This window comes from Geobacter argillaceus, assembly GCF_007830735.1.
In the GTDB taxonomy this organism is placed as follows: Bacteria; Desulfobacterota; Desulfuromonadia; order Geobacterales; family DSM-12255; genus Geomobilibacter; species Geomobilibacter argillaceus.
On record NZ_VLLN01000012.1, the window covers coordinates 55865 to 112236 of the forward strand.

Below are 56372 nucleotides of genomic sequence, written 5' to 3' on the forward strand. Positions count from 1 at the left end.
GGAATGAGGTACGCGGAACAAGTTGTAAATCTATCCTTGTCGATTCATCCTCGAACATCGCTCCGTGGCCCCCGATCCTGTTGTTATTTTTTCACCCACGAATCACGCAGGGTCACCGTCCGATTGAAGACCGGTCTGCCCGGCTGAGAGTCCTTGAGATCGACGCAAAAGTATCCCTGGCGCTCGAACTGGAACCGCTCCTCCGCCCTTGCCGCTGCCAGCGAAGGCTCCAGCTTGCAGTCGGTCAGCAGTTGAATGGAATCGGGATTCAGGTCCCCCTTCCAGTCGTCGCCGGATGGGCTGGGAACGGAGATGAGCCGGTCGTAGAGGCGCACTTCGGCAGTCACGGCATGCCGGGCCGACACCCAGTGGATAACCCCCTTCACCTTCCGCTCCGCCCCGGGCAGGCCGCTCTTGGTTTCCGGGTCGTAACTGCAGCGGACCGCCACCACGTTGCCGTCGGCGTCCTTGTCGGCACCAATGCACTTGACGATGTAGGCCGCCCGCAGGCGCACCTCAGCCCCTGGAGTGAGGCGCTTGAATCCTTTCTCCGGGATCTCCTGGAAGTCATCCGCCTCAATCCAGAGCTCCTGCGAAAACGGCACGGCCCGATTCCCCAACTCCGGCTGCTGGGGGTGGTTGGCCACCTGAAACTCCTCGGTCCCGTCGGCCGGATAGTTGTCGATGATAAGCTTCACCGGGCGCAACACCCCCATGGCCCGCGGTGCCTTCTGGTTCAAGTCTTCCCGGACGCACTCCTCAATGATGCTCATGTCGATCCAGGAATCGCTCCGGCCGACGCCGATCCTCTCGCAGAAGGTGCGGATCGCTTCCGGGGTGTAGCCCCGCCGCCGTAAGCCCACCAGGGTCGGCATCCGCGGGTCGTCCCAGCCGCTCACGTCACCGTCCTGGACCAGTTGCAGGAGCTTGCGCTTGCTCATCACCGTGTAGGTGAGGTTGAGGCGGGCAAACTCATACTGGCGCGGCCGGTTCGGTACCGGCAGGTTGTCCAGGAACCATTCGTAGAGCGGCTTGTGGTCCTCGAACTCCAAGGTGCAGATGGAGTGGGTTATCCCCTCGATGGCGTCACTCTGGCCGTGGGCAAAGTCGTACATGGGATAGATGCACCACTGATCCCCGGCGTGGGGGTGGACGGCATGCAGAATCCGGTAGATGACCGGGTCCCGCAGGTTGATGTTGGGTGAGGCCATGTCGATCCTGGCCCGCACCACCTTGGCACCGTCAGGGAACTCCCCCCCCCGCATCCGGCGGAACAGGTCCAGGTTTTCCTCGACAGAGCGGTTGCGAAAGGGGCTCTCCTTGCCCGGCTCGGTCAGGGTGCCGCGGTGTGCGCGGATTTGCTCGGCGGTCAGGTCGTCCACATAGGCCTTACCGCTTTGGATCAGGTGTTCCGCCCACTGGTAGAGCTGTTCGAAATAGTCGGAGGCATAGTACATATGCCCGCCCCAGTCGAAGCCAAGCCAGCGGACGCTCTCCTTGATCGACTCGCTGTACTCCACCTCTTCCTTAACCGGGTTGGTATCGTCGAACCGGAGGTGGCAGCGACCGCCAAAGTCCCGGGCCAGGCCGAAGTTGAGGCAGATCGACTTGGCGTGGCCAATGTGCAGGTAGCCGTTCGGCTCGGGCGGGAAACGGGTAACGATGGTCTTGTGTTTGCCGCTCTGCAGGTCATCGGCAACGATGTTCCGGATGAAGTTGGCCGGTTGGACCGGGGTAGCTTGCTCGCTGTTATTGGACATGGGGAACCTCTATTGAAAAGTTAAAGGAAATTTTGAGAAGCGGAAATAGTCGCAGATTTTCGGCGGGCTTTCAATGGACATTTTCAGAGGCCAGCGGTTCGGTCATCTGCACGGCATTTGGGTGCCATTAGATGTTTCTGGTTTTTGCTGTGATCATTTCGGTGACGTCACCGAAATGATCACCTATTCCGTGCCTGAGTCGTTTTCGGGGTTGTCCGAAAACTCCGCCTCCAGCTCCTCAACAGTCGGCAGACTTCCCTTCAAGTTTTCCGGAATGGCGGCCACAAGCTGATATTCCGAAACACCTACCGGTTTGGAAATGTCCTTCAGCGCGTATTCGGCAATCAGTCCCTTGCGGTCCTTGCAAAGAATCAAGCCGATGGAGGGATTGTCACTTTCATGGCGCATGGTGGCATCCACTGCCGAGAGGTAGAAATTGAGTTTACCGGCATATTCCGGCTTGAACTTGGTGGCCTTCAGTTCGATCACCACGTAGCAGCGGAGTTTCAGGTGGTAGAAGAGCAGGTCGATGAAGAAGTCCTCTCCCTCCACTTCCAGTGGTACCTGTCTACCGACATACGAAAAACCGGCTCCCAGTTCCAGCAGAAAGCTGGTGATGTGTTTGACCAGTTCCCGTTCGACTTCCCGCTCCTGGGCGTCATTGCCAAGACCGAGAAAGTCGAAAAGGTAGGGGTCTTTCAAGGTCTGTTGCGCAAGATCCGACTGAAGAGGGGGGAGCGTATCGGCAAAGTTGCTGACGGCCTTGCCCTGACGATGAAACAGCCTGGTTTCAATCTGCATCGCCAGAATGTCGCGCGACCAGCCATGTTCAAATGCTTTGTGTATGTACCATTCTCGTTCGGAGCGGCTGCTGACTTTGTCGAGCAGGACACAGTTGTGAAACCAGGGAATTTGTGCAGCAGACTGCTGCACAAATTCCTCATCAGTCCATGACTCGGCAAACTTACGCATATATTTCAGGTTTCGAGGAGAAAACCCCTTCATATCCGGGAACTCATGCCGCAAGTCGTTTGCCAGCCGCTCAATGACCTTGGCGCCCCACCCCTCGCGTTCCTGCCGCTCCAGGATGTCGAGGCCGATTTGCCAGTAAAGTAGCACCAGCTCACGGTTGACCGCCAGAGCCGCCCGAGTCCTGGCAGCGCGGATGCGTGTCTTCAGATCGTGCAGGAAATGGTCATAATTAGTGATGGCAGGTTTCGTCATGGGTTCCTCCAACACTCAACAGGCACGGGCACTCTCCTGATTGTCAATGAAAGCTATCCCAGCCTGCTCATCCAGTTCAATGGCGATTTCCACGGCGCGCTTTAGTGTTAATCCAGCTTCGCACGTAGTTCATCTCCCAAGATCAGACAACAAGACCGCATTCCCATGCTTCCCCGCCTTTTTCATGTAAGCGGCATCCGCCGTTACCAGCGTCCCTCTGCGCTCAAGGGCAATGGCATGATACACGGCATCGTAAAACGTAACCTTGCACTTCGACATGATTGCCAGGGTGCGGCTGACAATGGCGGAGTTTACCGGCGCTTCCGTAATGCGATACTCAATCAGCAGCTCCATGACCTCGGCGGCCTTGCCCGGGATGTTCCTGCCAATGATGTTGCCGACTTCATACAGCCAGAGCGAAGGGAGTACGAACTCGCACTCACCGGCAACCCAGCTGTCCAGCAACATGAGCGCGGCGTCCCTGCCTGCCTCCTCCGGGATGTCAAATACCCACTTCAGGATGACCGAGGCATCAGGAACGTAAACTTTGGAGGTAATCACATTACCCCCTTCTTCGGTTTTCAGCGAGATCGACCTGCAGCTTCTCGGCGCTCACCACCGGCAGATGAGAACGAAGCTCCCGCAACCTGGAAGTAATGCTCCGGCGGCGCTGCAGTGCCAGCTCGTTGGCGATTGCCTGGCTCACGACCCTGCTGCGCTGGCCCGATGGAATCAGTCGTTCAAGTTCGTCGGCAACGTCATTGTCGATCATGAAGTTCAGTTTACGTGCATTTTGTGCCATGGCATCCCCCTTGAATATAGGTAACCGTGATAAGTATACATGGCAGCCAAAGTTTCGTCAAACCAACCGCCGTCATCCACCCACTCTTCACCACTTCTGCTTCAGCTCAAACCTGAGGATTTCCGGCAGGTTCCTCATAAACATCGCCACGCTCTGGGGCGATTTCCAGAGCATGGTGGTGTACCCCCAGTGGATGCGGCTGCGGCGGTAGAAGCGGCTGATGAACTCGTTGTAGAGCCGTTCCAGTTGCTCAATGGTCATGCCATGGGGAATGAAGACGAAGTTCACGCAGTTCATCCGGGGCCACTCCTCAAAGAATTCCCCGTGCTCGCGGATGGTCGCATACACCGGCGCGCCGGGGAATGGCGTGAACTTGGTGACGTTGATCTCGTCCAGGGGGAGGCTGAGGGCATAGTCGATGGTTCGGCGGATCGACTCCTCGGTTTCTCCCGGCAGCCCCACCATGAAGAGCCCCTTTACCCGCATCCCGGTCTTTCTTACCATCGTGAGCTTCTGCTGCACCTCGTCCAGGCCGTAGAACTTCCGGTGTTTCCTGAGGACCTCCGGGTCGCCGGACTCGATACCGAAGTTCACCTGCCAGCAGCCGGAGCGCTTGAGCAGGTGCAGCAGTTCCGCATCCACATGCTCCAGCCGGGCGATGCAGTTGTAGGTGACCGGTAGCCGCTCCCGCTCCTTCAGCTCGCAGAAACGGGCCACCCGGCCGCGGTCGGTGGTGAACAGGTCGTCGTAGAAGAAGACATGGCGGATGCCGTAGTCCCGGTTCAGCATCTTCAGGTGCTCGACGATGTACTCGGGCGAGTTGAAGCGAAATCCGCGGGAAAAGACCGAACGGTCGCAATAGGAGCACTGGTACGGGCAGCCGCGGCTGGAGATGATGCTGGTATTGGGGGCCGTGGGAAAGCTGAAGAGCGGCAGGGTATAGCGCCGCGGGAACTGGGGAAGGCGGTGGTAGGCCGGGAAGGGGAGGCTGTCCAGATCGGGAATCAGCTCCCTGACGCCCGAAAGGGTACCGACCCCGTCCTTGCGAAAGCCGATGCCGGGAATCGCCTCGACACCGCGGCAGCCGGCAGCGACCAGTTCATAGAAGGTCTGCTCCCCCTCGCCGATCACCAGGTAGTCGATGGCCGGGAACCGGTCCAAGAGCCCCACCCCGACCGAGCAGGCGTGGGCGCCGCCAAAGACGGTGACGATGCCGGGCGCCCGTTCCTTGAGCAGGGCGGCAAAGCCGTACCCTTCGAGAAACGACGAGGTGGTACAGGAAAAACCGACCACGTCAGGGGCGCGCCGGATGATCTCGGCCACCAGCGCCTCTGCCGTCATGGGGCTGGCGTAGCAGTCGATGATCTCCGCCTCGACGCCACGCTGTTCGAGGAAGGCGACAATACTCAGCATGCCGAGGGGGGGCATCAGGTTGAAGATGGTGGTAATGTCTTTACCGGTGCCCATCCAGTTACTGCCGTACGGATGGACGAAGAGGACTTTCACTGAGGACCCTCCGGGTATGGTCGGTTGCCCGGTGGGTATGCTAATCGGTTTGCTACCGGAAAGCAAATGGAAAGGGCTGAGTCGGGATATGGGCTCCCGACCCTACTGATTCAGGGAGAAATAGAACGTCGCCCCTTCCCCGACCTTTCCTTCGGCCCAGACCGTGCCGCCGTGGCGGTGAATGATCCGCTGGACCGTGGCCAGGCCAATGCCGACCCCTTCGTACTCTTCCGACCGGTGAAGCCGCTGGAACGCGCCGAAGAGCTTGTCGGCATAGACCATGTCGAACCCTGCACCGTTATCGTGGACATAACAGACCGTTCGCTGGTCCTCCCGGTAGGCGCCGAAGTCAATGACCGGAGCCGGATTACGCCGGGTATATTTCCAGGCATTGGCGAGCAGGTTTTCCAGGGCGGCCCGCATGAGTGTCGCATCACCGTCAATCGTGACGCCATCGGCAACGGACACCCGGACCTGCCGGCCGGGGTCGCTGCCCTGCAATACCGCCAGAATCTCCCGGACCATGTTGCTCAGATCCAGGTGATCGATGGTCATCTCCCCCCTGCTGAGCCTGGAGAGTTTCAACAGGGCATCGATCAGATCGCCCATCTTTCCACTGGCAACAACGACCCGCTGCAGGTAGTCGTGGGCCGTTTCATTCAGCGTGCTGCCGTAGTCTTCCATGAGCGCCGTGACAAAACCGCTTATGTGCCGTAGCGGAGCCCGCAGATCGTGGGATACGGAGTAGCTGAACGATTCCAGCTCACGATTGGCCACTTCCAGAGCGGTTTTCTGCCTGACCAGACTATCGTTCAACTGGCCTACCTCCTCCTGTGCCCGCTTCCGTTGTTCAACTTCCCGCATCAACGTCTCGTTGGCAGCAGCCAACTGGGCGGTCCGCTCCAGTACCCGCTGTTCGAGCTCGGCATTGAGTCTGACGAGATCCTGATAGTTGTTGATGGCATTAAGGAGCACCAGGGCGGCGTACCGGAAGAACGGTTCCAGGTCTTCCCGGATGTTCGCACCGGTCAGGATCATTCCTTGCATCCGCACCACGCCAACCACGGAACCCTGGTACAGGAGCGGGAAATTCCAGTTTTCCGTCGAGGAAGCGATCAGTGGTTCGGCAGCACTCCCGACAAAGTCACGGCTGGCTATGGCCTGGCAGACCAACGGGTCGTCCGGGTCACCGCTGAACGATCTGGCAGCGAACAGCCCCTTGCAGTGCCACGCCTCACCGAGCCGGTAGTAGACCGAGATATCCGTTGCGCCGATGGTCTCCATGAGGATATCCAGTATGTTCTGCAGTGTCTCGTCCAGCCCGCGACCAACTGCCAGGCGTTCGAGCATCCGTACCTTCAGCTCCAGTTGTGCCTTGGCCCTGGCAAGGTCATCGACTCTCCCCCGGAGCCGTTCATGCTTGTTGCCAGCTATGGGACTCTTCCTCGTCATGGGACGGCACCGAGACGGTCAAGGGCGGTTCTCAGACACTGTTCGAGCTTGTCCAGGGTAACGTCGATCCACTCCAGCGCGAGGCCGGTTATATCAGCCACTTTCTTGGCCTTTGCGGTGAAGTCGGCCGAACAGGGGGTTCTGATGGCCATAAGCCGCCTGTGTTCGCTGGTAAAAATGGCTCTGATTGCTTCCTGATTGCTCTCGAAGACCGGATGGATCACCTGCTCCCAATGTTCGGCCCAGTCCTCCAGGAGAAAAAAAGCGCCCGTAGCGAGTTCCCGCGTGAAGCGCTCTCTGCCGAGCAGCATGTCGATGCAGTTCTGCCCTTCCGTCCGCACCACGGCACCGGTTCCGATCAGGGAATCCATCCGCGGATGACAGGTGCCGTAAAAGATCACCTTCCGCCTGCCGGAGTGAAGCGCCAACGCCTTTCTCAGCGAATTCTCAAGCTGTTCGAAATCCACATGCAGGGACGATGGCAGGAAGACGGCCTCCAGAGGCCAGTGGTTTTTTTCGATCAGAAAAAGGATCTCGGCCCGGAGGATGCCGCAACCGATCAGAAGCGCGAGTTCAGCGTCATTCCCCGACATGGTCATCCCTCTACCGAGTCGCCGGCATAGCTTCCGTAGCGACTCGCCGCCTTCAGGAGCAGGACTATTTTCTCGTCCGGGACCAGATAGGGGGTCAGAAGCGTGCCGAAGGCGAATCCACCGCCAGCAGCCCCTTCCGCCATAATGCGAGCCACCTCGCGGTCAATCGTCGCGGCATCCCACTCCAACAGCCGAACATCGTTGATGGTGCCGACGATCAGCGCCCTCCCTGCGACATCGGCCTTGGCCCGGTGGATATCGTCCTGGGGGCTCAGATAGTAGGCGGCAAAGGGGAAGGTGTCGGCCAATCGGGCGATCTGAGGGCCGATCCGGCCACCGCCGTTGAAATAGACGATGTCCCCGGTCCGGCCGTCGGCAAAGTCTCGTTGCACCCACGGGAGCGCCAGCTCTGAGAACTGGCGGTCACTGAGAAAGGTTGCCGAGGCGACCGGGTTTACATAGGTGATCAGGTCGGCACCGGCAGACCGGAGGGCCGCCAGATAGCGCCGACAGAACAGGGAACACTTCTCCAGCAGTTCCCGGCAGAGGGCGGCCGGTCCATTGAAGAGCAGGTTAAGCCAGCGGTCCATACCGATCAGGATCGGCGGCAGGGAAAACGAGGCGGTCATGGAAGCGAGCACCGGGTAGCGGCCACCGGCCCCGGCCTTGATCAGCTGGATGCAGCGGCTCACGTCACGGCAGTGGGGATTGTCGTCCAGATTGTCGGGAATGGCAAAGGTCCCGATCCGTTCATAGCTGTCGAGCACCAGGTGGCCCACGTTGGGCGGCCCATCGGCGGCGTAGATCAACCTGCGGCACCCGAGCATCTCAGCCTCCTTGGCCACATGGTAGAACCCCAGAAGGGTGTCGTACCCGAACCGTTCCCGCAGACGGAGTTGTCCTTCGGCCACATGCTCCGGCGAGGCGTAGTACTCCTTGATCGGCATGCCGAGGATGCGCGCCCCGTGTTCGCAGAGATTGAAAATCTGCGGCACCCGGTCCGGCAGCTTGCCGGCCATGAGTGCGCCAAACCTTTCCATGCCGTTGTTCATGGCTTTTGTGCTCCCAGAAGCCGTGTGATCACCCGCACCGCCTCCATGCCGTTTTCTCCCCACGCGTCGGCTCCTACCGTCCGGTAGAGTTCCGGATCAAACTTGTAGGGGGCACCGCCAACCACCAGCTTGATCCGCTCTTCCAGGCCCCGCTCGTGCAGCAGCTGGCGGACCCGGCGCGGTCCCTGGTCGCTCAGCGCCGTATGGACCATCATTGAAGAAACGCCAATAATAGCTGCCTTCTGACTGACCGCCTCTTCCACGAACCGTTCCGCAGTAACGTTGATTCCCAGATCAACCACCGAAAAGAGACTTGAGCGCAAGCAACCACGGACAATCTTCTTGCCGAGTCCATGGAAGTCGCCGCTGGAGGTACCGAGGATCACGGTCCCCTGAAAGCTTGGCGCACCGCTGAACAGTGGGAGCAACAGGTCGATGACCTCCTCGCAGATCTGTGAGGCAATGAAATGCTGGGACAGGTTGGTCTTTTCCGTATCGACCATTGAGTCGGTCATGCGCTCGATGCCGGGCAGCACCACCGAGAACACCAAGTCCTCGGGAGCAATATTCCTGCCGATAGCACGGTTGATGACCGATAGCGCCTTTGGGCGGTCCGTGTCAAACAGGGCATCGAAGAAGCTTGATGCAATATGGGCAATAGAACTGTTTGTCATCTTAACTCTGCTCTAACTAAAGGGTGTTATGGTAATTATTACCTTAGCTCATTTTAATTTACTGTCAAGGTCATTTGTGCGCACCCCAAACTCCGTCGCTACCCGCCTGAAGGCACCGCACGAAACGGTCAACTGCCCAGTGGACGGTCGCATCACGGCGCCGTCTCCCCGCTTGAACTTGCGTTGCTTCTGCTCTACTATGGCATCTTTCAAGCGATGGAGCTTCAACTGGACCGAAACCGGAGGATGCCGATGGAAATTTCAACGGAGTTCATAAAGCTGGACAGCTTCCTCAAAGCGGTCAATACGGTAGGATCAGGCGGAGAGGCGAAAATGCTGATCGCCGACGGGCAGGTGCTCGTCAATGGCGAAGTGGAGCTGCGGCGCGGTCGAAAGCTCAGGCCCGGCGATCGGGTGGAGGTGGCCGGCCACTGTTACCGTGTCGAAGAGGAGGGCAACCAATGAGTGCTGTCCACGAACTGCTTCAGATGTACCGGGAAAAAATCGACGCCGAGGTCCATGTAGGCCCCTGGCTTACGGTGGATCAGGAGCGGATCGACGGCTTCGCCAGGGTGACCGGCGACCTGCAGTGGATTCACACCGATCCGGAGCGGGCGCGACGGGATTCCCCCTATGGCGCCACCGTCGCCCATGGCTTCCTGACCCTGTCGCTCCTTCCGTTTCTCACCGAAAGCTTTGCCCCTGGCGCCTTCGAGCGGAACTACCCCGGAATGCGCCTGCGGGTCAACTATGGCCTCGACCGGCTACGCTTTCCGGCACCACTGGTGGTCGGCTCCCGGATACGAGCGCGGAGCACGGTGATCGGCGCGGAAGAGATCCACGGTGGAGCACAGATCGTCTATCGGATCACCGTGGAGATCGAGGGGGACGCGAAACCGGCCTGCGTGGCCGACCAGCTGTTCCGGCTCTATCCATAACTGTTGAGGAAAAGACCATGAAGTTCGCCATTTCCGAGCTGATCAGGGGGGTGCACTTCCCCCCCATTTCCGAAGTGCAGGGATGGCTGGCCGAAAGCAGTTTCTTGGCCGACCGGCCGCTGATCGATCTCTGCCAGGCGGTCCCCGACTATCCGCCGGCACCGGCACTGATCGAGCACCTGAAAAAATCCCTGGACGACCCCCTGACCGCCCGCTACTCGCCTGACGAGGGGCTGGCTCCGGTGCGGGAGGCGCTTTGCGCCCACTATGCCCGAAGCTACGGGGCCAGCCTCACGCCGCGCCAGCTCTGTCTCACCATCGGCGCCAGCCAGGCCTTCTGGCTCGCCATGGTAACCCTTTGCCGAGCCGGGGACGAGGTGATCGTCCAGGTCCCCTACTACTTCGACCACGACATGGCCCTGGCCATGCTCGGGATCTCCAGGGTCTACGCCCCGTTCAGCGAAGAGAACAGCGGCCTCCCGGACCCGGCCGCCATCGAACGACTGATCACCCCCCGAACCCGGGCGCTGCTTCTGGTCACCCCCAGCAACCCCACCGGCGCCATCATCCCCCCGTCAACGATCCGCAGCCTGTTCGATCTGGCCGCCCGACACGGCATCGCCCTGGTGCTGGACGAGACCTACGCCGCCTTCCTTCCCGGCGGCGACCGACCCCACGACCTGTTCATTGATCCGGCCTGGGGAGACCACTTCGTTCATATCATGTCGTTCGGCAAGACCTACGCCCTGACCGGCTTCCGCGCCGGGGCACTGGTGGCGGGGGAGGAGTTCATCCACCACAGCCTCAAGGTCCAGGACACCATGGCGGTCTGCCAGCCGCGCATCACCCAGCACGCCATCCGCTTCGGCGCGGAGCAGCTCGATGGCTGGGTGGCCGGCAACCGGGAGATGATGGCAAGGCGCCACGACCGGTTTCGCGCGGAGTTCACCAAACCCGGCAACCCGTTCGCCCTGGTGGCGAGCGGCGCCTTCTTCGGCTGGATCAGGCATCCGTTTCCCGGCCTCACCGGCCGGGAAACGGCGCGACGGCTGGTCAAAGAAGCGGGACTGCTCACCCTGCCGGGCGAGGTCTTCGGCCCAGGGCTGGAGGGGTATCTGCGGCTGGCCTTCGGCAACATCGGCGAAGCGATGATCCCCGAGGCGTGCCAACGCTTCCGGGAGTTAGCGGGCGAGACGTGTAAATAGGAGACGTGAGACGTCTTACGTGATGTTGTGTTGATAACAGTTGAATAGGTGTTCAGGGGAACTTAGGGTATTTCGTATGCTGCCCTGAAAAAGCTGCTGAACCACAGCGACGGAAGCGATGTTACTGGAGGGCATCTACAAATCACCACCGACCGCTTGCGGGAACCTATGGAGCGAATTAGCGTAAAGCTGATGGAGCTGATGGACATAACTGTTGTTGAAGAAACGCCCCAAGAGAATGAAGAAAAAAGCTGAAAGACCATTGCATAAATAACCGCATTAAATTACAGTAACCGCTGTTACTATAAATAACGGGCGGCCTATATGAAATTCTACAACAGAGAAAACGAGCTGGCTGAACTGGCTACGCTTTATGAACAGGCAGGCTCAACCGGACGGATGACCGTTCTCACTGGCCGCCGCCGCGTCGGCAAGACGCTGCTTGCGCTTGAGTCAGCAAAAAACCACAAGCATCTCTACCTGTTCGTATCAAAAAAGGCGGAGGCCCTTCTTTGTCAGGAATACATTGAAGAGATCCGCCGCAACTTTACCATCCCCGTCATTGGCGAGATACGCCACTTCCGCGACATATTCAATCTGCTGATCGAAGTATCACGCACCCAACGCATTACCCTGATCGTCGATGAATTTCAGGAATTCTTCAGCATAAACCCCGCTGTTTATTCCGAGCTTCAAAATATCTGGGACCGTAACAAGTCCACCAGCAAACTGAACGTCATCTTCATTGGGTCTGTGCATTCCTTGATGCACCGCATTTTCCAGGATGAAAAAGAACCTCTGTTCGGTCGGGCCGACCGGATCATGTTTGTGAAACCGTTCAGCATCAGATCCATCTTTGCCGTAACCAGCGACTTTGGCCATCGTGATATGCAGACGCTCTTTGATGCGTATGCCGTCACCGGGGGGCTCCCCAAATATCTTGAGATGCTGGCAGAAAACAATGCCTTGTCCAGGCAGCAGATGATGGACTTCATGTTCAGACAATTTTCTCCGTTCCTGAATGAAGGGAGGAGTCTGCTTATCGAGGAATTCGGCAAAGAGTATGGCACTTACTTTTCCATCTTGGAGTTGATAGCAACCGGCAAAACTGCCCGAAGTGAAATCGAATCCGTTCTGGATATCCATACCGGCGCATACCTTGCCAAGCTCGAAGGCGAATATGCTCTTATAGACCGTCACAAGCCCATTGATGCCAAGCCTGGCAGCAGATTACAGAAGTATTTCATCCGTGATAATTTCCTGAACTTCTGGTTCCGGTTTATCTACCGTAACCTGTCTGCTGTTGAAACCGGCAACTTTGCCTATATCCGCGAGATAGTCGAACGTGATTATGCCACCTGGTCAGGCAGAATACTGGAGAGGTTCTTCCACGAACTGTATGCTGCCAGCGGGAAATTTAACCGCATTGGATCGCACTGGGAACGTGGTAACAAGAACGAAATCGACCTGGTAGCAATCAACGACATCAAAAAGGAGATCGTTATTGCCGAGATCAAGGCGAATAAGAGCAGGATCAGCCTGGCAGACCTTGAAAAGAAGGCAAAGAACCTGATCATGGATTATCAGGGCTACAAAGTTGATTTCCGTGCTCTTGGGGTCGAAGATGCTGAATTACTGTTGCACGGCACTTCTTCGAACAGTTGACCGATTAACTCCTCAACGTATCACGTGGGTAGAGGGTGCACCGACCCTTTTTACGTCGGAGTAATCTTCTGCGGCCCTGGCCATCTCGACATACGATTGGATTACCCGCCACAGACGGGTATCGGTAACGGCAAACAGTCGGCTCATGACCTTGACCGGCAAGTCACGACCCATGGTCATCACCAGAGACTCAAACAACAACGTGAAACCGGAACCGGCACGCGCCCAGGGAACCGCAACCTGTTTCACGCCACAGCCCTTGTTGGGGCAGTTGACCCGTGGAACCCTGGCTGCAGGTAGGCTTCATACTGGAAGAAGTTTAGATGGCGCCATTCTTTCTCCGTCGTGTCATACGCGGGCGCAGGGGTACCGCACACCGGACAGGCAAAGGTTGCACCACGTTGAAAATCGATGGTGATGTCAAGCCGGTTGGATTCCTTGCTAAAGGTCACTTCCGTAACCTCCCACGGTGGAGTGATGCCAAGGGCAATGCCAAAAAGAGCTTCAGGTTGCATATTCGTGAAACCTCCGAACTGGAAATGGCGCCATCATACCATTACCCATTCGCTGTGACGAGGAGTTCAAATTTTGTACAGTAAATTTTATGTTCGGTTGCGAATTACGCAGCCGGTTCGATTCCGAATCAGTTTAAATAACAGTACATTTCAGTAAGCTACTGAGTTGAATCGAAAAAGAGTGATATCATATCTGTTGACTGCAATTAGCTTCATAGAATGTTATTCGCATGAAAAAAACATCAGAATCGTGATTTAACATACTGAATAAAAGGTCATTGTTGTCAACAATAGTCTGTTTATTCAACGGTTCAAAGGTAATCGTCATGACCGGGTACGTCCCACCCCTCAACCAACAGCACATTATCCTGAACAGCCAGCTTATGCATGCCATTAGTAAAGCCGCTTCTGCTGAACAGGATGAAACGCTCTTGTCGTGACTCTTTACCCCATACAACAAGCCGTGCCTTGCGTTGCAGGTCGCGGTAGACATCCTCACCAACCGGATTGATGCTCCACTTGCATTCACCGAACCAGATGGTGTCGCTATCTTCATCCAGCGCCACCAGGTCAATTTCTTCGTTCTTCTGCCACCACCTGCCGATCGCTGAAAATGTCATTGTGCCGGTTTTCAGAAACTCCAGGCAGCGTTCCCGGCAAACATCCTCATACACAAAAGAAAGATGCTGGTCGAAGGTTTCGTTGAGTTTATTGATCAGGTAATCGGTATTGCCGATTTCCAGCCTGCTCCGGTGGGGAAAGATATATTTGAACCAGAAGGAAAAGAAACGGTCATGCAAGCGGTACAGGCCAAGCCGGCTCTTTTCGGGATATTTCTCAGTAACCGGAATTTCTTTGTCCACGAAACGGAGTGAACGCAGGATATCCAGATACCGGGCAAGATGGCTCTTTTCAAAGCCGGTGTCGTTGATGATTTCCGACATCTTCCGTTTTCCTTGGGCAATAGCACGCAGGATAACGAAATAGTTGCGTGGTTCGCGCAACTCTTCACGCAGCAGGAACTCGACTTCATTGTGGAGAAACGAACCCCGGTCAAGGATAAGATCGTTGATGGCGCTCTGAATGCTGTTCTTGGAGTCAAAACGTTCGATATATGCCGGGATTGAACCAAAAACACCGTAGATCTCCAGCCGCTGCTTCAAGTCGGCTTCAGGAAAAAACTCTGCCAGCGATGTGAACGGCATTTCCCGTACTTCCAGTGAAGCAGTACGTCTGCCATACAGTGGCGCTTTGTAAAAAAGGACCTCCTCTTCCATCATGCCGATGCTTGACCCAAGCAGGATCAGAAACAGATTACTCTCCTTCAGGTGGGTATCAATCCCCTTCTGAAAGATGGATGAAATCCCTTTGTTTGAGTTGACCAGATAGGGAAATTCGTCAATAACCATGACAAGCCGTTCGTGCCCTGCCTTCTCCTTGAGATAGCGGAAGAACTGCTGCCAGTCCCGAAAGCCTGAATCTATCAGGATGGTGTCGCTGAAGTATTCACCAACTTCGCATCCCAAATTACGCAACTGCTCTCCCTCAGTCACACTGTCAGCAAGAAAGTAAAGAGCCCGTTTGTCGCGGATGAATTCGCGTACCAGTCGAGTCTTGCCTACACGGCGTCTACCGTAAAGCGGGATGAATTGGAAACCGGACTGGTCATGATATTTGTTCAGGAAGGCTAGTTCTTCTGTTCTGTTGACGAATCGCATTGGCATCACCATTTAAGTATAATTATAATTTGCATAATCGTAATTATACTTATTGGCTTCAAAAGTCAACCGAATACGGATTTAGCCAACTGAACTGCTGAAATACATTGAAGAGAAAGCCCATAATTGGAAGATCTAAAGGTCATTTACCAGTCGACAACAGCCGAGTAGGCCGAACTGAACCTGACTGTCTTTGCCCAGAAGTGGGACGAATCGCACCCGACCATCAGCCAGTCCTGGCTCCGTAACTGGGAGCGAATCATTCCCTTCTTTGCCTATGCAAAGGTGGTCATCGAAAGTTTCGACCCGATTCACAAAGCTAAACGTCGTACAGAGGTGTTGCCGCTGGAATGTCAGCGTGCTTTTGAGTTGGGACAACGGTTGGCAGGGACTGAAAATATCGCGGCGTAGAGAATATACAGTCAGGGGGTAACTGAATTAATTAAAAAATGCGGGCATATAGTGCTTGAAATATGCAACATGCTGATATTGTTTGTTTTATCTAAAAAGCATGGTGCTTAGCGTGGGGATGGAACCGATTTTTTGTAAAAAATTGCTTGTAACATCTCTAAATTACAGCATTTTATTGAGTGCTTTTACAGAAATAGGTTTCATGTAAAAACAACCATAACTAACTTAATTTACAGCAATTTATAAAATGGTGTACCGACGGTGTACCTCGAAGGGGAGGAAGCCGGAAAAGAAAAGCGCCAAGTATTTTAAATACTTAGCGCTTAATGAGTAGTGGTGCCCAGAGACGGAATCGAACCGCCGACACGAGGATTTTCAATCCTCTGCTCTACCGACTGAGCTATCTGGGCAAAAAGAATGCTTTTATAGCGTCATTCCGTTTTAGTGTCAACAGAATTTTCCCTGATACGGATTTTCCCTATGCACGAGAAACGAAGCGACAGTCGCGGGTGTCGACCTTGATCTTCTCCCCCACTTCCAGGTACGGTGGCACCTGGAGCGTCAGGCCGGTCTCCAGGGTCGCCTCCTTGGTCTGGGCCGTGGCCGTGGCGTTCTTCATGACCGGCGGGGTCTCGGTGATGGTCAGCTCCACCACCATGGGAGGGTCCACACTCACCAGCCGCTCCTGGAAAATCCCCAGCTGCACCTCGGTCCCGTCCAACAGATACTGGGCGATCGGGTCGAACATTTCCCCCTCCACCTCGAACTGCTCGTAGGTCTCCAGGTCCATGAAGACCCCCCTGGCGCCGTCTGCGTAGAGGAACTGCCCCTTTTTCCGCTCGAAATCGGCCTCATCCACCTTGTCGCCGGAACGGAAGGTCTTTTCCAGCACCTGGCCGGTGATCAGGTTGCGGTACTTGGTCTTGACCATGGTGTTGGCGCCGCGGGCCGAAGGTGACTGGAAATGCACATCCACTATGAGACAGGGGGCGCCATCCAGTTTGATGACCAGCCCCTTTTTGAAATCCGATGTCGTGACCATATGCTCTTCTCCTTAACGTGTAAAAATCGCATTTATGTAGCAGAAATCGCCCACGATTACAACATGCTTGGCGGATTCGTCGTCCGTTTGGTGCTCAAAAGAAAAGGGCGCCCCGCGGCGCCCCTCTCTTCTATCCGTAGCGATGCTACTTGACCACGCTGACCGACTTGATCACCACCGTTTTGGTCGGCAGATTCTGGAACAGCATGTTCACCGCCTGCTGGGGAGACGCCACGATCTTGTCCACCACGTCCATCCCCTCGATCACCTTGCCGAAGACCGCATAGCCGTAACCGCGCTGGCTCTCGTCCTGGTGGTTCAGGAAATCGTTGTTGACCACGTTGATGAAAAACTCGCTGGAAGCGGAATTGATAACGCTGGTGCGGGCCATTGCCAGGGTGCCCCGGTCGTTCTTCAGGCCATTCGTCGCCTCGTTCTTGATGGGGGGGTTGCCCGGCTTCTTCTTGAGGGCATCCGTATAGCCGCCACCCTGGGCCATGAAATTGGGAATGACCCGGTGGAAAATGGTGCCGGCGTAAAAGCCGCTGTTCACGTAGTCGAGAAAGTTTTTCACGGAGACGGGGGCCTCTTTCTGGAAGAGTTCGATCTTGATATTCCCCAAGGTGGTCTCCATGAGGACGACCGGATTTTTGGCCTGCGCCGGGGCGTCGGCAGCCGCGGCAACGGTGCCGAAGGCCAGAGATACCAGCAGGGCCAGGATGAAACGTTTCAGCATGGTAGTAATCCTCCCGATTGAGTGTGTCCTGCCGCTTATTTATACGGCATATCGGCTGCCCGGTCAAGGAACCCGCCCTCTCCAGGGGTCGAGAATACACTTTGTTCCGTCTCAGGCTCTATATAGTGTTGACAACGCTGGCCTGCCATTGGAAAATGCAGCGCATTTTCATAGTCCGATTCCCAGGAGGTTCACGTGCAGGTCATAAAATTCGGCACCGATGGCTGGCGCGGCGTCATTGCCCGCGACTTCACCTTTGCCAATCTCGATCTGGTGGCCCAGGCCACCATGGACCACTTCCACCGTGAAGGGCTGGCGGAACAGGGGCTGATCATCGGCTACGACCGGCGCTTCCTCTCCCGTGAATTTGCCGAGGCCGTGGCAGAGGTTGCTGCCGGCAACGGCATAAAGGTCAGGCTCGCCGCCGACTTCGCCCCGACCCCGGCCATCTCCTGGGCCGTCCACGAACTCCGGGCCGGTGGCGGCATCATGATCACCGCCAGCCACAACCCGCCGGCCTACAACGGCTTCAAGGTGAAGGAGTCGTTCGGCGGCTCGGCCCGCCCGTCCACCACCAAGCTCCTGGAGGAACTGGTGGCCGAGAACCGGGCGGCCGGCAAACCGGTGAAGCGGCTTGCCCTGGCCGAGGCAGTGGCAACGGGGGCGGTCACCCTCTTCGACCCGAGGGAGGCGTACCTGCAACAGTTGGGGCGCTATGTCGACCTGGAGTTGATCCGCCGGGCCGCCATCCCGGTGGTAGTCGATCCGATGTACGGAGCCGGTTGCGGCTACTTCCCCACCCTCCTGCCGGGCGTCACCGAGATCCACGGTGACTATAACCCCTCCTTCGGCGGCCAGCCGCCCGAACCGACCGACGACCACCTGCAGGAACTGGCCGGCCGCGTGGTCAGTAACGGGTTCAAAGTCGGCCTGGCGCTGGACGGCGACGCCGACCGGATCGGCGCCGTGGACGAAACCGGCGAGTTCTTCTCCTCCCACCGGATCTTCACGGTCCTGCTCCGCCACCTGCACGAACGCAAAGGGCTCAGCGGCGGTGTGGTAAAGACCGTCTCCACCACCCGGATGATCGACCTACTGGCCGCGAAGTTCGGCCTCCCCCTCTTCGAGACCCCGATCGGCTTCAAACATATCTGCGAGTTGATGCTGGCGAACGACATCCTCATGGGTGGTGAGGAATCCGGCGGACTTGGCGTCAAGGGGCATATCCCGGAACGGGACGGTATCCTGATGGGACTTCTGCTGCTGGAGGCAATGGCCATGTCGGGCAGGGGGCTCAGGGAGCTCCTCGACGAGACCATGGACGAGATCGGCCACTTTTCCTACCAGCGGCTGGACCTTCCCATCGCGCAACCAGCCAAGGAGAGCCTGATCGCCCGCCTCCGGCAAGGGGGACTTACTACCATCGCCGGCCGGGAGGTTGCCAGCACCAACTTCAGCGACGGGTTCAAGTTCATCTTCGGCGACGGCTCGTGGCTTCTTATCCGCCCCTCCGGCACCGAGCCAGTGCTGCGCCTCTACAGCGAGGCCGGGGACCCGGCACTGGTCACGGAACTGCTCAGGGCGGGCAGGGAGATCGCCGGCATCTGATCCGGCAGTGGGAGGAGAAGAATGGCTAAGGCAACCTTCGGCGCGGGCTGTTTTTGGGGGGTGGAGGCAGCGTTCCAGCAGCTCGACGGGGTGATTGCCACCCAGGTCGGGTACATGGGGGGCTGGAAGGAACATCCCACCTATGAGGAGGTCTGCTCCAAGACCACCGGCCACGCCGAGGTGGTGGAGGTAACCTTCGATTCGTCGCGGATCAGCTACGACCAACTGCTCCAGCGCTTCTGGGACTGCCACGACCCGACTCAACTGAACCGCCAGGGACCGGACGTGGGGACGAACTACCGCTCCGTCATTTTCTATCATACCCCGAAGCAGGAAGCTGCGGCCCGGGCCTCCCTGGCCCGGGAAGAGGCGAGCGGCCGCCACAGCCGCTCCATTGTTACCGAGATCACCCGGGCAGCCGCCTTCTGGCGGGCCGAGGAGTATCACCAGCACTATCTGGAGCATCTGGAAGGTGCCACCTGCCACTGACCGGTTCCATTACCCTCTTTAGCTCCAGTCGCCTCGCCGGCGCCCTGCTCCTGGGACTCCTCTGCCTGTCCGCGCCCCCCACCTCCCGTGCTGCGGAGAGCGGGCCGGGCAGAGCGACCGGGGAACGGGCTATCCTCGCCGGCTACGGCATCACCCACCGCGGTTTCGGCGCCACCCGCACCCAGGTCCAGACCTTTGACGCCATCCTCCGCTATGGCCACTTCCTGTCGGACGAACTGGGGGCCGGGAGCTGGTTCCAGGGGAGGCACGAACTGCTCATGGAGCTGCCGCTGCACCTGGCCGTCGACCATGACGGCCGGACCATGACCGGCGGCTACATCCTGGGGAGCTGGAAGTTCACCGGCCTCACCGAACAGGGGTTCTTCCCCTACGTCTTCGCCGGCGGAGGGATCGTCTTCAACGATCTGGGACTCCCCACCCAGGGGACCCGGCTCAACTTCTCCTACCAGGGGGGAACCGGACTCCAGTACCTGCTCCGTCCCGGTCTGGCCCTGATGGCCGAATACCGCTACCACCACGTCTCCAACGCCGGCACCGCCGAGCCGAACGAACCGCTCAACGCCAGCAAGTTCCTGCTGGGGATCTCGGTATTCTTTTGACAGAGAATCAAAGGCAATTCAACGCAGATTAAATCTGATTTAAGGCGGAGTTACGCGGATAGCCGAGACAGGAAAATTCATCCTGAAAAAGCAAACAGTAGGTTAGGTTAGCGTCGCGTAACCCAACAGAGATTTCTACGTTTGTGCTGTGAATGCAGCGTACTATCTATCTTTTTCCCCAACGGACCCAAGGAACGCCGGCAGGCTCGCCAGGGCGAACAGGGCGGTGAAGCCGACCCCGAAGTTGGTGGCCCAGCCGATGGACGACATGGCGCCGTAATCGGTGAAGGCCAGGGAACCGAAGCCGGCAATGGTGGTGAGCGCCGACAGGAGCACCGCCCGCCCGGCCTGGACGAACTGCTGTTCCCTCTCCGTATCATCCCCGGCCGTCACCCGGTGCCCGACATGCAGGCCGTAATCGCTCCCCATGCCGACGATGGTCACCAGCACCATGGCGTTCATGAAATTGAGCCGCATGCCGCAGAGGACCATGGTCCCCAGCATGGCCACAGCGCCGCAGACCACCGGATAGAGGGAGGAGAAGATCCCGGCCAGGGACTCGAAATGGGCCACCAGCAGGCAGATCACCAGTAGCCCCCCCAGCACGAACCCCCACGCAAAGCTTCGCTGAACCGAACCGGCCAGCTCACTGCTGATCAGCTCCACGCCGGTGGCCCGCGCATGTGGGTCGATGCCGTGCAGTTCGGCCAGGAACCGGTCCCGCTTGAACTCCTCCCCCCGGTAATGCAGGTAGACCAGAGCGTGCCAGCCGCGGCCGTCCCGCACCAGGTGACGGTCCACCACCCCCCTGAGCGGCGAGGCTTTCAGGCGTGCCAACGCCTCCTCCCGGTCGGTCACCGGTGCGCCCGTAAGGCGCTCCAGCGACTCAAGGTACGGGGTAAACGGCTTCGGCGCGAACCCCCGGGCATGAAGGGCCTGCCGCAGGTCCGCAGCACTCTCCCGTGCGGTCCCGGCAACCGCCACGGCCACGCTGTGCTGCTCCTGCCGACCGTTCAGCACCTGTCCCAGGGACGACCAGGCAACCAGTTCGCCCTTCTGCTGGTAGCGCCCGGCCAGCCGCTCCACCTCCCCGGTCCGCGCCATGACCGCTGCCAGCTCCGGCCCCTCCACCGCCACCAGGAGCTGGCGGGGCGAGCGGCTCAAATGCCTCTCCAGCCGCTCTTGGGTCCGGAACGCCTCGGAAGAACGGGGCTGGAGGTTCTTCAGTTCACCATCGAACGAGATGCCGAAGGATGCCGCCAGGAAGAGCAGCACCAGCAGGCCGGAGCACGCCTTTACCAGGCGCGGGACCCGGAGCGACAGGCGCCATAGTCTCCCCAGGCCCAGCGTCGGCAGGGGGCGGCAGGCGTTCGGAAAGTGGCGCTCGTTCCAGACCAGGAGCGGAGGGAGAAACAGCAGGGTGGCATAGAGGGAAAAGATCACCCCGAGTCCCACCAGGAGCCCCAGTTCGAACAGTGCCCGGACATCGGCGATGGTCAGTGCCAGGAACGGCAGGGCCGTGGTCATGGCCGCCGTGAAGAGCCCATGACCGGTCTCCACCACGGCCAGCCGCAATGACTCCTCCACCCCCAGGCCGGCGGCCCGTTCAGAGGCGAAGCGGTCGTAGACGTGGATGGAATAGTCGGTCCCCAGGCCGATAATGAGGGCCATGAAGGCGAAGGAGATGATATGGATCGACGGCAGGAACAGCCCTGCCGTTCCGAGGGCAACAATGACGCCGACCACCAGGATCAGGGGGATCAGGAGGGTGGGAAGCAGGCGGCGGTAGACGGCGTAGAAGATCCCCAGCACCACGACCAGCGAGGAGAGGATGCAGGAGAGCACATTCCCCTTCATGGCCGCCTCGTCCAGCACGGCGCTGATGTGGGCGCCGGCGCAGGAGACGTTCACCCCCATGCCGGCGCGGGCCTCGTTGATTCCCTGCACCAGTTTCCGGGCAAAGGCCATCTCCTGCACCGGCCTTGCCGGCTCGGCAATGACGATCAGGAGCTGGCCGTCGCGGGAGCGGAAGTAGGGCGAATCCGGGTCCAGGTCGAAGGCCTGGCTCCCGGCCTTGAGACGGGGAAGTATCAGGTCCCGGATTGCCAGGGGGTCGGCCACGGCCAGGCGGGAGGCCATGCCGCCAATGCCGCCGCCCAGTTCCGCTGTCAGCCGCGTAAGTGACCGCTCCATCCCGGTAGGCGCCAGGCGCTCCGTCAGGCGGGGAAGGTCGGCGGAAGCTACAAACAGGTCGGGCCGCGCCACGGCATAGGCGATGAAGTCGGCAAACGCCGCTCCTTCCGCCTCGTCATACATCCGGTGGATGACCCGGCGAAAGGCGGGCTGGCCGTCGACCCGTAGCGCCTTCAACCGCTCCACGAACCGTTCGGTTTCGGCGGGGAGCTTCGCCGCGTCCCCCTCCAGCAGGAAATAGGCCTCGCGGGCGCCGCCGCTCCACTCCAGTGAGTCGAGCAGCAGCCCCAGGGCCGGCAGGTGGGCCGGGAAAAGACGGAAGATATCGGTTTCGAAGCGGACCAGCCAGACGGATACGGCAGAGAGGGCGGTCAGGAGCAGGACGGACGCGAAGACCAGACGAGGCCTGCGGATCGTGGCGTTGAAGATCCAGGCGAGATGGGCGGCCACGGCCGCGTTGACGGCCCTGGTCAGACGGCTGGGGGTGAAGGAGGGCATGCATCAACTCCCCTGCAGGGCAGCCAGGGGATAGACGGTAAGCCCATCCAGGCGGGGAGTGAAAACATCCGCCTCAAAGGGGGTGTTGACCTCGGGCTCGTTCAGCTTGAGCCGGAAGCGGTCGCCGGCGGCATTTTCCATGATGATTTCCGTGGCCAGCGGCACGCCGTTGATCACCGCGAAGTCGCCGTAACGGGCCCCGTCCCCGTTGGGAAGGGCCTTGGCCGTGACCAGGCCGTTTTCGAAGGTGACCCGCTCCTTCATCCCCAGACTGTTCATCCGCTCCAGGGTGCCGTCTTGCATGGTGGAGCCGGGAGGGTCCACATCCATGACCCACCGCACCTGACGCCAGCCGGCGCTCTCCCCCCGCTGGGGCAGGTCGGCGAGCCGGCCGGCAAAGGCGGCGCCCTTGCCGGGATAGACGATGGTGACCCGTTCGTTGTTCACGTAGACCTCCATCAGGGTGGTACCGAAGGGAGAGAGGACGATCAGCCGCATCTGGTCGGGACGGCGGTAGACCAGGTAGCCGCTGCCGCCCATTCCCTTTTCGCCGGAGCTGAAGGAGAGGGATACCGCCGCTGAGAGGGTCTCGACAACGGCACCATTGGTGTAGACAAGCTGTGCAACCTGTCCGGCACAGGAAGAAAGCAGCAACAGTGCCGCCAACAGCACGAGGCAGCGCAATGGCAACAGGATGGTTATTCTCTTCGTGGCAATACGAGGAAACATGGTCACTCCAGTCGAAAATCCCGTTCGCTCAGCCCTTGGTTCCGCTTCAACCGCTTGAAGGTGATACTGCTCCGGTCGCCGCTCCGCTCCTCGATGACCAGCCTCCGCAGCGTGCCGTCCTCCAGGAAGGCAAGGACCAGCTCCCGGACCTGTCCCGCACCGGGTGGCACGATGGCCAGGGTATAGACCCCGTTGTTCAGCTCGGCCCGCACCTGCATCCCCTCGGGAACTGCCGTCAGCGGCCGGGAGAGATTGTCGAACCAGCGCCTTAAGCCCTGCTCCGGCGGCAGGGGAATCCGGTTGGGCTTGCCCGAACGCTCCACGGCCTGCTCGATGATGCTGTCGCGCATCAGGAGCCGGCTGGCATAGGGGGGATCGAGCTCCATCAGGAACAGGTCGGGCTTGCGGAACCGGACCCGGCCATGCATGACCAGCTTCTTCCTGAGCAGGGAAAGCTGCTTCTCCTGGGTGATCTCGGCCGAGAAGTCGCTGATCCTGGCAAAGGAGCGGCGCATCGCCTCAAGCCCCTCCAGCGGCGTGATCGCAGCGGCCCGCAGCGGCAGCGCTGCCAAGAGAAGCAGGATGCCGCAGAGGAGGGACAGTGTATGTTTAATCATCAAGACCCCATTCTTGTTCTAACCGTGGATGCACTGAGAATAATTGCGTGAACATTGCATTTTTAAAACCTTTTAAGCCCCGTAGGGGCGCTCGCCTGTAGCCGGGGGATTTATCCCCCGGTGATGACATCGGATAAATCCCTTCGTCACGTACGTGACGTAATGCATTGTGCCGAAATGACCGGGAAATGAATTCCCCGGCTACCAGCATTCTGCCCCTACGGGGCGTAAGCAAAATGCTACCCGGACAACACCTGGTCATTTGGGATTAGCCCGCATCTTCCATGCTAATTCATGTCCAATGCGTGGTTGTCTGAGGTTCACCTCAAATTGCGCCAATGCCGAGGGTGAGTGTTGCAGTCGCGAGCTGCCGCTCGTTGGCGGTAACCTCCCCTTCCAGCAGGAACAGGCGGCCGAACCCCTTCACGACCCTGACCGCGATCAGCAGGGTGTCGCCGGGGAGCGGGTCGCCGAGGAGTTCGGCACGGTCGATGGTGGCCAGAAAGCCCCCCTCCCCTTCACCGCAGCCGCTGGCGACGCCGGCCAGTTGGGCCATCGCCTCCACCATCAGTACCCTTGGAAACGGCACGGCATCGAAGGTGATCCGGGTGGTGGCACTGGCAGCCACGCCCGGTTCCCTAAAGAGAATAGTGTCGAGCAGGAGAAAGGGATAGCGATGGGGAAGCAGAGCTGCCGGGTCCGGATTAACCAGGTGAGCCTCCGGTAAACGTGATGGCATAGTACGGTCCTTCCGGCGAGGCGGCCAGGTGGAGCCCCTGTTGGCCGGCCGGCTGAGTGGCCAGCAGCGCGGCCATGGCCACCCCCCCCATGGCGAGGGAGCGGCCGGTGATCGCACCGATGTCAAGGCGCGGTCCTGTCGGGAGCCGGTCGAGAAGAGGCGCGCATTCACCCACGGTGCCGGAAACGGAAATGCGGGAGATAGCGGCAACCTCGGGCAGGAGCCGAGCGGCCCCTTCGTCCTCGCTGCCGGGCAGAAGCCTGCCGATGGTGCGGATGTCCCCCAGAGTCCCCTTTGCAGCTGCCCCGCGTTGTTTTGCATACTCCCACCGCTCCAGGACCAGCAGGCCAATCCCTTCCCCGAAACCACGGGCAAACCGGTCCAGCTGCCCCATGGCCCGGAATCCCTGCATCATCAGGGGGGTGAGTTCGTCCACCCCACCGGCCAGCATCAGGTCGGCCCGTCCCTCCTCCAGAAACCGGCAGGCCATGGCAACAGCCGATTCGGCCGAACAGAAACGCTGCACCGTGGTGACGTTCGGCCCCTGCAGGCCGTGTTCGATGGAGGCGTTGCTGGCAGCCGCATTGGCGACCGTATTGGGGAAGAGCATCGGGGAGAGCCCCTCGGCACCGCCGGTAAAATAGCCGGCGAGGAAATCGGCCGAATTGGCGATGCCGCCGAAGCCGCAGCCAAGGGCGATGCCGGCCCGGGACGGCTCGAACTCCCCTTTGGCGAGGCCGGCGTCGGCCAGTGCCAGCCCGGCGCCCACCACGGCCAGCAGACTGCAGCGGTCGAACTTGCGGGCCTTGAGGGGGGGCATGTAGTCGGCAGCCTTGAACTGGTCGGCCTTGCCCCAAGAGTAGCCGGATTCCCCGATAATCTCCCCGGGTACTGGCGTGAGCCTGCTGGTGCCGCTCTCCAGTGCCGACACCAGGGGAGCAATCCCGACCCCGGCCGCGGTAACGGCAGCCAGGCCGGTTACGACGATATCGGTTCGTGGAGACGTCATATGCCGACCACCAAGGAGGTAATGTTCCCGCCAAAGGCGAAGGAGTTGGAGATGGCGACACGGCTGGCAGTGGAGCGCGGGCCGTCGTGGCAGTAATCCAGGTCGCACTCCGGGTCCCTACCGCGGAAATGCAAGGTCTGGGGGATGATCCCCCGGTTCAGGGCGACGACCGTGGCCATCGCTTCTATGGCGCCGGCAGCCCCCAGGCAGTGACCGGTGACCGGTTTCACCGAAACCAGGGGGACATGGGCGGCCCGTTCGCCGAATACCGTCTTCACACTGTTCGACTCCACCACGTCGTTCAACGGGGTGCCGGTACCGTGGGCATTGACCCATCCCACCTGGTCGGGCGTGACACCGGCATGGCGCATGGCGTCGGCCATCATCCGGGTCGCCACGGCGCCGGAAGGGTCGGGTGCCGTCATGTGGTGCGCCTCGCCGGCCAGGGCATAGCCGAGGATGTAGCCGTAGATTTTCGCCCCGCGCCGGACCGCCTCGTCCTCATGCTCCAGCACCATGAAGGCGGCCCCCTCGCCCAGGGTGATCCCCTGGCGACCGAGGCTGAACGGGGCGCACGGTTCGGGATCGACCACCTTGAGGGAGTTGAAACCGGCAAAGGTGAGGATGGAAAGGGTGTCGGCGCCGCCGCAGACCACGGCCCGCTGGCGGCCTGTGGCGATCAGGTCGGCTCCCCAGCCAATGGCGGTGGACGACGAAGAGCAGGCAGTGGTCACCGTCCCCTGATAGCCGGCCAGACCGTACTGTTCGGCAATCACCGTCGATGTCCGGTCCGGCAGGATGCCGCGCAGCAGGCCGGCAGCCGGCTTGCTGCCGGCCATAATCCCTTTCAGCCACTGTTCCGACTGGAACATGCCGGCTGCACCGGCACCGACCACAACCCCCAGATCATAGGGAGAGTAGGCTTGAGCTGCACCGCTCGCCCTAAGTGCCTCGCCGGCGGCGATCAGGCCGAACTGGTCGGCACGGGAGAGGCGGTGGACGTCGCGCCTTGGAATATAGTCCAGTGGGTCGTACTGTTTCACCTGCACGGCGATCTTGGCAGGAAAGGCGGAGACGTCGAACAGATCGACCTGCCCGACCCCGCTCTTCCCGTCAACGACGGCCGTGGTGAAGGCGGCCACGTCCTTGCCGGCACCGCAGAAGACCCCCAGGCCGGTTATGGCTATTCTCCGCTTGTTCATTCCCTAAACAATTCCCCCGTCCACGACGAAGCACTGGCCGGTGACGTACGACGCCCGGTCCGATGCCAGAAAGGCGACCATCTCGGCCACCTCTTCCGGCCGGCCGATCCTGCCCAGGGCCGAGCTCTTCACCACCTGCGCCACCATCTCCGGCTTCATGCCGGCCAGCATCTCGGTGTCGATGAGGCCGGGAGCGATCGCATTGACCCGAATCCCCATGCTGCCCACTTCCCTGGCCAGAGCCTTGGTGAAGCTGACGATCGCCCCCTTGCTGGCGGCGTAGTTGGTCTGTCCGGCGGTTCCCATGAGACCTGAAATGGAGGAGAGATTGACGATGGCGCCGCGCCGGCCCACCATCATCTTCCGCACCCCCCACTTGCAGCAGTGGAAGAGCGGGTCCAGGTTCCCCCGCACCACGGCCTCCCAGTCAGCTTCCGCCATCATGGCCAAAAAACCGTCCCGGATGATCCCGGCATTGTTCACCAGGACATCGATACTGCCGGTTGCTTCCGCAGCCGCCTCGATGAAGGACCGGCCACCCTCCTGGGTGCTCACGTCGGCCCTGACAACGGTAATGTTGCCGCTAACCCCGGCCGCCTCCGCCTGCAACGCCTCGGCCGCAGCCTCGTTGCTCAGGTAGGCGGCATACACCCGCGCCCCCTGTCGGGCAAAATGGAGGGCAATCGCCCGGCCGATGCCGCGGGTTCCGCCGGTGACGGCAACTATATGATCGGAAAATTCCATGGAGACTCCCTTTGTTGCGGGGTCTCATTGTAGCGGCAGGCCGGGGAAAAGTCCAGCGGTTGGCGTGGTCAGGAAGCTGGCGGGGGCGGTTCGAGAGGATTCATGTGGCTCCGGCCAAGGCGTTTCACCAGCTTCCAGAGCGGGCCGCGAACCGTGAAGTGGCGTATCATCTCCAGCATGGCGTCACTGATATTGATCTCCAACCCCGGCACCACCCAGTTCTTCCGCTCCAGCGCCAGCCTGGTGACCGTGGCGCAGAGACTGTCCCGGATGGCCGGGGCGAGGTAGAAGACCGGCTCCAGGAGGTTCGTTTCCGGGGTGATCACCCCTTCGGCCAGGGCCTGGCCCTGGATGGCGGTGCCGGGAAAGATCCTGATGCCGGTCATGGTGATGACCGCGGTGGGGGCCAGTTCGTCCATGAGGCTGAAGCTCTCGGCGATGGTCTCCTCGCTCTCGCCGGGACCGCCGAACAGGATGTAGTGGGCGAAGTCGACCCCGAACTCGCTGCAGAGGCAGGAGGCCTCCCGCACCGTCTCCACGCTGAACGACTTGCCAAGACTTCTGAGCATGGTTGGCGAACCGGAATCGGTGCCGAACTCCAGGGCGTCGCAACCGGCTGCCAGCATCGCCTCCAGCAGATGGGGCGGAAGGAAATCCGGGTTGATGAAGGCGGACCAGTTCACCGGCAGGCGGGCCGCCCGCATGGCCCGGCAGAGCTCCAGGGCGAACTCCACCGGGTAGTTGAAGATGTCGTCCACGAAGTAGAGGTAGTCGACGCCGTTACCGTCGACCAGGGTGCGGATCTCGGCCACGATCTCGGCCACCGGCCGCAGCCGGACCCGTGCCCCCTCCAGAAGCGGATAGGTGCAGTAGATGCAGGCAAACGGGCAGCCGCGCTTGGTCTGCAGGTTGGCCATCCCGCCTTCCCGGTGGTACCGGTCAACGGCAAAGAGCGTCCGGTCCGGGGTGCCGATTGTGGTGAGCGGAGCCGGCGGCAGGAACGTTTCCGCGCCGGGAAGGACGATACCGGGAAGCGAGCCGGGATCGCCGCCGGAGATGGCCTCCATGAGGCGCGGCAGAACCACTTCACCCTCGCCGATCACGCCGAAGTCGGCACCGGTGTAGCCGAGTATCTCCCGCGGCATCAGGGAGAAGCCGGAGCCTCCGATAACGACCGTGGCCCGACCGCTGCAAACCGCCACCAGATCGCGCACCCCGGCCAAGTACGACCGGCAACCGGGGAAGGTCACGTTGTCGATGTTCCTGAGCGAGATGATCACCGTCTCGGGGCAGAACTCATCCAGGGCCGCAGTGACGGCGCTCAGCGGCTCGGCCTGGAAGCAGAGATCGAGGACCGACAGGGTGTGGCCGGCAGCGGCCAGAGGGGTGGCCAGATAGGCGAGTCCCAGGGGAAAGACCGGATAGGGGGAGCGTTCGCGGTTGGCCGAGATGAGCAGTATTTTCATGACCCCTCCGCCCAGGCCAGCATCCGTTCCACTCGCTCGGCGATAACGGACGGCAGCCGGTACTGGGTAACGCCGTCAAGATCGGTCAGGGCATGGATCGTCTTTCCCCTGGCGCAGGGTGAGCCGTCGCTACCGACGATGATGGTATGGAATTCCAGGGTCGGCGTGTCGGTCCGGCGCAGGGTGGTGCGGACCGTGACCTCGTCGTTGAAGCGGGCCGGGCGCAGGTACTTGAGCTCCAGGGCAACGACCGGTCCCAGGTAGCCGGTTGCGGCCAGTTGGTCGACGTCCAGCCCGAATTGCCCGGCCAGCTCGTTGCGGCCGATCTCCAGCCAGGCCACGTAATGGCCGTGCCAGGCGACCCGGTAGGCATCGATCTCGTTGAAGCGGACGCGAATTTTCGTTTCGTGATAGGTCATGGGAGATCCAAACATGATTCAGCGGAACAAACCGGATTTACGCGGATAACATCTAAGCATAACAGGAATCCTTGACCAACTTCATTTGTAGTCAATCCGCTTAAAGATCCGCGTCCTTCCGCGTTGAATGGTTTTGCCTCAGCCAAGTTCACTGGCTATCCAGCGGTTGTACTTCCTGAGCGCATCGCCGGCGCCCACCTCGACGAACTGAGTCACCCCTGCCCTGCGCAGCGCCAGGTAGGTCTTTTCCCAATCGACCGGGAGACAGAGCTCCCGCACCAGGAACTCCGGCAGGTCGGCAGCGGTGAGAAAATCCTGGTCGATATGGCTCATGAGCGGCAGGGTCGGCTCAACGAAGCGGTAGTCGCGGACGATATCCCTCAGCGCGTCGCTGATCTCCTCCAGGAGGGGGGTGTGGAGCGGGGCGTCGCACGGCACGGTGCGGGCGGAAAAGGCACCCGCGGAGAGCGCCTCGGCCATGGCGCACTCGATGGCGTGCCGGTCGCCTGCCAGCAGGAAGTGGCGGGAGGTGTTCTGATTGGCCAGATAAACGCCGCAGTTCTCGGCAATGGCCAGCAGCGGCGCCCGTGTCAGGCCGGTGGCACAGCCAAGGGCATACTCCCGTCCCTGCCCCATGCCGGCCATGCAGCTGCCGATCCGCCAGACCAGCTCCAGGGCGTCTCCCTCGGCTACCGCACCGCTGGCGGCCATGGCGGCGTAGATCCCCATGCTGTGCTCGGCGATGATGGCCGGTTTCTGCCCCTGCTGGTGCAGAGACCGGTACCGGTAGAGGCTCATGGCAGTGCCGTAGACCTGGAGCGCCACATGCTCCGTAGCCGGAACCCCGCTCCAGCTGAAGCTCCCCAGGTCAAGGCCGGTCCGATCAAAGGTGAGGCGGGCAATTTCGGCGAAGTCGGCATCGACCGGAACTGTACCGTCAAGGGAAAGCGGCTGGCCCGGAAACATGAAGCAGATCATGCTAAAACCTTTGCAAATTGGATGATCAGAGTTGAGTCAACTTCAATGCACGAATTGATATCGATGAGCATCTCAGCTTATTTCCCTTGCGTCCAAAAATCCGCCAACTGCTCCGCCTGCTTCAATACTTTTGTAACTGACGTTGTATATTTGCAGCAACCTGCTGCAAAATTTGTCCAACAAACCGCTGGCTTTTTCTGCCAAACAATTACGCAACAGCTTGTTTCGTAATTCGGGGCGCAGCGAAATCCAGATCGGGAGGATCATAACAAGGCGATCTCTCACTCGTCCCCTCCTGATAGCAGCATCCGTGCGTCACCCGTCAAAATCGTCATCTGATGAATGGCGATCTTATTGAGGCGTTCGAGGCGGACTTTTTGCGACAAACCTTCGGAGATAAAGAGGGCATTGAGGTTTTCCAGATTGGAAAGGCAGACCAGTTGCGCAACCTCGGCATAATCGCGAATATTCCCTTTCTTATCGGGATTCGCATCACGCCACTGGGAAGCAGTCATGCCAAAGAGGGCGAGGTTCAGCACATCGGCTTCACTGGCATATATCAGCGAGGTCTGTTTGGAGTTAAGTTCAGCCGGTATCAGATGGGTCTGTATGGCATCCGTGTGGATGCGGTAATTGATCTTAGTCAGATTGCGCCGGATATCCCAGCCAAGGGTCTTGCGCTCTTCTTCCTTTAGTCTCTGGAACTCTTTGATAAGGTAGAGCTTGAATTCCACCGAAACCCACGAGGCGAATTCAAAGGCAATATCCTTATGGGCGTAGGTGCCTCCGTAACGTCCGGCCTTGGAGACCAGACCTATTGCGCCCGTTGATTCTATCCATCGTTTGGCAGTGAGGATGAAGCTGTTGAGCCCAGCCTGTTTTCTAATCCCATCGAATTCGATGGGATTAAAATCGGGATTGTTCAACTGTTCCCAAATACCAAGGAATTCAATCGTGTTGCGATTACGCAGCCAGTTTTGAATAATGTAGTCAGTACGCTCGCTGTCTTTGTAGCGGGCAATATCGGTGAGGGAGATGAAGTCTTCCTCCCTTTGTGAGTAAAATGCTACATCCCGGTCCAGGACTCGCATCTTAGCCGATGAACGCTCTTTAGAACCCATACCCGATCCCCTTCAGGTTCTCGCGGATGGTCTTTTCCAACTCAACCCCTTTGGCAAACTGCTCCGCCAGCTTTGAGGTCAAGGCATTCATCTTCTCCTCGAACGGCACGCCGTCATCTACCTCTTCCTCGGTCCCCACATAGCGCCCCGGCATCAACACATGGTTGTTGTTACGCACCTCTTCCATGGTGGCAGCCTTGCAGAAGCCGGCCTTATCCTCATAGCCGCCATCCATGTTGCGCCAACTGTGATAGGTCCCGGCGATGAGGGCTACATCGTCATCGGTCAGCTCACGGCTACGGCGGTTGACCATGGTGCCGAGCTTGCGGGCATCGATAAAGAGGATTTCGTTGGAGCGGTCGCGTTGGTAAGGGCGGGTTCCGAACCCGCCCCTACGATTGCGGGCCAGGAACCAGATACAGGCCGGAATCATGGTGTTATAGAAAAGCTGCGACGGCAGCGCCACCATGCAATCCACCAGCCCGGCCTCGATCATGTTCCTGCGAATGTCGCCTTCGTCGCCGGAGTTGCTGTTCATGCTGCCGTTGGCCAACACAATCCCGGCGGTGCCGTTGGGGCTCAGCTTATGAAGGAAGTGTTGCAGCCAGGCATAGTTGGCGTTGCCCGTCGGCGGTACGCCGTATTTCCAGCGGTTATCGTCACGCAGTTTCTCGCCGTTCCAGTCGCTCACATTGAAGGGCGGATTGACTAAAATGAAGTCCATCTTCTGGTCGGTATGCTTGTCGTTCAGAAGGGTGTCGCCCGACTCCAGACGCGCATCGATGCCGCGAATGGCGAGGTTCATCCTGGCGAGGCGCAGGGTGGTGGGGTTGGATTCCTGCCCGTAAATGGAGATGTCCTTGATGTTTCCCTGGTGGCTGAGGACGAACTTCTCGCTCTGCACAAACATCCCGCCGCTGCCGCAGCAGCCGTCATACACCCGCCCCTGGTAAGGTTCCAGCATCTCCACCAGCACCTTGACAATGCTGGCGGGGGTGTAGAATTGTCCCCCCTTCTTCCCTTCGGCATCGGCGAACTGGCCGAGGAAGTATTCGTAGACGCGGCCGAGCAGGTCTTTCGCCGTGTGGCCATCCTGGTTGAAGCCGATGGTCCCGATCAGGTCGATCAGTTCACCAAGACGTTGCTTGTTCAGGTCAGGGTCTGCATAGATTTGCGGTAGCACGCCCTTCAGCGAAGGGTTTATCTTCTCTATGGCGTCCATTGCATCGTCAACCAATTTGCCGATCTCCGGCTTCTTGGCGCGGTCTTGCAGGTACTGCCACCGGGCCTTTTCCGGCACGAAAAATATGTTATAGGCGCGGTATTCGTCTGCATCTTCCGGGTCAGCACCTTCGAACTCGTCGTGCCCCGCTTTCAGCTTGAAATACAGATCGTTGAAGGCATCGGAAATATACTTGAGAAAGATCAAGCCGAGGACGACGTGCTGGTACTCCGCTGCATCCATATTGGAACGGAGTTTATCCGCCGCCGCCCAAAAGGTTTTTTCCAGTTCGTTATTTTCTGCCATTCAATATCTCCAGTTGTTTCTAACCTCTCCGCTTTACACCTTCATTTTCCGCCGGAGCGCCGCCCGGAAACCGATGTTCATCGGGGCAAAGACCTGCACCGACCGGTGCAGCTTCCAGATCCGCTTGTACATGGAGCCGAAGGAGTAGAAGGAGCGGTTAAGCCAGTCATACCCCTCCTGCAGTTCGGCAACCGTCATCCCCTTGGGGGTGAAGGTGACGTGCTCCATGTCGTAGTCCTCCCAGGCATTGGATAAAATTCGCCCTTCCACCTCCAGGCGCCGCCGTACTTCGGTGCCGGGGTACGGGGTGAGGATCGGGAAGATGGCTGCCTCGATGCGCGCCTTTTCGCAAAAGCGAAGCAGCTGCGGGAAGACGTCCGGGGTGTCGTGGTCATTGCCGAGCACAAAGGAGCCGAGGATGCCGATGCCGTGATCGCGGAACACCTTCGCGGCCTCCAGGTAGGACCGGGAACTGTTGGTCACCTTCCCCATCGCCTTGAGCGCTTCCTGGTTGAGGGACTCGAAGCCGACGAACAGGCCGACGCACCCCGCCTCGCCCGCGGCGCGGATGAATTCCCGGTCATCGGCGAAGTCGATGGGGGCGTGGGAGAGCCACTTGAACCCCATCCCCCGCATGCCGGCGAAGAGTTCCATGGCATAGTTCCGGTCTGCCACCAGGTTGTCGTCGACGAAAAAGGCAAAGGAGTTCTTCCGCCGCAACCCCTCCAGTTCGGCCAGGACACTATCGACCGGCCGCTTGCGGTACTTGCGGCCGTAAAAGGCGGTGACGGAACAGAATTCACAGTCAAAGGGGCAGCCGCGGGTGGTCTGCAGGGTATTGGTGAAGAGGTACTTCTTGCCGCCGAAGAGCTCCCGCCGTGCCACGGGAATGGCGGTCATCTCGATGAGTGAGCCGGAGCGGTAGACGGGCTGCAGCCGACCGGCCCGGAAATCGGCGAGCAGCTCCGGCCAGATCAGCTCTCCCTCGCCCGCCACCACGCTGTCCACCTGCTGCAGCGCTTCATCCGGCAGGTTGCTGGCGTGGAAGCCGCCCATGACCACCGTCTTGCCCGCGGCCCGGAAGTGAGCCGCCAACCGGTAGGCACGGGGCGCCTGGGGGGTCATGGCGGTAATGGCCACCAGGTCGGCGTCGGTGGCCGGCGGCGACGGCTCGATGTTCTCGTCCCAGAGGCCGACCTCCCACTCCGGCGGGGTGACGGCCGCCAGGGCTGCCAGGGAAAGGGAGGGGAATTTGAAGCCGAGTTCGCCCCACAGGCGACCCTTGGGCCAGCCGGGTGAGACGAACAGCACCTTCATTTACGGTTTTCCGCGATATAATCCGCCATGGTGCGCACCGACTGGAAGACCTTGGTGCCGGTGGCCGCATCCGGGACCACGACCCCGAACTGCTTTTCCATGGCCACCACCAGCTGGAGGGCGTCGATGGAGTCCAGTCCCAACCCTTCGCCGAAGAGCGGGGCATCGGTATCGATATCCGCCGGGGCCATCCCCTCGATGCGGAGGGCGTCGATGATCATCTGCTTGACTGTTGCGATCAGTTCTTCAGCCATTCAATGGTTCCTTTGTCGTAATCTATTCAACTGATGGTTTTGTTCTACAACCTGCCGTCTTTCATAACCCCTCCCGGCCTCCCCTTACCTTAAGGTAAGAGGGGGCTAGGGTGAGTTATGCCATGGGGCTGAACAGTTACCCTTTGTATTGGTTTTGTTGCCAGTAATCGTAGAGATTGTACCACTGGTCCGGGTAACGCCTGATGTATCGTTCAAAGACCCGCAGGATCTGCTCCGTGCCGGTACGGATCGCTTCGGCATGCTCGCCGTGCCGGCCGGCAAGGTGGATCGCCTCCTCCATGTAGGTGGCATAGCGCCCCTGCTCCAGCGGGACGAACACCGGAATGATCGGCGCGCCGCTGGCCAGGGCCAGGTAGGCGGCCCCCACCGGAATCTGCGTCTTTCTGCCGAAGAACGCGAAGGCCTGGGTGTGGGACGAGCCGTCCCGGTCGCCCAGGAGCGCCACCACCTCGTTACGCCGCAGGGCGTTGACCGCCTCGATGATCGCCAGGGGCGAGGTGGCGTCGCGGTCGACGTAGATGGTGCCGATCCCCCGGACCCGGCGCTCCGCCTCCCGCATTGCGTTGACCTTTTCATCCGGCTCCCGGAAGGTCATGACGTTGACCCGGTAGCCCCGTTCGGCCAGTCCGAGCCCCCCCAGTTCCCAGTTCCCCAGGTGGGGGGTGATGATGATCGCACCGCTGCCTGCTGCCAGGGCATCCGCCAGCGGCCGCCCCTCGCTCCTCGGCAGGATCAGCCGTTCCAGCCGCTCGCCGGTGAGGCGCAGCATCAGCATGATGTCGCACCAGTTCCTGGCGAACTTGTAGTAGGTGGAAAGCACCAGCGGCTCGACGGCGCGGCGACCGGTCACTACCCGCAGGTTGGCCCGTATCCCCCGCCGCCGCTCCCCGGTACAGAGGTAGAACAGCGCGCCGGTGGCAAAGGCACACGGCGGGAACAGCCAGCGCGGCACCAGGCGGGTAAACTGGCCGATGAAGAAGAGGCTCAGGCTGCTGTAGACCCCCTCGATATGCCCTTTTGGTCCTGCCCCGTTCATCGCTTCCGTGAGCAGCCCCTGGCCTTGCCCCGGCCGGCCTCGACGAACTCCTTGTCCCACGCCTCGTCGGCGATCTCGGCATAGGCCCGGGCATACCCATCCATCTCCCCGGCCAGGCCGCGAAAGATCGAATCCGCGCCATCGTGGGTGGGATACGCCCCCTCGGTGGCAAATATCTCCCGGCCGACCTCGGGGTGGTCGATGAGCATGCAGGGGCGGAGCAGGTTGTCGTGCTCCCCCTGCTTTTCGCGGATCTTCCGGAAGAAGGGGGAGCGGAGGGCGTCCTTGAGTGTGGTGCGCCGGATGTTGTCCACGGCCAGGTGGCAGAAGACGCACGGCTCGATGTCGCCGTTGGCGTTCACGTGAAAATATTTCCGGCCACCGGCGATGCAGCCGCTGATAATCGGACCGTCGTTCCAGAAGTCCACGAAGAGCATCGGCTTGGTGGCCCGGTAGTCGATGATCCGCTGCCGAAGCAGGTCGCGTTGCTCGGGGGTGGCCATCAGGGTCATGTCCGGCTCCCGCCCCACCGGCACGTAGGTGAAGAGCCAGAGGGCGAAGACCCCCTTCTCCAGAAGCATGTCGATGTAGCGGCCGTCGGTGATGACCGGCGTGTTCCGGCTCGTCTGGGTGAACGAGCCGCAGTAGGAGAGCCCGGCCCCCCGCAAGAGGTCCATGGCCCGCATCACCTTTTTGAAGTGGCCGGCGCCGCGCCGGGCATCGGTCTCCGCCTCATACCCCTCCAGGGAGAAGGCAGGCATCACGTTCCCCACCTCTACGAGCTTGGCCACCATCGCCTCGTCGATCAGTCCCCCATGGGTGAAGACCAGGAACGCCATGTCCGAGTGCTTGCGGAAGATCTCGAAGATGTCCTGCTTGAAGAACGGCTCGCCGCCGGAAATGACGGCAAAGTAGACCCCCATCTCCTTCATCTGCATCAGGACCGAATCAACCTCCTCCAGCGTCAGCTCCAGCCCCCTGCCGTAATCGCCGGCATAGCAGCCGTAGCAGGAGAGGTTGCACTTCATGGTGGGGCTGATGACCACGGTGGAGGGGGGATAGAACCCTTCCCGGTCGGCCCAGGCCTTCCGCTTGTTGGTCCCGGCCAGGAGGTGGTTCACCGCCAGATTGGTGATCCACTTGCTCCGCTGGTTGGGGTGGATGTCCTGCAGTATCCGGCGGGGAAACTCGATGCTCGGGTGGTTCTCCCGGATCAACTGCCTGATCCAGCGGATCTTTTCCTTGTAATACTCCTTCTTGGGGATCAGTTCCATCAGGTGGGTCATCCGGGCCAGGGTCTCGTTGGAGGAGTTGGTGGCCATGGAAAGCAGGAGGGATACGATCTTTTCAGTGGAGTAGTTTTTGATGCTCTGGAGCATGGAAAGGATTCTCTTTTCGTGATCAGTCTACATGTAGCGCAGAAACGTCATGCATATGTGCCACGTGTCCTGCACCGGCCGGAAATGGCTGGTGGCCCGACCGTCCGCCACCCGGGCGGCAACCGGAATCGAATCGATCCGGAACCCGGCCCGCCACCCCTTTACGAGGAGTTCCATCTCCAGGTCATACCCGTTCCTGTCCAGGGTGAGGGAGCGGAGCAGATCTGCAGAATAATAGCGGAATCCTGATTGACTGTCATCTATATTGAAACCGGTGCGCGTTTTTATGCACCACGCCCCGAAGCGGTTCCAGTGCCGCCGAAGCCCTGCCATCTGCTGAAACTGGGCATAGCGGGAGGCGATGAGGATCGCCAGATCGTGCTGCCCGGCAGCGGCGATGAGCTGCGGAATCGCCGTCACCTCGTGCTGGCCGTCGGCATCCAGGGTAACGACCCCGCTGCACCGCTGGTCGAGCGCCCACCGGAAACCGGTCTTGAGCGCCGCCCCCTTCCCCCGGTTGCTGCCATGGCAGAGGAGGGTAACCGGCAGATCGGCAAGCAGGACGGCGGTGCGATCAATGGAACCGTCGTCCACCACCAGGACCCGGTAGCCAAGGGAACAGACCTCGGTCACCACCCGGACAACGGTACGTTCGGCGTTGTACGCCGGAATGACTATGCAAGGTGCCACTGTTCCACCAACTGCCCGAGCGGGGCGAAGCTGAACCGTTCCAGGAAGTAGCGCAGCCTTCCTTCGACGCTCCGGCGCGGTCCGTACACCACGAACGACCGGGCGAGGGACAGGGGAAGTCGCGAACCTGCCGGGTCCATCTCCCGGGGGTGGAGATAGAGCACGGCAGGGTGCCCCTCCCGGTTGAGCCGCTCCATGGTCCCGCTGATCAGCGCCAGCGGCAGGGTCCTGAACCCCCAGCCGCCGCCGGTGGGCAGGTTGCCGACAGGAGACGACGACACCATGGGTGGCACCTCGACAAGGTCACCCTGGCGGGTCGTCACCAGGTGGGGAACCCTCTTTCCCTGGCGGTCGCCGATAAACGGGAGCGGGGAGAGACTGGAATCGTACCGATAGCCTTCCTCCTTCAGAATATCGAAGGCCCACGGCGTTTCCCTGCCGGAGAGCGACCACTGGGGCGCCCGAAAACCCAGCGGCCGAATTCCGCCCTGGGTGGCTATGATTTCGCCGGTCCGCTTTACCTCATCCCTGAAGGCTGCCTGACCAAGCTTTGGCACCAGGGTGTGGGAATAGCCGTGGGAAGCGACCTCGTGGCCGGCGGCAACGAGCCGTGGCACGAGCGTTGGCTCCTGTTCGGCCACTGATCCCAGGACAAAGAAGGTCGCCTGCACAGAGAATTCATCCAGCAGGGCAAGAATCCGCTCCATGTTCGCCAGTATCTGCCAGCGGGAGCGGGGAACCTCCCTACGCGGCTCGACTCCGCAGACGTGAAACCAGTCCTCCACATCGATGGTTAAAGCATTATAAGCCATTGAAATAAAACCATTCTTAAGAAAAGGCGTTTTTACACCATTGCCTGCCATAAGTCAATGCCGCCGCGGCACCCCGACCGGGCAGGCGGCTGTAAACCGCTTTTGTCGAATTGTCCGGCTCAAGGAATCTGCTATTGTTTCCGATATGCTCTTCACGGATTTGGGCTTATCCATGCACCAGGTTCAGTTTTCCCCCATCGATGAAAGGTGGTCTCATGAGCTTTCCCGTTTCGCTCAAAGGCGTTGTCACTCTCGGACTCTTCTGTACAGCTCTTATCCTGGCAAGCTTAGACAGCCGGGCAACGGCAGCATCACGCGGCGACATCGACCCGGTGTCGGGAAAACCGTGTGCTCGCTGCCATCCGAGCAAAATTGACGGCGTTAACGTGCATGAGCCGGTGAAGTCTGACTGCGCGGCCTGTCACAGGACAGCCGGCGGTGACCATCGGGAGCTCCCCGGCCTCTTTGGCGTCAAGACAACTGGTCCGCGACTGTGCGAAGAGTGCCATGGCGACATGACGTCCCAGAAGAGTGTCCACAAGCCGATTCGGGAAGGCTCCTGTCTGGGGTGCCATGCGCCGCACAACTCGCCGCTGAAAAAACTGCTCCGCTACGAGGGGACCCGACTCTGCTTCAGCTGTCACAGCCGGCTGGTGATTGCCACCTGGCCCTATCCGCACAAGCCGGTGGCGGCAGGCGACTGTACCGGATGCCATACCCCCCACCAATCGCAGGCACCCAAGCTGTTAAAGAGCGATAAGCAGCTGGTCTGCTTCAACTGTCACAATCCGGCGCTCGTCAAGGGGGAGTCAGTGCACAAGCCGGTTGCCGAAGGAAATTGCGGTGGCTGCCACGACGTGCATGGCGCCAATTACCCGAAGCTGCTCAAGCTTCCCGGCACGCCTGCCGCACTGCTCTGCTCCCGCTGCCACGGCAACCTGGCCAGCCAGAAAACCGTCCACAGTCCGGTCAGGGAAGGCAAGTGCCTTGCCTGCCACTCGGTCCACAGCGCGCCGGCGAAAAAACTCCTGGCCAAATCGGGGAGCGAATTCTGCTTCCAGTGCCATGACAAGACCCCGTTTTCCGGCAAGCGCTTCCCCCATGAGCCGGTTGCCTCGGGCGCCTGCCTGGAGTGCCATGACCCCCACCAGGCAACGGCTCCCAAGCTGGTCAGAAAGACGAATGACGGACAGTTGATCTGCTTCAGCTGCCACGACAAGACTATCGCCAGCGGCGCCTCGGTCCACGGCCCGGTGGCCGGCGGCGACTGCGGCGCCTGCCACACGGTGCACGGCGGCGATCAGCCGCGGCTCCTGAAGGCATCAATCACCCCGCCGGTCAAGCTCTGCCAGGAATGCCACGGCACCATGGCCACGGAGAAGAGTGTCCACTGGCATGTAAAGCAGGGCGAATGCCTTGCCTGCCACCAACCACACAGTGCGCCGGCGAAAAAACTTCTCAGGGCCGCAGGTGAAAAACTCTGTTTCGAATGTCATCGCAAGGAACGGCTCCTCGGCGCCTTCCCCCACTCCCCGGCAGCGGCAGGGGACTGCATGGCCTGCCATGACCCGCACCAGGCAAAGGAAACAGCTCTGATAAAACTCGCCGATAAACCGGTCTGCTTCTCCTGCCACGACAAGGCCATGGCCACGGGTGTATCGGTTCACCCGCCGGTGGCTGTCGGCGAATGCAATGCCTGCCACGCCACGCACGGCAGCGACCAGCCGAAGCTCCTGAAGGCCCGCCTCGCCACCGGCTCGTCCCTGGCGTTCTCAACCGAGCAGTTCGAGCTCTGTTTTACCTGTCATGATGTCGCGGCCATGACAACTCCCGACACGGACAAGGCGACCGCCTTCCGGGACGGGAACAAAAACCTGCACTATGCCCATGTGCAGAACGGCATGGTTGCCTGCCGCAGCTGCCACGACTTCCACGCCGCCCCCCAGCCGCACCTGCTCAAGGAGAAAGAGGGTAGCGGCAAAAAAGCGGTTACCCTGACCTTCAAGCCGACGGCCAACGGTGGCAACTGCACCATGAGCTGCCACGACAGCATAGCCTATGACCGGAAAAGGTAGAATGGATGGGGGTTGAGCCAGGTCTGTTCTTCCGGATACGGCTGGCCGAACGTGCGAACGTAGTGCCGTAGCAGTGTCAACGGTACCGGCAGCGACACCTGTCCCTGCCGGTACCGCCCGAACAGCTCCAGGAGTTCGCTTTTTTCGTCAGTGGAGAGCTGCTGCTTGAAATACCCCATCACATGCATGAACACATCGACCTGCTTCCTCGGAGTCGCCCGATAGCCAAGGGTCCGCATGAAGAGCGCCTCGTAGCTCCGCATCAGCTCATCCCGCTCCACCCACTTGCCAGACGCCATCAGTTTGCCCAGTTCCCGGTAGAGCTGGGGGTTATGGACCATCAACTGCAGTTTGTGGCTGGTGTGGAACCTGACCAGCCCACCGATGCTGCCGTCGTTCCGGCAGAACTCCTGCCAGCGGCAATACGCTAAGACCCGCTCCAGGAACTGCTCCCGCAGGGCCGGATCATTGAGACGCCCCTCTTCCTCGACCGGCAGGTTCGGGAAATGCTCCGCCACCGCCCGGGCAAACAGGCCGCTGCCGCTCCTGGCCACCCCTCCGCTGTTGTAGACCTTCACCCGGAACAGGCCGGAACTGGGCGAATCCTTCTTGAACACGAAACCGCACAGCTCCTCCCGTTCCAGTTCGACAACCTTGGCCCGGCAGAACGCCAGCATTTGCTCCGTCAGGTCAACCCGGCTCCGGGTCGTCACCAGGCGGGGCGCCGCCGGCTCACCCTCAAGCCGCATTGCCTCCCTGGGGACCGGCAGACCGGCCCCCACCTCGGGACAAACCGGCACAAAGGTAACAAATGGGCCGAGGATATCGGTCAGCCAGCGGTCATGCTTGTGGCCACCGTCGTAGCGAACCCGCTCGCCGAGCAGACAGGAACTGACGCCGATTTTTGGGGTGCTGGCCATGGCAAACTCCGGTCAGGCGTGTTACAGTATTTGCGCTATTGCGAATCTACCACGCACAAGCGACAACAGACAAGGAGGCACAGATCATGGCATGTCAATGCGGCGAAAAGCACGAAGGACATCTCTGCATGCTCAAGAGCAAGGGGCTGTTGGACGAGGTCAAACATCTGGCACAGAACCCGACCGTTGTATGCTTCATCTGTGGCGGCGAGGCCAATTCTGCGGACAATGTCTGCGAACCGATGCCGTTAAAGCAGTGACTCGTGACCGGTGACTGGTAGCTGCCGGTGACGCAGACAGGAATGGCTTCCGTGCTGTATAGGACTCTGTTGCTCGCGGCCATTGCCCATGGCTGCTATGCCGCACTCCTCTTTCTCGGCCAGCGACCGGGTCGAAGCATGCAACTTTTTTCACTACCGAGGTAACCGATGGCCCGGAAAACCGCCGTACTTCTCCTCCAGATGGGAGGCCCCGACTCCATCGACGCTGTCGAGCCGTTCCTGCGCAACCTTTTTGCCGACCGGGACATCATCAAGATCGGCCCGGCCTGGCTCCAGCCGCTCATCGCCCGGATCATCGCCAAGCGGCGGGCACCCAAGGTGGAGAAGAACTACGCGGACATCGGTGGCAAGTCTCCCCTGCGGGAACTGACCGAGGCACAGGGCAAGGCACTTGAAGAGACGCTCGGCGACGGGTACCGCTGCTTCGTGGCCATGCGCTACTGGCGCCCCTCCACACTGGAGGCGCTGGCGGCAATCAAGCGGGAGGGGATCGAGCGGATCATCGCCCTGTCACTCTACCCCCACTACTCGCGGGCGACCACCGGCTCCAGCATCAACGAACTGAAGCGCATTCTTGAGCAGGCCGGCACGAAATTCGACGTGACCTACATCGACCGCTTCTACGATCATCCCCTCTACATCGAGGCGTTGGCCGAAAAGATCCGGGAAGGTCTGGAGGAGTTCCACCCGCTGGCCGACCGGGAGATCCTCTTTTCGGCCCATTCACTTCCCCAGTCATTCATCGACGAGGGTGATCCCTATCTCTCCCATATCGAGGAAACGGTGCGGCTGGTGATGGAGAAGTTCGAGGTCCCGCATCATCTGGCCTTCCAGTCCCGGGCCGGACCGGTAAAATGGCTGGAGCCCTCCACCGAGGCCATGCTGGAGCACCTGGCGGCCCATGGCAGCAAGAACCTGCTCATCGTGCCGCTCTCGTTCGTTTCGGATCATATCGAGACCCTGCACGAGATCGACATCGAATACGGCAAGATGGCCTTTAACCTTGGGTTTGCCAAGTGCAAGCGCTCGCCGTCGCTGAACACGTCGCCAACCTTCATTGCCTGCCTGGCGGACCTGGTGGCAAAGGTTCAACCGGTTACCGAAGCTTCCCGCTGACTCTTCGCCACCAGGTAGTAGACGATCCCCAGAATCAGCAGAGTGCCGGCCAGGAAGATCTGGGTCTCCAGGGCATCGTGGCGCAGGGTCGAGATGAGAATCTCCCTGATCAGGGCCACGATGATCACCCCGATGAAGACCAGGATGTTGAACTTTCCCCCCTTCAGGGTCTTGATCTCGTTGTCCATCAGCTCGATCATCATCCAGATGATCAGCAGCGTTCCCAGTGCGCCGAGTATCCCCTTCTCCACGTCGCCGTGGAAGATATGGGCAATGTCCCAGATGAAGAGGCCGACTACCCCCAGAGAGACGCCGGCCAGGGCAATCACCAGTATCAGATTCAGCCCGTAGGTGAACCGCTCGGCCGCCCGGATCAGCTGGGACTCGATCCGGCGGTTGACAAAGACTTTCCGCAGTTCCTCCTCCTGATAGGAGGCGCTCATGATGTCCAGGTTGATGTCGACGATCTTTTCGGCGGCATTACGGAACTTGCGCCGCTCCTGGATGTTGGGGAAATTCTCCTGCAGGAGCTCAATGATGAAGTGTCGGATCACATTCATGGCCGCATTGACGAAATGGGCCTTGAGCCCTATCCTGACATGGGTCTGGCCGATCCGCTGGAGGGTATGGTAGTAGAGATTGTCGTAGCTGCCGGTAAAGAGCGCCAGGAACCACTCCTGGTGGGTCTTGCGCAGCCGCTGCCGCAACGTGCTATCTTTCAGGAACTCCGCGGTCTCAGGTATCCCGAGGAGGTAGTCGTAGAATTCGTCCGCCATCCGTTCCCTGTTGGCCTCGGCCAGGGGCCGCAGCTGCCGCAGCAGCTCCGCATCCTCGTCGGTGAAGAAGTAGTGCCCCTTGATATCCTGCATGGTCAGCATGACGGTTCTCCTTTGACCTGTGATGTGGTAGAGTATAGGCGCTAAACGGGCTGCTGGCAATTCTGTAAACATTCGGTATGGTTATGAAAACATGCATTCTTTGCAACGCCGAATTTGATCCGTCCACCGAACCATCGATCTTTGCCGAAGCCGGCGCCTGGCTGGCTGAGGAGATATGGCGCGATGGCGGCGAACTATGCCCGACCTGCCTCGAAAACCGGGCAAAACTTGTCATGATGTACCACCACGAATTCAACACCTGACATCAGCATCGAGGGAAAAGGTTCGAGGAACGAGGAAAGATTGACCGACTCTCTCCCTCGCTCCCGTATCCTCGCACCTCGTTCCTTCGTTCTTTGGAGACCCGATGGAAAGAATCACCCTTGAAGGCATTGAACTCACCCTGGCCAACCCGGTAACCCTTCCCCTCAAATGGGTGGGACAGGAGGAACTGCTCAGGCAGCTCCTGGCCGCCTGGCTCGTGATCGACGACAGGGACATCCCCTTCAACCCGCGACTCATCGGCAAACCCGGCGTCGGCAAAACCACCCTCGCCTATGCCGCGGCCCGCGCCCTTTCGCGGCCGGTCTACCTCTTCCAGGCAACCATGGATACCCGACCGGAAGACCTGATTGTCACCCCCACGGTAGGACCGGATGGCAGGATACAGTACGCCGGCTCATCGCTCGTAACTGCCATGCTCAAAGGGGGGGTATTGATCCTGGACGAAGGTAACCGGATGAGCGAAAAGGCGTGGGCCTCACTGGCGCCGCTCCTGGATGACCGGCGCTATGTGGAGTCCATCATCACCGGCCTCAGGATCAGCGCCCATCGGGACTTCCGCATCGTCGTCACCATGAACGAAGACTCCTCCACCTTTGATGTGCCCGAGTACATCCACTCGCGTCTCCAGCCCCAGATTTACATCGATTTTCCCGAGGCCGACGAAGAGTTCCAGATTCTCAAAGAAAATCTCCCCTTCGCCCCGCCCCGCATCCTCAAATATGTGGTCGATTTCCTGCAGCGTGCCCATGCCGCCGACGAACTCTACTCGGTCCGGGACGGCATCAACATCGCCCGCTACGCGCTGAAGATGATGCAGGCAACGGAACGCGATGCCAAGGAACTCCTTCCTCTGGCTGTGGAAAGCATCCTGGGAGACGAAGCGCTGCGCTATATCGCGCCACAGTGACAGCACGTCCCCACAGATCAAGATCAGCAACACAAATCCTTGCGCAAAATTACAAACAATCAATTAACACCAAGCGTTAATTCACCGACCCAGGCCTCTAAATAACACCGTTCTTTTTGGGACACGCTTGATACAGTCTGATATTACTATTATTTTCCATCAGGCATTATTTTTGCTTTGACCTTAGAGATGGCAGCTTAAGTTAAAGGACCAAGTCATGAAAAAATCTTGCTGCATTATTATTGTGCTTTCATTGGTTTCACTTTTTCTTTCAACATCCCCCCTGGCGCACGAAGCACGCGCTGAATTGACCGTGAAAGACTTCATCATCGTCAAAGACACCAGTTATTTCAGCTACTACATTAACGGCATATACCAGGGACTCCGTCTGGCGAACAGCAGCCTCAACGCGACAAACAGAAAGCAGTTCTTCTGCATTCCCGACACGCTCATTCTGGACACCAACCATCTGGTTTCTTTGGTTGAAGATACCGTCAATACCTACCAGCTGGCGCCCGATGCGCAGATCGAACCGATCATGCTCATGGCCCTTCAGCAAACCTTCCCCTGCAGCAACTAGCTGTCTACGACAAGCTCCCCAGATTGTACTGCCTGATCTTTCGATAGAGGGTGTTCCGGCCGATACCCAGCACCTTTGCCGTTTCGGTGATGTTCCTCCGACACTGTTCCAACGCCCTCCTGATGGCATCCGCTTCCGTCTCCTTCAGACCGAGCTGAAGGTCCGGCTCCACCCCCTTGCCGCGCATGGCTCTCAGCACCCCCGCCTCGACTTCGTGCAGCGCAACGAGCGTCTCCTGCAACGCATCACCACTCATCCCTGCCAGCAGATCAGCTTTGGCAAAATAAGAGAGTAAATCCTTCAGGGTCTTGTGCCCTTCCTGGTTCTGCCCCGTGCCCGGTGCCACCGTCTTCGCGGCATCGGTGGCACCGGGCAGGAACCTGCTTCCCAGATGTTCGGGCAGAATCGTTCCGTCACTGCTCATCACCACGGCCCGACGCATCACGTTGGCCAGTTCGCGGATATTGCCCGGCCAGCCGTATTCCCTTAGCAGGCGCATGGCTGCCGGCGAGATCTGAATATCGGCATTATGCTGCCGGGCAAAGTGCTCGGCAAGCTGCGGGATGTCGTCGGCCCGGGCACGCAGGGGGGGGATTTCCAGGCGCACCACGTTGAGGCGGTAATAGAGATCCTCGCGGAAGGTCTTTTCGCGGATCGCCTCCTCCAGGTCGACGTTGGTGGCGGCGATGACCCGCACGTCGGTCTTTATCGCCTTTCCGCCACCGACCCGCATAAACTCTCCGGTTTCCAGCACCCGCAACAGCTTGACCTGGATCTGCGGACTGGCGTCGCCGATCTCGTCCAACAGCAGGGTACCGCGGTTGGCCAGCTCGAAAATACCGCGCCGGGTCTGGCTGGCACCGGTGAACGCCCCCTTTTCGTGGCCGAACAGTTCGCTCTCCAGCAGGTTTTCCGGCAGCGCGCCGCAGTTCACCGGAATGAAGGGCTGGTCGGCGCGGCCCGAGGCGGCGTGGATGAACCGGGCCAGCACCTCCTTGCCGGTCCCGGTCTTCCCCTGGATCAGCACATTGATGTTCTTGGTGGCGATTTTGTAGGCCAGCGAAACCAGGCGCCGCATGCTCGGCGCGGTGCCGACCCGGAAACCGACCGCCTGGGCCGTATCGGACCACTCTTCCGTGGCGCGGTTCCCGTTCTGTTGGGCAGCGCCGTGGCTGGCGGCCTTTTCGATCAATGCCTCGATCTCGCCAATGTCGTCGAACGGCTTCTCCAGATATTCGTAGGCCCCCAGCTGCATCGCCGTCACCGCGGTCTTGACGGTGCTGTAACCGGTCATGAGGATCACCTCGCAGGCCGGCTGTCTGGTCTTGATCATCTGCAGCAGGGTCAGGCCGTCGGTATCCGGCAGCTTCAGATCGACCATCGCCACGCTGAAGCTTCTCCCTTCCAGGGCGCGCATCGCCTCCGGCTCGTTGCCGGCGGTGACAACGCCATACCCCTTTCTGGTGAGCAGGCGGCTGAAAAAGGTGCAGACATCCGCTTCGTCGTCGATGATCAGGACCTGGGACGGGGACATGTTTTCTCCAGTCGGGCGCGGCAAGCGGCGCCCCTACAGTTCTACCGGCAGCACCAGGGAAAAGGTGCTCCCCTCCCCCGGCCGGCTCTCCACCTCAATGGTGCCGTTGTGGGACTCGGCGATCCCCAGGCTGACCGACAGGCCGAGCCCGGTCCCCTTGGTCGCCTCCTTGCTGGTATAGAACAGGGTGAAGATCTTCGCCAGGTTTTCCGGGGCAATGCCGACACCGTTATCGGTCACGCTCAGGAGCGCCCACCGCTTATCCCCCTCGACCCGTTGCGCGGTTTTCACCTCGATGACCTTTTCCTTCCGCTCCACATCGGCCAGGGCATCCCGGGCATTGATCAGGAAATTGATCAGCACCTGCTGGATCTGCGGACCGTTGGCGGTCAGGCGCGGCAGGTCGGTGTCGAACCGCTCGACGATCCGTATCTGGTTCCGGTTGATCTGGTACTGGATCATACTCAGGACCCGTTCCGCTTCGGCATTGAGGTCCACATCGGTCTGCGGCGACTGGTTCTGCCGCGAAAAGGTCAGCAGGTTCTGGATGATCCGCTTGCAGCGCAGTCCGGAGTTGATGATGTCGTTGAGTACTTCAGCCTTTTCGTACTGGGCCTCCTGCTGCAGGTCCCTTGAGAGCATCTGCGCGGTGCCGATGATGACCGTCATCGGGCTGTTCAGCTCATGGGCCACCCCGGCCGCCATCTCGCCGAGCGCGGCCAGTTTCGCCGACTGGACCAGCTGCCCCTCCATCTTGGTCTTCTGGGTGACGTCCTTGACGATGATGGTGACCGCCGCCAGCTGCTTCTCCTCGTTCAGCACCGGATAGTAGGAGAGATCGAGCACCAGCCCGGCCTCGGTCTGCCAGCGCTGGAACACCGGCTTGCCGGTCCGCTGCACCTCCCTGATCGGGCAGTTCGGGCAGGGGTGGGTACGGCCATGGATCTTGGCAAAGCATTTGTTGCTGACCGCCTGGTGCCAGAAGCCGCTCATCTCGGGGGGGAGGTGGTCGTTGTGCAGGAGGACGTTGTAATCGGTGTCCACCAGGAAGATCGGGTCGGTTACCGCCTTGAAGGTCTCTTCCCACTCCTTCTTGGCCCGGGAGACCTGCTTGTACAGGCGGGAGTTCTGGATGCTGATGGCCAGCTGATCAGCCAGGTGCTGCACGAAGCTTAAATCCTCCTCTCGGTAGGCGCGGTCGAAGATACTGGCGACCAGCAGGGTGCCGATCACCTCGTCCCGCTTGAACATCGGGGCGACCGCCAATGCCCGGATCGGCCCGGGATACCCCGGATTGATCCGGATATGGCTGAACTCCACTGGGGTCAGGTCGAAAATGCCGGCCTTCCGCTGCTGGATGACCTTCAGGGAGGGGGAATGGGCGGGAAAGGTCTCGATCCGGCAGAAATCGGTCGGCATCAGCGCCGTTAGGGTCAGTTCGCCGCCCTTGACCGTCACCAGGCCGAGGAAATCGCAGGGGAGCGTCTGGGGCAGCTTGGTGAAGGCCCGTTCGATGATGTCGGAGATCGACATGTCGATGTTGATGTCCCGGGCCAGCTGGTGCAGGATCTCCAGGCGGCTGTTCTGCTTGAGCAGTTCCTGGCTCCGCTTCTTCAACTCCACATAGTAGTTGAGCTTGGAGGAGTCCACCCCGGTCAACTGCTCAAGCAGCTTTTCCCTGTTTTCCACAATTGATTCCTTTTTGTTCTTAGTTCCGCTTTGTCAGCTTACGTCCCGTAGGGACAGAATGCCTGTAGCCCGGCGATTTATCGCCGGGATTCGCGGACGTTCATTCTTTACGTCACGTACGTGACTGAAGGAAAGGCCAATCCATTACCGGGGGATGAATCCCCCGGCTACAAGCATTCTGTCCCGATGGGACGTAAGCTGAATATGACGAAGCGGCGCTACGTCGAGGATTATGCGAAAGAGGCCGGGGCAAAGGTGCCCTGAAGATGGACGCGGCTTACATCGCTTTGTAGAAAATGGCCTCGATCTGCTCGATGCTCGCATTCCGCGGATTGGTCACCAGACAGGCGTCCTTCATCGCGTTGCGGCTCAAGAGCGGTACGAACTCCGCCTTGAGCCCGATATCCGCCAGCCCCTTGGCCAGGCCGATGTCGGCAATCATCCGCCTGACCGACACGATCGCCAGGGCGGCAGCCTGCAGATCGCTCAGTCCGGCAACATCCTCCCCCATGGCAACGGCGATGTCGCGGAAGCGATCGGGACAGGCCGGAAGGTTGAACTCCATCACGTGGGGAAGGATCGAGGCGTTGGTCTCCCCATGGTGCCGGTCGATCAGGCCGTCCACCTGGTGGGTCATGGCATGGGTGGCGCCGAGAATGGCGTTGGAAAAGGCAAGACCGGCGGTCAGGGCCGCCATGGCCATGTTGGTGTTGGCCTCCATGTCCTGGCGGTCGGCAACCGCCTGCCTCAGGTTCCGGGAGATCAGCTGGATCGCCTTAAGGGCGTGGATGTCGGTGAGCGGCGTCGCCGCCAGCGACACGTACGACTCGATGCCGTGGGTCAGGGCGTCGAGCCCGGTGGCGGCGGCCAGCTTGGCGTCCTTGGTCTTGAGCAGCTCCGGATCGACGATGGCGATGTCCGGCACGAGCGACTTGGAGATGATCGACATCTTCAGCCTGCGCGCCGTGTCCACGATGATGGTGAACTGGCTCACCTCTGAGCCGGCGCCGGCCGTGGTCGGGGCGATCAGCATCGGTGGCAGCGGCCGGCTGATCCTGTTGATCCCTTCGTACTCCTGCAGCTTCCCGCCATTGGTGGCCAGGGTAGCGATCGCCTTGGCCACATCGGTGGGGCTCCCCCCTCCCACGGCGACTATTCCGTCGCACCGCGCCTGCAGATACCGGGCGGTCCCCTCGGTCACCTCGTTATCCTTGGGGTTGGTGGTCAGGGCCGAAAAGACCTCCGTTTCCAGACCGGCGGACCGGAGATAATACACCGCCTGGTCGACCCAGCCGGCCTTGATCACATCCGCGTCACTGACCAGAAAGACCCTGGAGGCACCGATGCGTAGCGCGCTCTCGCCGATCTGGCTGAGGGAACCACGGCCGAAGATGATTTCCGGGGCGACAAATTTGCTGATGTTCACGGTCTCTCCTTTTGTGGCTCTACAGAGGGTCAGCGGTCTGAACCGGTACAACTGGACACAAACGTCACAATATGGAACAAAGGTTCTTGTTCCATATTAGACCAAACACCTTCCAAATGATACTGGTTCGTTAGATCAGGTCCCGGAGGGAAAAACAAAAGTGGCAACGAGGGGGCTTACGGCAGGTGAATCAGATCGCACGACCGGCACTTTCCGTAGCGTGCCGGCAGGAAGAGGATGTTGACCGAGAGACAGTTCTGGCACTGCCAGAACGTAAAACCGCTCGCTTCCCGGCCGGCGATGCGGCTGAACAGCCAGCTATAGTAGGCGTCCCAATCGTACTCCGGGGGAGTTGCGGCTTTTTCCACCAACTGTTCCAGCAGCATGGTCGCTCCTCGTCAGAAACAACTCGTGTAAGCTACAACCTTGTCCCCTCCAAAGATACCCCGGCATGATGCAAGGTCAAGGCGAAAAGAAAGGGAGCCGCACAGGCCCCCGACCGGATACAACCGACTACGGACAGGTGGCAGCCTGGCTCCCGTCCACCGGTGCATCCGCCATGCCGGCCAACTGCCATTCCGTCTTGAACAGCAGGAATGCCTCACGCATCAGCTCTGACGCCCGCTTGCTGGTCGCGTCCATGAGTTGCTGGACCATCGCCATCTCTTCATCGGTAATCCGTACGGATACTATGTTAGGCTTTTTCGGATTCTTGTACTTTCTCCCCATGATGCACTCTCCCTTTTCATGTAACTGGTCCGAGCCCGGCAACAGTCATTGAGATCGAACGGGCTCCTTTTCGGCACAGGGCAATTTCGATACCATTTTTTCGTGCTATCCCCGCCAGCCCCTCCCTCCACTCATGGGCGATTGTCGTGATTACAGGGGAATGAGACAGATTTTTAGCCATTCGGAATAGTGAAGTCCGTTCGTTTCGCTCTGTGGCGAAAAAGAGCCACAACTGATCCATATCAACACAATAGCTCCACATCGGAACAAAACAAACGCTCCCTATTGGAACAATTGTTCACTCTTCGCCACAATCACCGTTCACCCCCACTAACGTAACAAGCTGATATCAGTTGCTATTTCCACGTGACTGCAAAACCGGCCGGTTTATGAAGCTGTTGGTACGGGCCTTGCCATATACCAGAAAAAGCGTTTTACGAAACCGTATGCACGTTCCAGCTCGGCATAGCGGCATTCAGAGTAACGCCACCCAACAATAGAGGAGGAAGTAACCATGGCACTCGGAGAACAGACGTACGGATTTTTCATTCCAACGGTATCACTGATGGGGATCGGCTCTGCCAAGGAGACCGGCGGGCAGGTGAAGGCGCTCGGCGCTTCCAGGGCGCTGCTCGTTACGGACAAGGGGATCTCGGCCATGGGTATGGCTGACAAGATCAAGGAGCAGGTCGAGTCGGCAGGGGTCAAGGTGGTAATCTTCGACGGCGCAGAACCGAACCCGACCGACACCAACGTCCACGATGGCGTGAAGGTGTACCAGGATAACCAGTGCGACGCCATCATCTCCCTGGGCGGCGGCAGCTCCCACGACTGCGCCAAGGGGATCGGCCTGGTCATCGGCAACGGCGGCCATATCCGCGATTTCGAGGGGGTGAACAAATCCACCAAACCGATGCCCGCCTTTGTCGCCATCAACACCACCGCCGGCACCGCCTCGGAAATGACCCGCTTCTGCATCATCACCAACACCGACACCCATGTGAAGATGGCCATCGTCGACTGGCGCTGCACACCGAATGTCGCCATCAACGATCCGCTCCTGATGGTCGGCAAGCCGGCCGCGCTCACCGCAGCCACCGGCATGGACGCCCTGACCCACGCCGTGGAGGCCTACGTCTCCACCATCGCCACCCCGATCACCGACGCCTGCGCCATTAAGGCGATCGAGCTGATCGCCCAATACCTGAGCCCGGCCGTAGCCAACGGCGACAACCTGGAAGCCCGCGACAAGATGGCCTATGCCGAGTACCTGGCCGGCATGGCGTTCAACAACGCCAGCCTCGGCTACGTCCACTCCATGGCGCACCAACTGGGCGGCTTCTACAACCTCCCCCACGGCGTCTGTAATGCCATCCTGCTGCCGGCCGTCAGCCAGTTCAACCTGATCGCCTGCCCGGAGCGTTTTGCCGATATCGCCGTTGCCCTGGGTGAGAACATCGAAGGGCTCTCCGTGGCCGAAGCCGCCGACAGGGCGATTGCGGCCATCCGCCGTCTCTCTGCCTCAATCGGCATTCCCGCCGGCCTCAAGGCGCTGAACGTAAAAGAAGAGGATCTGAAGGTCATGGCAGAGAACGCCAAGAAGGACGCCTGCCAGCTCACCAACCCGCGCAAGGCCTCCCTGGAGCAGGTCATCGAGATTTTCAAGGCCGCAATGTAGTGACAAGGCAATTGAACGCGGATCAAATCTGATTTTGGCGGATGGACGCGGCTAAAACTGATTTTATCTGCGTATATCCGTGTTAATCCGCGTTCAATTGCCGTTTAAAGTACGTTCAACCTCCGAGCTGTGCCGCCTAACAGGGGAAACCTCATGGCAGCCGGCCAACGGGTGTCGCTGGAAACGGCGCCGCCTCCCTTTGGAAAGGAGATGACATCCGCTTAAGCGGAAACATTCGAATATGAAAGGGAGAAGTGCCAGATGAATAAGATCCTCCGCGTCAACATGTCCACACTCACAACTGCTATCGAAGCAGTCCCCGCTGCCTGGGCCGGTCTCGGCGGCCGCGGCCTCACCTCCACCATCGTCGCGGCCGAAGTCCCCCCCACCTGTCATCCGCTTGGCCCGAACAACAAGCTGGTCTTTGCCCCCGGGCTTTTGACCGGCAGTCCGGCCGCCAACTCCGGCCGGCTCTCCGCCGGCGCCAAGAGCCCCCTCACCGGTACCATCAAGGAATCCAACGCCGGCGGCACCGCGGCCCAGATGCTGGCGAGGCTCGGCATCAAGGCGCTGATCATCGAGGGGATTCCGGCGAGAGAGGCGTGGTACAGCCTGCACGTGAACAAGGACGGGGTCACCGTTCAGGAGGAAACCGAACTGGTCGGCAAGGGGAACTTCGCGGTCATCGAGGCGCTGGAGGCGCGGCTGGGGAAGAAGACCGGCATCCTGACCATCGGCCCGGCCGGTGAATTGAAGATGACCGCGGCCAACATCTCGGTCAAGGACCCGGACAGTAAGATCCGCAGCCACGGACGCGGCGGGCTCGGAGCGGTCATGGGCTCCAAGCGGATCAAGTTCATCTCCATCGACGACCAGGGCGCCCCCGGCGTCAAGATCGCCGAGCCGGACAAGTTCAAGGCAGCGGCCAGGACCTTTGCCAAGGCGCTTCTGGATCACCCGGTCAGCGGCGAGGGGCTCCCGACCTACGGCACCAACGTGCTGGTCAACATCCTCCACGAGGCCGGCGGCCTGCCGACCAGGAACTTCACCTACGGTCAGTTCGAGGGACACGACAAGATCTCCGGCGAGACCATGCACGACACCATCGTCGCCCGGGGCGGCAAGCCGAAGCACGGCTGCCATGCCGGCTGCATCATCCAGTGCTCCCAGGTGTATCACGACAAGGAAGGCAAATACGTCACCTCCGGCTTCGAGTACGAAACCATCTGGGGACTGGGCGCCGACTGCTGCATCGACAACCTGGACGACATCGCCCGGGCCGACAACCTGATGGACGACATCGGCATCGACTCCATCGAGACCGCGGTCATGTTTGGCGTGGCCATGGAGGCCGGCATCCTCCCGTTCGGCGACGGCAAGGGGATCATCCGCCTGCTTACGGAAGAGATCGCCAAGGGGACTCCGCTCGGCCGGGTCCTCGGCGGCGGTGCCGGTTCCGTGGGCAGAACCTACGGCGTCACCCGGGTGCCGGTGGTGAAAAACCAGGCTATTCCGGCCTACGACCCCCGCTCGGTCAAGGGGATCGGCATCACCTACGCCACCTCCACCATGGGGGCCGACCACACCGCCGGCTACGCCATAGCCACCAACATCCTCAATGTGGGCGGTTATGTGGACCCGCTGAAGAAGGATGGCCAGGTGGAGCTTTCCCGCAACCTGCAGATCGCCACCGCCGCTGTCGACTCCACCGGCATGTGCATCTTCATCGCCTTCCCGGCCCTTGACATCCCCGAGTGCCTGCCGGCCCTCATCGACATGATCAACGCCCGCTTCGGCATTGCCCTCACCGGCGACGATGTGACCAACCTGGGCAAGCATATCCTGAAGATCGAGCGGCAGTTCAACTGCGAGGCCGGCTTCACCAAGGAGCACGACCGCCTGCCTGAATTCTTCAAGACCGAGACTGTGGCGCCCCACAATGTGGTATGGGACTTCACCGATGCAGAAATTGATGAGTTCTGGAATTTCTGACCCTAACGAAGCGGGGCGGGCACACCAGTGCCCGCCCCGTGTTGGAGCAGCCATGCAGATAACCGTAAAACTGTTTGCCACCTTCAGAAACGGGAGGTTCAAGGTCGACCAACAGGAGCTGCCGGAAGGGACCGACTGCCGCAGTATCGTCGTGAGCCTCGGGCTGACCGAAGCGGAGATCGGGATCATTCTGGTCAATAGCCGGCACGCCTCGCTCGACTACACCCTGCAGGACAGTGACACCCTCGCCCTCTTCCCCTTGGTCGGCGGAGGCTGAGATGGCACAAGCACCGCAACACTGATCACTTCAGCCGCCACGCACGACGGTCATGCCCCTCTCACTTTCCGGAAGTCCTGCCTTCTTTCCGGTCCGGCATACGCATGGCCTCCCCTCCGGCCCCACTCATCCGCCAGCGCGATTGAATGCAACTATAGCACCCTTCCTGAGCAACCTCGCTAGATTCACCTCGTTAATGTAGCCGGCAGTTTTGTCCTTGAAGATGATCTTAATCCGCATATACAATTAGCCCCCAGTTGTCTGCACGTACCCGGGGATTCTTGCCCGTTCTTCATAAATACATTTTATCTTCATATACAGCTTAACCTGACGATACATCAATGTGTACCCAGGTTTAGGGTAGCAACACTTGGGAGGTAACGATGGACTTTCTCTTAAATCTTTATCTGCACCTGAAAATCCGCACACGCATCATGCTGCTCAGTATCTGTTACAGCTTCTGCATCATCATCGCAGTGATCATGGGACGTTCATTTTCGACGTTGCAGGCCGTTGCGTCCACGACCATATTCGTGCTGCTCGGGTTTTTGTTCAGTTGGCTGCTCTTCTGGACCGTGAACGATGCACTTAACCGCATCCTGGGCTATCTGGCCAGAATAACAGATGGTGACCTGACGCAGACGATTGCGCCTAAACGCAATAACGAGATCAGCAACATCATCCGCTCTATAAGCAGCCTTCAGACAACCATGCGCGACATCATTTCCCAAATATCACAGACGTCAGAACAGGTTGCCATGGCATCGCGACAACTTCAATCCAATGCAGACCAAATTGCCGCAGGAACGGAGAATGCCGCCTCGCAGACCAACACGGTCGCCGTCGCCAGTGAAGAAATGGCCGCCACGTCCAACGATATAGCCAACAATTGCATGAATGCGGCGGATAATTCCTCTCGTGCCAGCAACACCGCGCAGGCAGGAGTCGAGATAGTTCGTCAGACAACAGATTGCATGGAGAGTATCGCCACTCGCGTCAATGATGCCGCAAAGACTGTCGTGGAGTTGGGTGCTCGCTCCGACCAGATTGGACAGATTATTGGAACAATCGAGGATATTGCCGATCAGACAAACCTGCTGGCGCTGAATGCCGCCATTGAAGCCGCACGCGCGGGAGAACAGGGTCGTGGTTTCGCCGTGGTAGCCGACGAGGTTCGCGCCTTGGCAGAACGCACCACCCGCGCCACCCGGGAAATCAGTGAAATGATCAAGGCAATTCAGAA

The 56372-nt window shown here is 59.9% G+C and carries 57 protein-coding genes, 1 tRNA gene, 2 pseudogenes and 1 riboswitch (2 of these 61 running past the window's edge); of the genes and pseudogenes, 19 read left to right on the plus strand and 41 right to left on the minus strand.

Going from position 1 to position 56372, the window contains the following annotated elements:
• Positions 1-7 carry the 3' portion of an excinuclease ABC subunit UvrC gene (uvrC, locus tag JN12_RS11010; RefSeq protein WP_145022577.1) on the plus strand. It extends 1829 nt beyond the left edge of the window, so 7 of the gene's 1836 nt are visible here — the last part of the coding sequence; its start codon lies beyond the left edge, outside the window; its stop codon occupies positions 5-7.
• 76 nt (positions 8-83) lie between these two features.
• Here the strand turns inward: uvrC and JN12_RS11015 are convergent, their stop codons facing one another.
• The 9 genes from JN12_RS11015 to JN12_RS11055 form a co-directional block, all read right to left on the minus strand.
• A complete protein-coding gene (locus JN12_RS11015; RefSeq protein ID WP_145022580.1) occupies positions 84-1760 on the minus strand; it encodes a glutamine--tRNA ligase/YqeY domain fusion protein in 1677 nt (558 codons plus the stop codon).
• Between the two features lie 183 nt (positions 1761-1943).
• Positions 1944-2984, minus strand: coding sequence for a PDDEXK nuclease domain-containing protein (locus tag JN12_RS11020; RefSeq protein ID WP_145022583.1), 1041 nt, complete (start codon positions 2982-2984; stop codon positions 1944-1946).
• A 129-nt stretch (positions 2985-3113) separates the two neighbouring features.
• Positions 3114-3545 carry a type II toxin-antitoxin system VapC family toxin gene (locus JN12_RS11025; RefSeq protein ID WP_170241901.1) on the minus strand — a complete coding sequence of 144 codons (432 nt, stop codon included), beginning with the start codon at positions 3543-3545 and terminating at the stop codon, positions 3114-3116.
• 1 nt (position 3546) lies between these two features.
• Positions 3547-3786 (minus strand): hypothetical protein, encoded by a 240-nt coding sequence (locus tag JN12_RS11030; protein WP_145022589.1) that lies wholly within the window; start codon positions 3784-3786, stop codon positions 3547-3549.
• 87 nt (positions 3787-3873) lie between these two features.
• Positions 3874-5292 (minus strand): B12-binding domain-containing radical SAM protein, encoded by a 1419-nt coding sequence (locus JN12_RS11035; protein WP_145022592.1) that lies wholly within the window; start codon positions 5290-5292, stop codon positions 3874-3876.
• A 102-nt stretch (positions 5293-5394) separates the two neighbouring features.
• Positions 5395-6744, minus strand: coding sequence for a sensor histidine kinase (locus JN12_RS11040; RefSeq protein ID WP_145022595.1), 1350 nt, complete (start codon positions 6742-6744; stop codon positions 5395-5397).
• Positions 6741-7337, minus strand: coding sequence for a DUF1638 domain-containing protein (locus JN12_RS11045; protein ID WP_145022598.1), 597 nt, complete (start codon positions 7335-7337; stop codon positions 6741-6743). Before JN12_RS11045 ends, JN12_RS11040 begins: the two co-directional genes overlap by 4 nt.
• A gap of 2 nt (positions 7338-7339) precedes the next feature.
• Positions 7340-8389, minus strand: coding sequence for a uroporphyrinogen decarboxylase family protein (locus JN12_RS11050; protein ID WP_145022601.1), 1050 nt, complete (start codon positions 8387-8389; stop codon positions 7340-7342).
• The gene (locus JN12_RS11055) at positions 8386-9063 is read right to left on the minus strand and encodes a cobalamin B12-binding domain-containing protein (RefSeq protein ID WP_145022604.1); all 678 of its coding nucleotides are present in this window, start codon (positions 9061-9063) and stop codon (positions 8386-8388) included. Before JN12_RS11055 ends, JN12_RS11050 begins: the two co-directional genes overlap by 4 nt.
• Before the next feature lie 252 nt (positions 9064-9315).
• Here JN12_RS11055 and yaaA point away from each other — a divergent pair, with 252 nt between their 5' ends.
• The 4 genes from yaaA (at position 9316) to JN12_RS11075 (ending at position 12871) form a co-directional block, all read left to right on the plus strand.
• Positions 9316-9528, plus strand: a complete 213-nt coding sequence (gene yaaA / locus JN12_RS11060) for a S4 domain-containing protein YaaA (protein ID WP_145022607.1) — start codon at positions 9316-9318, stop codon at positions 9526-9528.
• The gene (locus JN12_RS11065) at positions 9525-10001 is read left to right on the plus strand and encodes a MaoC family dehydratase (protein ID WP_145022610.1); all 477 of its coding nucleotides are present in this window, start codon (positions 9525-9527) and stop codon (positions 9999-10001) included. The genes yaaA and JN12_RS11065 overlap by 4 nt, the downstream gene beginning before the upstream one ends.
• Before the next feature lie 17 nt (positions 10002-10018).
• Complete coding sequence (locus JN12_RS11070; protein WP_145022613.1) at positions 10019-11206, plus strand: aminotransferase; 1188 nt, start codon at positions 10019-10021, stop codon at positions 11204-11206.
• Positions 11207-11530: 324 nt separating this feature from the next.
• Positions 11531-12871, plus strand: coding sequence for an ATP-binding protein (locus JN12_RS11075; protein WP_145022616.1), 1341 nt, complete (start codon positions 11531-11533; stop codon positions 12869-12871).
• A 27-nt stretch (positions 12872-12898) separates the two neighbouring features.
• On the opposite strand, the pseudogene JN12_RS11080 reads toward JN12_RS11075, so the two are convergent.
• Positions 12899-13386, minus strand: a pseudogene (locus JN12_RS11080) (helix-turn-helix domain-containing protein); the annotation flags it as partial.
• A gap of 311 nt (positions 13387-13697) precedes the next feature.
• Positions 13698-15116: an ATP-binding protein gene (locus JN12_RS11085; protein ID WP_342795412.1), complete on the minus strand. Its 1419-nt coding sequence runs from the start codon at positions 15114-15116 to the stop codon at positions 13698-13700.
• A 120-nt stretch (positions 15117-15236) separates the two neighbouring features.
• On the opposite strand from JN12_RS11085, the pseudogene JN12_RS21330 reads away from it, so the two are divergent.
• Positions 15237-15383, plus strand: a pseudogene (locus JN12_RS21330) (transposase); the annotation flags it as partial.
• Positions 15384-15849: 466 nt separating this feature from the next.
• Here JN12_RS21330 and JN12_RS11095 read toward each other — a convergent pair.
• The 3 genes from JN12_RS11095 to JN12_RS11105 all read right to left on the minus strand — a co-directional run bounded on the left by JN12_RS11095 (position 15850) and on the right by JN12_RS11105 (position 17293).
• Positions 15850-15925, minus strand: a tRNA-Phe gene (locus tag JN12_RS11095).
• Positions 15926-15993: 68 nt separating this feature from the next.
• Positions 15994-16557 carry an elongation factor P gene (locus JN12_RS11100; protein WP_145022623.1) on the minus strand — a complete coding sequence of 188 codons (564 nt, stop codon included), beginning with the start codon at positions 16555-16557 and terminating at the stop codon, positions 15994-15996.
• A gap of 145 nt (positions 16558-16702) precedes the next feature.
• Positions 16703-17293 carry a peptidylprolyl isomerase gene (locus JN12_RS11105; protein WP_145022626.1) on the minus strand — a complete coding sequence of 197 codons (591 nt, stop codon included), beginning with the start codon at positions 17291-17293 and terminating at the stop codon, positions 16703-16705.
• A 195-nt stretch (positions 17294-17488) separates the two neighbouring features.
• Here JN12_RS11105 and JN12_RS11110 point away from each other — a divergent pair, with 195 nt between their 5' ends.
• The gene (locus JN12_RS11110) at positions 17489-18901 is read left to right on the plus strand and encodes a phosphoglucomutase/phosphomannomutase family protein (protein WP_246125845.1); all 1413 of its coding nucleotides are present in this window, start codon (positions 17489-17491) and stop codon (positions 18899-18901) included.
• 21 nt (positions 18902-18922) lie between these two features.
• The gene (gene msrA / locus JN12_RS11115; protein WP_145022629.1) at positions 18923-19390 is read left to right on the plus strand and encodes a peptide-methionine (S)-S-oxide reductase MsrA; all 468 of its coding nucleotides are present in this window, start codon (positions 18923-18925) and stop codon (positions 19388-19390) included.
• On the opposite strand, the gene JN12_RS20830 is transcribed toward msrA, so the two are convergent.
• A complete protein-coding gene (locus JN12_RS20830) occupies positions 19354-19659 on the minus strand; it encodes a hypothetical protein (RefSeq protein WP_246125846.1) in 306 nt (101 codons plus the stop codon). The genes msrA and JN12_RS20830 overlap by 37 nt on opposite strands.
• A 9-nt stretch (positions 19660-19668) precedes the next feature.
• Between JN12_RS20830 and JN12_RS20835 the strand changes: the two genes are divergently transcribed.
• On the plus strand, positions 19669-20010 hold the full coding sequence (locus JN12_RS20835; protein ID WP_246125847.1) for an acyloxyacyl hydrolase: 342 nt from the start codon (positions 19669-19671) through the stop codon (positions 20008-20010).
• Between the two features lie 162 nt (positions 20011-20172).
• On the opposite strand, the gene JN12_RS21025 is transcribed toward JN12_RS20835, so the two are convergent.
• The 19 genes from JN12_RS21025 to JN12_RS11215 all read right to left on the minus strand — a co-directional run bounded on the left by JN12_RS21025 (position 20173) and on the right by JN12_RS11215 (position 38762).
• The gene (locus JN12_RS21025) at positions 20173-22701 is read right to left on the minus strand and encodes an MMPL family transporter (RefSeq protein WP_145022635.1); all 2529 of its coding nucleotides are present in this window, start codon (positions 22699-22701) and stop codon (positions 20173-20175) included.
• A 3-nt stretch (positions 22702-22704) separates the two neighbouring features.
• Positions 22705-23430: an outer membrane lipoprotein LolB gene (locus JN12_RS11130; protein WP_145022638.1), complete on the minus strand. Its 726-nt coding sequence runs from the start codon at positions 23428-23430 to the stop codon at positions 22705-22707.
• Positions 23431-23432: 2 nt separating this feature from the next.
• Positions 23433-24047, minus strand: a complete 615-nt coding sequence (locus JN12_RS11135) for a LolA family protein (protein ID WP_145022641.1) — start codon at positions 24045-24047, stop codon at positions 23433-23435.
• Positions 24048-24372: 325 nt separating this feature from the next.
• Positions 24373-24786 carry a 3-hydroxyacyl-ACP dehydratase FabZ family protein gene (locus JN12_RS11140; protein WP_145022644.1) on the minus strand — a complete coding sequence of 138 codons (414 nt, stop codon included), beginning with the start codon at positions 24784-24786 and terminating at the stop codon, positions 24373-24375.
• Positions 24752-25795 carry a beta-ketoacyl synthase N-terminal-like domain-containing protein gene (locus JN12_RS11145; RefSeq protein WP_145022647.1) on the minus strand — a complete coding sequence of 348 codons (1044 nt, stop codon included), beginning with the start codon at positions 25793-25795 and terminating at the stop codon, positions 24752-24754. Before JN12_RS11145 ends, JN12_RS11140 begins: the two co-directional genes overlap by 35 nt.
• Positions 25792-26997 (minus strand): beta-ketoacyl-[acyl-carrier-protein] synthase family protein, encoded by a 1206-nt coding sequence (locus JN12_RS11150; RefSeq protein ID WP_145022650.1) that lies wholly within the window; start codon positions 26995-26997, stop codon positions 25792-25794. Before JN12_RS11150 ends, JN12_RS11145 begins: the two co-directional genes overlap by 4 nt.
• Positions 26998-27000: 3 nt before the next feature.
• Positions 27001-27741 carry a 3-oxoacyl-ACP reductase family protein gene (locus JN12_RS11155; protein WP_145022653.1) on the minus strand — a complete coding sequence of 247 codons (741 nt, stop codon included), beginning with the start codon at positions 27739-27741 and terminating at the stop codon, positions 27001-27003.
• 68 nt (positions 27742-27809) lie between these two features.
• Positions 27810-29207 carry a lipid biosynthesis B12-binding/radical SAM protein gene (locus tag JN12_RS11160; RefSeq protein WP_145022656.1) on the minus strand — a complete coding sequence of 466 codons (1398 nt, stop codon included), beginning with the start codon at positions 29205-29207 and terminating at the stop codon, positions 27810-27812.
• On the minus strand, positions 29204-29626 hold the full coding sequence (locus tag JN12_RS11165; RefSeq protein WP_145022659.1) for an acyl-CoA thioesterase: 423 nt from the start codon (positions 29624-29626) through the stop codon (positions 29204-29206). Before JN12_RS11165 ends, JN12_RS11160 begins: the two co-directional genes overlap by 4 nt.
• A gap of 138 nt (positions 29627-29764) precedes the next feature.
• On the minus strand, positions 29765-30604 hold the full coding sequence (locus tag JN12_RS11170; RefSeq protein WP_145022662.1) for an ACP S-malonyltransferase: 840 nt from the start codon (positions 30602-30604) through the stop codon (positions 29765-29767).
• Positions 30605-30676: 72 nt separating this feature from the next.
• Positions 30677-30889 (minus strand): hypothetical protein, encoded by a 213-nt coding sequence (locus tag JN12_RS11175; RefSeq protein WP_145022665.1) that lies wholly within the window; start codon positions 30887-30889, stop codon positions 30677-30679.
• Positions 30886-31725 carry a KilA-N domain-containing protein gene (locus tag JN12_RS11180; protein ID WP_145022668.1) on the minus strand — a complete coding sequence of 280 codons (840 nt, stop codon included), beginning with the start codon at positions 31723-31725 and terminating at the stop codon, positions 30886-30888. Before JN12_RS11180 ends, JN12_RS11175 begins: the two co-directional genes overlap by 4 nt.
• Positions 31715-33253, minus strand: a complete 1539-nt coding sequence (locus JN12_RS11185) for a class I SAM-dependent DNA methyltransferase (protein WP_145022671.1) — start codon at positions 33251-33253, stop codon at positions 31715-31717. Before JN12_RS11185 ends, JN12_RS11180 begins: the two co-directional genes overlap by 11 nt.
• Positions 33254-33286: 33 nt before the next feature.
• On the minus strand, positions 33287-34570 hold the full coding sequence (locus tag JN12_RS11190) for a B12-binding domain-containing radical SAM protein (protein ID WP_145022674.1): 1284 nt from the start codon (positions 34568-34570) through the stop codon (positions 33287-33289).
• A complete protein-coding gene (locus JN12_RS11195) occupies positions 34567-34824 on the minus strand; it encodes a phosphopantetheine-binding protein (protein WP_145022677.1) in 258 nt (85 codons plus the stop codon). Before JN12_RS11195 ends, JN12_RS11190 begins: the two co-directional genes overlap by 4 nt.
• A gap of 136 nt (positions 34825-34960) precedes the next feature.
• The gene (locus JN12_RS11200) at positions 34961-35881 is read right to left on the minus strand and encodes a lysophospholipid acyltransferase family protein (protein WP_145022680.1); all 921 of its coding nucleotides are present in this window, start codon (positions 35879-35881) and stop codon (positions 34961-34963) included.
• Positions 35878-37260 carry a radical SAM protein gene (locus JN12_RS11205; protein ID WP_145022683.1) on the minus strand — a complete coding sequence of 461 codons (1383 nt, stop codon included), beginning with the start codon at positions 37258-37260 and terminating at the stop codon, positions 35878-35880. Before JN12_RS11205 ends, JN12_RS11200 begins: the two co-directional genes overlap by 4 nt.
• Positions 37261-37287: 27 nt before the next feature.
• Positions 37288-37950, minus strand: coding sequence for a glycosyltransferase family 2 protein (locus JN12_RS11210; protein WP_145022686.1), 663 nt, complete (start codon positions 37948-37950; stop codon positions 37288-37290).
• Complete coding sequence (locus tag JN12_RS11215) at positions 37935-38762, minus strand: polysaccharide deacetylase family protein (RefSeq protein ID WP_145022689.1); 828 nt, start codon at positions 38760-38762, stop codon at positions 37935-37937. Before JN12_RS11215 ends, JN12_RS11210 begins: the two co-directional genes overlap by 16 nt.
• 215 nt (positions 38763-38977) lie before the next feature.
• On the opposite strand from JN12_RS11215, the gene JN12_RS11220 reads away from it, so the two are divergent.
• Positions 38978-40837, plus strand: a complete 1860-nt coding sequence (locus tag JN12_RS11220) for a cytochrome c3 family protein (RefSeq protein WP_170241902.1) — start codon at positions 38978-38980, stop codon at positions 40835-40837.
• Here the strand turns inward: JN12_RS11220 and JN12_RS11225 are convergent.
• Positions 40819-41757, minus strand: a complete 939-nt coding sequence (locus tag JN12_RS11225) for a YbgA family protein (RefSeq protein ID WP_145022695.1) — start codon at positions 41755-41757, stop codon at positions 40819-40821. The two genes, JN12_RS11220 and JN12_RS11225, sit on opposite strands and share 19 nt — an antisense overlap.
• Positions 41758-41843: 86 nt before the next feature.
• On the opposite strand from JN12_RS11225, the gene JN12_RS11230 reads away from it, so the two are divergent.
• Both JN12_RS11230 and hemH read left to right on the plus strand, forming a co-directional pair.
• On the plus strand, positions 41844-42017 hold the full coding sequence (locus tag JN12_RS11230; RefSeq protein ID WP_145022697.1) for a hypothetical protein: 174 nt from the start codon (positions 41844-41846) through the stop codon (positions 42015-42017).
• Positions 42018-42185: 168 nt separating this feature from the next.
• Positions 42186-43154 carry a ferrochelatase gene (hemH, locus tag JN12_RS11235; protein ID WP_145022700.1) on the plus strand — a complete coding sequence of 323 codons (969 nt, stop codon included), beginning with the start codon at positions 42186-42188 and terminating at the stop codon, positions 43152-43154.
• Here the strand turns inward: hemH and JN12_RS11240 are convergent.
• Positions 43127-44032, minus strand: coding sequence for a protoglobin domain-containing protein (locus JN12_RS11240; protein WP_145022705.1), 906 nt, complete (start codon positions 44030-44032; stop codon positions 43127-43129). The two genes, hemH and JN12_RS11240, sit on opposite strands and share 28 nt — an antisense overlap.
• Before the next feature lie 83 nt (positions 44033-44115).
• Between JN12_RS11240 and JN12_RS11245 the strand changes: the two genes are divergently transcribed.
• The 3 genes from JN12_RS11245 to JN12_RS11255 all read left to right on the plus strand — a co-directional run bounded on the left by JN12_RS11245 (position 44116) and on the right by JN12_RS11255 (position 45804).
• Positions 44116-44295: a hypothetical protein gene (locus tag JN12_RS11245; protein WP_145022708.1), complete on the plus strand. Its 180-nt coding sequence runs from the start codon at positions 44116-44118 to the stop codon at positions 44293-44295.
• A 104-nt stretch (positions 44296-44399) separates the two neighbouring features.
• A complete protein-coding gene (locus JN12_RS11250; protein ID WP_145022711.1) occupies positions 44400-45224 on the plus strand; it encodes an AAA family ATPase in 825 nt (274 codons plus the stop codon).
• Positions 45225-45441: 217 nt separating this feature from the next.
• On the plus strand, positions 45442-45804 hold the full coding sequence (locus JN12_RS11255; protein ID WP_145022714.1) for a hypothetical protein: 363 nt from the start codon (positions 45442-45444) through the stop codon (positions 45802-45804).
• 4 nt (positions 45805-45808) lie between these two features.
• Here JN12_RS11255 and JN12_RS11260 read toward each other — a convergent pair whose 3' ends face one another.
• The 5 genes from JN12_RS11260 to JN12_RS11280 all read right to left on the minus strand — a co-directional run bounded on the left by JN12_RS11260 (position 45809) and on the right by JN12_RS11280 (position 51182).
• Positions 45809-47338 carry a sigma-54-dependent transcriptional regulator gene (locus JN12_RS11260; protein ID WP_145022717.1) on the minus strand — a complete coding sequence of 510 codons (1530 nt, stop codon included), beginning with the start codon at positions 47336-47338 and terminating at the stop codon, positions 45809-45811.
• Positions 47339-47371: 33 nt separating this feature from the next.
• Positions 47372-49027, minus strand: coding sequence for a GAF domain-containing sensor histidine kinase (locus JN12_RS11265; protein ID WP_145022720.1), 1656 nt, complete (start codon positions 49025-49027; stop codon positions 47372-47374).
• A gap of 277 nt (positions 49028-49304) precedes the next feature.
• Positions 49305-50453: an iron-containing alcohol dehydrogenase gene (locus JN12_RS11270; protein ID WP_145022723.1), complete on the minus strand. Its 1149-nt coding sequence runs from the start codon at positions 50451-50453 to the stop codon at positions 49305-49307.
• A 176-nt stretch (positions 50454-50629) separates the two neighbouring features.
• Positions 50630-50839, minus strand: coding sequence for a hypothetical protein (locus JN12_RS11275; RefSeq protein ID WP_145022726.1), 210 nt, complete (start codon positions 50837-50839; stop codon positions 50630-50632).
• 127 nt (positions 50840-50966) lie between these two features.
• On the minus strand, positions 50967-51182 hold the full coding sequence (locus tag JN12_RS11280) for a hypothetical protein (RefSeq protein ID WP_145022729.1): 216 nt from the start codon (positions 51180-51182) through the stop codon (positions 50967-50969).
• Between the two features lie 514 nt (positions 51183-51696).
• On the opposite strand from JN12_RS11280, the gene JN12_RS11285 reads away from it, so the two are divergent.
• From JN12_RS11285 to JN12_RS11300, 4 genes are all read left to right on the plus strand, one after another.
• Positions 51697-52860, plus strand: coding sequence for an iron-containing alcohol dehydrogenase (locus JN12_RS11285; protein ID WP_145022732.1), 1164 nt, complete (start codon positions 51697-51699; stop codon positions 52858-52860).
• 108 nt (positions 52861-52968) lie between these two features.
• Positions 52969-53086: riboswitch (molybdenum cofactor riboswitch) on the plus strand.
• A 35-nt stretch (positions 53087-53121) separates the two neighbouring features.
• Entirely contained in the window at positions 53122-54852 is a 1731-nt protein-coding gene (locus tag JN12_RS11290; protein WP_145022735.1) for an aldehyde ferredoxin oxidoreductase family protein, read from the plus strand.
• Between the two features lie 52 nt (positions 54853-54904).
• Positions 54905-55129 (plus strand): MoaD/ThiS family protein, encoded by a 225-nt coding sequence (locus tag JN12_RS11295; protein WP_145022738.1) that lies wholly within the window; start codon positions 54905-54907, stop codon positions 55127-55129.
• Positions 55130-55512: 383 nt separating this feature from the next.
• A protein-coding gene (locus JN12_RS11300) for a methyl-accepting chemotaxis protein (RefSeq protein ID WP_145022741.1) crosses the window boundary here: on the plus strand, positions 55513-56372 show its 5' portion. 319 nt of this gene lie beyond the right edge of the window; 860 of the gene's 1179 nt are visible here — the first part of the coding sequence; its start codon is at positions 55513-55515; the stop codon falls past the right edge of the window.

Excerpts from the sequence above, each read along its gene's own strand:
- msrA (WP_145022629.1), top strand. The coding sequence starts at position 18,923 with ATGGCTAAGGCAACCTTCGGCGCGGGCTGTTTTTGGGGGGTGGAGGCA.
- JN12_RS11290 (WP_145022735.1), top strand. The coding sequence starts at position 53,122 with ATGAATAAGATCCTCCGCGTCAACATGTCCACACTCACAACTGCTATC.
- JN12_RS11220 (WP_170241902.1), top strand. The coding sequence starts at position 38,978 with ATGAGCTTTCCCGTTTCGCTCAAAGGCGTTGTCACTCTCGGACTCTTC.
- JN12_RS20835 (WP_246125847.1), top strand. The coding sequence starts at position 19,669 with ATGGAGCTGCCGCTGCACCTGGCCGTCGACCATGACGGCCGGACCATG.
- JN12_RS11100 (WP_145022623.1), bottom strand. The coding sequence starts at position 16,557 with ATGGTCACGACATCGGATTTCAAAAAGGGGCTGGTCATCAAACTGGAT.
- JN12_RS11155 (WP_145022653.1), bottom strand. The coding sequence starts at position 27,741 with ATGGAATTTTCCGATCATATAGTTGCCGTCACCGGCGGAACCCGCGGC.
- JN12_RS11135 (WP_145022641.1), bottom strand. The coding sequence starts at position 24,047 with ATGATTAAACATACACTGTCCCTCCTCTGCGGCATCCTGCTTCTCTTG.
- JN12_RS11020 (WP_145022583.1), bottom strand. The coding sequence starts at position 2,984 with ATGACGAAACCTGCCATCACTAATTATGACCATTTCCTGCACGATCTG.
- JN12_RS11230 (WP_145022697.1), top strand. The coding sequence starts at position 41,844 with ATGGCATGTCAATGCGGCGAAAAGCACGAAGGACATCTCTGCATGCTC.
- JN12_RS11075 (WP_145022616.1), top strand. The coding sequence starts at position 11,531 with ATGAAATTCTACAACAGAGAAAACGAGCTGGCTGAACTGGCTACGCTT.
- JN12_RS11260 (WP_145022717.1), bottom strand. The coding sequence starts at position 47,338 with ATGTCCCCGTCCCAGGTCCTGATCATCGACGACGAAGCGGATGTCTGC.
- hemH (WP_145022700.1), top strand. The coding sequence starts at position 42,186 with ATGGCCCGGAAAACCGCCGTACTTCTCCTCCAGATGGGAGGCCCCGAC.
- JN12_RS11205 (WP_145022683.1), bottom strand. The coding sequence starts at position 37,260 with ATGCTCCAGAGCATCAAAAACTACTCCACTGAAAAGATCGTATCCCTC.
- JN12_RS11275 (WP_145022726.1), bottom strand. The coding sequence starts at position 50,839 with ATGCTGCTGGAACAGTTGGTGGAAAAAGCCGCAACTCCCCCGGAGTAC.
- JN12_RS11040 (WP_145022595.1), bottom strand. The coding sequence starts at position 6,744 with ATGACGAGGAAGAGTCCCATAGCTGGCAACAAGCATGAACGGCTCCGG.
- JN12_RS11245 (WP_145022708.1), top strand. The coding sequence starts at position 44,116 with ATGAAAACATGCATTCTTTGCAACGCCGAATTTGATCCGTCCACCGAA.
- JN12_RS11200 (WP_145022680.1), bottom strand. The coding sequence starts at position 35,881 with ATGAACGGGGCAGGACCAAAAGGGCATATCGAGGGGGTCTACAGCAGC.
- JN12_RS11190 (WP_145022674.1), bottom strand. The coding sequence starts at position 34,570 with ATGAAGGTGCTGTTCGTCTCACCCGGCTGGCCCAAGGGTCGCCTGTGG.
- JN12_RS11225 (WP_145022695.1), bottom strand. The coding sequence starts at position 41,757 with ATGGCCAGCACCCCAAAAATCGGCGTCAGTTCCTGTCTGCTCGGCGAG.
- JN12_RS11240 (WP_145022705.1), bottom strand. The coding sequence starts at position 44,032 with ATGCTGACCATGCAGGATATCAAGGGGCACTACTTCTTCACCGACGAG.
- JN12_RS11150 (WP_145022650.1), bottom strand. The coding sequence starts at position 26,997 with ATGAACAAGCGGAGAATAGCCATAACCGGCCTGGGGGTCTTCTGCGGT.
- JN12_RS21025 (WP_145022635.1), bottom strand. The coding sequence starts at position 22,701 with ATGCCCTCCTTCACCCCCAGCCGTCTGACCAGGGCCGTCAACGCGGCC.
- yaaA (WP_145022607.1), top strand. The coding sequence starts at position 9,316 with ATGGAAATTTCAACGGAGTTCATAAAGCTGGACAGCTTCCTCAAAGCG.
- JN12_RS11255 (WP_145022714.1), top strand. The coding sequence starts at position 45,442 with ATGAAAAAATCTTGCTGCATTATTATTGTGCTTTCATTGGTTTCACTT.
- JN12_RS11130 (WP_145022638.1), bottom strand. The coding sequence starts at position 23,430 with ATGTTTCCTCGTATTGCCACGAAGAGAATAACCATCCTGTTGCCATTG.
- JN12_RS11055 (WP_145022604.1), bottom strand. The coding sequence starts at position 9,063 with ATGACAAACAGTTCTATTGCCCATATTGCATCAAGCTTCTTCGATGCC.
- JN12_RS11145 (WP_145022647.1), bottom strand. The coding sequence starts at position 25,795 with ATGACGTCTCCACGAACCGATATCGTCGTAACCGGCCTGGCTGCCGTT.
- JN12_RS11070 (WP_145022613.1), top strand. The coding sequence starts at position 10,019 with ATGAAGTTCGCCATTTCCGAGCTGATCAGGGGGGTGCACTTCCCCCCC.
- JN12_RS11105 (WP_145022626.1), bottom strand. The coding sequence starts at position 17,293 with ATGCTGAAACGTTTCATCCTGGCCCTGCTGGTATCTCTGGCCTTCGGC.
- JN12_RS11215 (WP_145022689.1), bottom strand. The coding sequence starts at position 38,762 with ATGGCTTATAATGCTTTAACCATCGATGTGGAGGACTGGTTTCACGTC.
- JN12_RS11280 (WP_145022729.1), bottom strand. The coding sequence starts at position 51,182 with ATGGGGAGAAAGTACAAGAATCCGAAAAAGCCTAACATAGTATCCGTA.
- JN12_RS11250 (WP_145022711.1), top strand. The coding sequence starts at position 44,400 with ATGGAAAGAATCACCCTTGAAGGCATTGAACTCACCCTGGCCAACCCG.
- JN12_RS11165 (WP_145022659.1), bottom strand. The coding sequence starts at position 29,626 with ATGACCTATCACGAAACGAAAATTCGCGTCCGCTTCAACGAGATCGAT.
- JN12_RS11295 (WP_145022738.1), top strand. The coding sequence starts at position 54,905 with ATGCAGATAACCGTAAAACTGTTTGCCACCTTCAGAAACGGGAGGTTC.
- JN12_RS11185 (WP_145022671.1), bottom strand. The coding sequence starts at position 33,253 with ATGGCAGAAAATAACGAACTGGAAAAAACCTTTTGGGCGGCGGCGGAT.
- JN12_RS11065 (WP_145022610.1), top strand. The coding sequence starts at position 9,525 with ATGAGTGCTGTCCACGAACTGCTTCAGATGTACCGGGAAAAAATCGAC.
- JN12_RS11085 (WP_342795412.1), bottom strand. The coding sequence starts at position 15,116 with ATGGTGATGCCAATGCGATTCGTCAACAGAACAGAAGAACTAGCCTTC.
- JN12_RS11030 (WP_145022589.1), bottom strand. The coding sequence starts at position 3,786 with ATGGCACAAAATGCACGTAAACTGAACTTCATGATCGACAATGACGTT.
- JN12_RS11050 (WP_145022601.1), bottom strand. The coding sequence starts at position 8,389 with ATGAACAACGGCATGGAAAGGTTTGGCGCACTCATGGCCGGCAAGCTG.
- JN12_RS11015 (WP_145022580.1), bottom strand. The coding sequence starts at position 1,760 with ATGTCCAATAACAGCGAGCAAGCTACCCCGGTCCAACCGGCCAACTTC.
- JN12_RS11180 (WP_145022668.1), bottom strand. The coding sequence starts at position 31,725 with ATGGGTTCTAAAGAGCGTTCATCGGCTAAGATGCGAGTCCTGGACCGG.
- JN12_RS11045 (WP_145022598.1), bottom strand. The coding sequence starts at position 7,337 with ATGTCGGGGAATGACGCTGAACTCGCGCTTCTGATCGGTTGCGGCATC.
- JN12_RS11160 (WP_145022656.1), bottom strand. The coding sequence starts at position 29,207 with ATGAAAATACTGCTCATCTCGGCCAACCGCGAACGCTCCCCCTATCCG.
- JN12_RS11140 (WP_145022644.1), bottom strand. The coding sequence starts at position 24,786 with ATGCCATCACGTTTACCGGAGGCTCACCTGGTTAATCCGGACCCGGCA.
- JN12_RS11195 (WP_145022677.1), bottom strand. The coding sequence starts at position 34,824 with ATGGCTGAAGAACTGATCGCAACAGTCAAGCAGATGATCATCGACGCC.
- JN12_RS11285 (WP_145022732.1), top strand. The coding sequence starts at position 51,697 with ATGGCACTCGGAGAACAGACGTACGGATTTTTCATTCCAACGGTATCA.
- JN12_RS11170 (WP_145022662.1), bottom strand. The coding sequence starts at position 30,604 with ATGATCTGCTTCATGTTTCCGGGCCAGCCGCTTTCCCTTGACGGTACA.